The following is a 55,153-nucleotide window of genomic DNA, read 5'->3' as shown; positions in this document are numbered from 1 at the left end:
GTTGATGCCCCCGGACATTCCCGGCACCGGCCTGTCCTGGTTCCGCCAGAGCGTGCACCGCAACAAGCGCAGCATCGGGCTCGACCTGCGCCGCCCCGGCGCGGCCGAGGTCTTCCTGCGGCTCGTCGCCACCGCCGACGTGGTGGTGGAGAACTACAAGCCCGGCACGCTGGACGCCTGGGGCGTCGGCTACCAGGCGTGCCGGGCGGTCCGGCCGGACGTGGTGCTGGTCTCCGTCTCCGGCTACGGCCAGTACGGCCCCGACGCGCAGCGACCCGGGTACGACCCGACCACCCAGGCCGCCGCCGGCTGGATGGCGCTCAACGGCGAACCCGACGGCGCTCCGCTGAAGGCGCCCACCTTCCTCGCCGACGACCTCGCCGGGCTGCACGCGGTGATCGGCGCGCTCGCCGCGCTGCGCCACCGCGACCGCACCGGCGAGGGTCAGCACGTCGACGTGAGCATGCTCGACTCGCTGTTGTTCTCCAGCAACGGCTACCTCACCCTGGGCGCGACCGGGGTGCCGCTGCGCCGCTGGGGCGACCAGGCCGACTTCGTGGTGCCCGCCGGCTGCTTCCGGTGCGCCGACGGCCACGTCTACGTGGCGGTCGCCCTGGACCGCTCCTGGCGTCGCCTGGCCGAGGTCGTCGGCCGCCCGGAACTGGCCCGCGCGCCCGGGTACGCGACGAACGAGGAACGCCGCGACAACCGCGCCACGGTCAACGCGGTCCTCGCCGACTGGTGCGCCGGGCGCGGGTGCGCCGAGGTGGTCGACACCCTCGACGCCAACGGGATCACCGCCGAGCGGGTCCGGACCTTCGCCGAGGCCGCGACCGACCCGCAGGTCCACGCCCGGGCCATGGTGCAGGAGACGGTGCTGTCCAACGGCAGCACCGCGCCGCTGACCGGGCCGGCGGTCAAGTTCTCCCGGACACCGACCGCCGTCCGCTCCGGCGCCCCCGAGCCCGGCGCGGACACCGACCGGATTCTCGACGAGGTGGGCGTCGACGCGGCCACGCGGGACCGGCTGCGCGCGCAACGGGCCATCGGATGAGCAGGGGATGACATGACAACGGCAGGCGACGCGCCGCGCTGCGCGCTGGTGACCGGGGTGTCCCGGGGAATCGGCCGGGCCGTCGCGCTGCGGCTCGCGGCGCAGGGGTACGCGGTGGCGGGCTGCTACAGCGCGCCGAGTGAGGCCGCGGACAAGACCCGGGCGGAGGTCGAGGCGTACGGGGTCGGGTCGTGGTTCGGGCCGTGCGACGTGACCGACCCGAACGCTGTCGACGCGTTCGTCACCGCCGCCGAACGGCACCTCGGGCCGCTCACCGCGCTGGTCAACAACGCCGGCATCACCCGGGACCGGCCGCTGGTGCTGATGGCACCGGATGAGTGGCACGACGTGATCGGCACCAACCTCACCGGCACCTGGAACACCTGCCGGACCGTCGCGTTCCGCTTCCTCAAGCGACGCCGCGGCGCCATCGTCAACCTGTCCTCGGTGGCCGGGGTCACCGGCAACACCGGACAGACCAACTACGCCGCCAGCAAGGCCGGCATCATCGGGCTCAGCCTGTCGCTGGCCAAGGAGATCGCCGGGTACGGCGTACGGGTCAACGTCGTCGCCCCCGGCTTCGTCGAGACCGACATGACCGCCGCGCTGCCGGCGAAGCTGCGCGAGCAGGCGCTGGGGCAGATCCCGCTGGGCCGCTTCGGCACGCCCGCCGACGTCGCCGACCTGGTCGAGTTCCTGCTCTCCGAACGCGCCAGCTACGTCACCGGCCAGGTGATCCGCGTGGACGGGGGGATCGTGCTGTGACCGCCGCACCCGCGTTCACCGCCGCGACCCGGCCCGTCGACACGTACGAGGCCGCCGCGGCGCCCCTGCCGGCGATCGAGTGGGTCGAGGTGTCCGCCGGCCCGCGCGGCGGGATCAGCCTGCGCGCCGGCACCACCGTCGACGACGCCGACGTCTACCTGGCCGGGCACTTCCCCGAGCTGACCGTCTATCCGGGCGTGTTCACCCTGGAGACGATCGGGCAGGCCGTGACGTCGGCCGTCGGCTACTGCGCCGGCCGGCTGCCCCAGCTGCACCGGTTGCGCTCCGCCCGGTTCCTCGCCCCGCTGCTGGCCGGCGACACGCTCACCGTCGAGGCGTCGGTCGGCCCGGTCGGCGACGACCAGTCCTTCGACGTCGCCGCCCGGTGCGTACGCGGCGACGGGGTCCACGCGGCGACGGTGCGCGCCGTCTACCGCTGGCCGAGCGCGGACGGCGGGAACGCCTGATGCGACTCGAACACGGCGAACTGCGGGCCCTGCTGCCGCACCGGTACCCGATGCTGCTGCTCGACCGGGTCGACAGCGTCGAGCCGGGAGTGAGCCTTCAGGCGGTGAAGGCGGTCACCGGCTGCGAGCCCTGCTACTCCGGGATCGCCGAGGGACAGGCCCCCGACCGGTACGCCTACCCGGCCTCGCTGCTGATCGAGTCGTTCGGTCAGGGCGCGGCGGTGCTGTGGCTGCTGTCGCGCGGGCCGGGCACGACCGGGCTGCCGATGTTCACCGCGGCCCGGGACTGCGTGCTGCTGCGCCCGGTGTACCCGGGCGACGTGATCCGGCACCGGGTCCGACTGGAACAGGTCGTGCACGGGGCCGCGTTCGCCGCCGGATCCAGCTGGGTGGGGACCGACCAGGTGGCGGAGTTCGGCTCGATGATGGCGGTCGTCCGACCGGCCGACGCCATCGCGGAGCGGAAACGATGAGAGGAAGAGGGAACCCCGATGAGTGAACGCGACCAGCACATGGCGGAGCTGCGGGAGATCGTGGCGGAGGTGCTCGAGTTGGAACCCGAGGAGGTCGCCGACACCGCCGACTTCGTCGAGGAGTACGAGGCGGACTCGTTGCGGGCGATCGAGATCCTGGCCCGGATCGAGAAGAAGTACAAGGTGGAGATCCCGCAGGCCGAGTTGAACGAGATGCGCAGCCTCAAGGCCGTCCACGAGGTGGTGGCGCGACACGCCGGCTGGCAGGACTGACCGTGCACCGCGTGGTCGTCACCGGGCTCGGGCCGGTGTCCGGCATCGGCATCGGCGTGAACGAGTTCACCGCCGGGCTGCGCTCCGGCCGGTCGGCCGCCGCGCCCATCACGAGCTTCGACGCGAGCGGGTTTCCGCACCACTTCGCCGGTGAGGTGCCCGCGTTCCGGCCGGAGGCGTTGCTGCGGCGGCTGCGGGTCGCCGAGTGGGGCCGCTCGGCGCTGTTCGCGGCGGCGGCCGCCCGGTTGGCCGCGCTGGACGCGGGTCTGTCGTTGCCGGCCACCGACCCGGCGCGCGTCGGCGCGGTCATCGGCACCACCAGCGGCGAGTCCACGGTGGTGGAGCAGCTCACCGCCGAACTGGTGGCCGGTGGCTACCCGGCCATGTCCGCCGAGGCGCTGCGGCAGGCGCCGGCCGAGCGGCTGTCCTACGCGGTGAGCGCCGAGCTGGGGCTGGCCGGGGAGTCGGTCACCCTCACCACCGCCTGCTCGGCCAGCAACTACGCCATCGGGTACGCGTACGACCTGTTGTGCTGGGGTGAGGCGGACGTGATGCTGGCCGGCGGCGCCGATTCGGTGTGCCGGTGGGCGCACGCCGGCTTCTACCGGCTCGGCGCGTTGACCGAGCGGGCGTGCCGGCCGTTCGACCGGGACCGCTCCGGCATCCTCACCGGTGAGGGCGGCGCGGCCCTGGTGCTGGAGACCCTGGAGCACGCGCAGGACCGGGGCGCCCGGATCTACGCCGAGGTGCTCGGGTACGGCGTCAACTGCGACGCCCACCACATGGTCGCGCCCAACGAGGAGAGCGTCGCGGCGTGCATGCGGCTGGCCCAGGAGAACGCCGGGGTCAAACCGGAGGACATCGACTACATCAGCACGCACGGCACCGGCACGCCCGCCAACGACCTGTGCGAGGCGCGGGCCATCCGGGCGGTGTTCGGCGACCAGGTGCCGCCGGTCAGCTCGATCAAGTCGATGCTCGGCCACACGATGGGCGCGGCGAGCGGGTTCGGCGCGATCGCCACCACGCTGGGCATCCGGCACGGGTTCCTGCCCCCGACCATCAACTGGGCCAACCCCGACCCGGAGCTGTCCTGGATCGATCCGGTGCCGAACACGGCCCGGCCGGCCACGGTGCGGGTGGCGCAGAACAACGGCTTCGCGTTCGGCGGCAACAACGCCATCACGATCTTCGGGGCGATCCGGTGACCGGCCTGGTGACCGGTTGGGGAGTGCTCAGCGCGGCCGGGGACTCGGTCACCGAGCTGCTGGCCGCCGTCCGCGCCGGCACGGTCGTCGGCGTCGACGTGCGCGACCGCTTCGACGAGCCGCTGCCCACGGCGCAGGCGCCGGCGATCGCCGACTTCGACGTACGCCGGCTGCTGGGCCGCAAGGGCACCAGCTTCCTGGACCGGGCGACCGCGCTGGCCATGGTGGCCTGCGGGCGGGCGCTGGCCGACGGGGGGCTCACCCCCGACGACGACAACCGGCACCGCGTCGGCGTGGTGCTGGGCACCACCACCGGCAGCCTGAAGTCGACGATGGACTTCTCCCGCGAGACGCTGGTGCAGGACAAGCCGTACCTGGTCAACCCGGTGTTGTTCCCGAACACGGTGATGAACTGCGCCAGCGGCCAGGCCGCGATCCGCTACGGGCTGCGCGGCGTCAACGCCACCGTGGCCGGCGGCCCGCTCGCCTTCCTGTACGCGCTGCGCTACGCGCTCAACGCCCTGCGCCGGGGATACGTCGACGCCCTGCTGGTCGGCGGGGTCGAGGAGTACACGCCGAACACGGCGTGGGCGGCGCAGCTGACCGGCGCCGGTCCGGCCGGTGAGGCAGCGGCGGTCTACCTGCTGCGCCGCCCGACGCCCGGCCGCACCGGGGCTCCGCGCGCCCAGGTGCTCGCGGTGGCCACCGGTTTCCAGCCGGACACCAGCGTCGACGGGCTCGCCGGCTGCGTACGTCGGGCGCTGGCCACGGCGAAGGTCCGCCCGGCCGACGTGTGGGCGATCGCGAGCGGCGATCTCGACGCCGACAGCCTGTCCGAGGTGGTGCCGGCGACGGCGCAGCGGTTGTCGGTACGTCCGGCGCTCGGTGACTGTCAGTCCGCCACCGGCGCGCTGGCGCTGGGCGTGCTGCTGGGCCGCTACGCCGAGGACCCGGCCGTACGCGGTCGGCCCGCGCTGATCGTCGGGCGGTCTCGCGACGGCGCGGTCGCCGCGGCCGTGGTGCGGGGGTAGGACATGGCTGTCACCATCACCGCCACCGCGGTCCGTACCTGCTTCGGCGACGGCCCGGCCACCGTGGCGGCGCTGCTGCGCGGCGCGTGCGGCGTCGCCGGGCTGCGGCGGTCGGACCCGGCCCGGGTGGGGGTCGGCCACGGCTACCCGATCGACGACGACGGGCCGTTCGGCCCGAGCCGCTGGCTGACCGGGTGCGTAACCGAGGCCCTCGCCGCCGCCGGCCTCGACCCACGTCGACAGCGGGTGGTGAGCCTCGTCGGCACCGGGCTGCGCGAGTCGGCCGAGGTGGAACGGGCGGCCCTGGCGGGCTCGGTCGATTTTCCCGCCGAGCGGCTGCACTTCGCCGACGCCGTCACCAGCGCCGCGCCCGGCGTGCAGCGGGTGCTCACCCTGGCCAACGCGTGCAGCGCCGGCGGTTCCGCCCTCGCCCTGGCGCAGGACCTGGTGGAGACCGGCGAGGCGGACGCCGTGCTGGTCGGCGGCACCGACGGCAGCAGCGCCTCCATGCTGGCGATGATCGGCCGGGTGGCCGCCCGACCGACCAGCCGGGTGCGGCCCTTCGACGCCGACCGGGCCGGTGTGCTGCTCGGTGACGGCGCGGCGGTGCTGTTGGTCGAGCCGGAGCGACCCGGCGGCGGGCTGGCCCGCCTGCTCGCCACCGGGCTGTCCTGCGACGCCGGGCACGAGACGGCCCCCGACCCGGCGGGCATCCTGCGGGCGGTCCACGACGCCCACCAGCGCGCCGACCGCCGGCCCGACCAGGTCGACCTGGTGCTGGCGCACGGCACCGGCACGACGCTGAACGACGAGACCGAGGCGCGGGTCATCGCCGAGGTGTTCGCCGGTTGTCAGCCCGGCCCCCTGGTCACCGCCCTCAAGGGCGCCGTCGGCCACACGTCGGGAGGGTCGGCGCTGCTCAGCGTCGCTGTCGCCGTCGAGATCCTGCGCACCGGCCGGGTGCCGCCGGTGGTCGGGCTGACCCGGCCGGCGCCCGAGGCGGCCGCGCTGCGGCTGGTCCGCGACGCGGCCGTGCGGGCGGACGTGCGCGTGGCGCAGGTGGACGCGTTCGGCTTCGGCGGTCTCAACGCCGTCACCCTTCTGGAGGCGGTGCGATGACGGACCGCGTCCACGCCGGGCACCTCGCGCCGACACCGGATCGCAGCGTGCCGCCGTCCGCGTCCCGCCGGCCGGGCCAGGTGATCCGACCAAATCGGTCCACTGCGGACACACCACCGGGGGCAGCCCCGGATCGACCGGTGGCCGCCGTTCTCGCGGCGGCACTGCACCTGCCGGGAGTCGACCTGCCGGCCGGCGTCGGCGGCGCGGGGGTCGCCGACGAGGAACCCGCCTGCCCACCCGAGCGCGCCGCCGACCTGCTGGGCCGCAAGGGTCTGCTGGCCAAGGAGCCGGCCACCCGGCTCGCCCTCTGCGCCGTGCATCGGGCGCTGGGCCGCGCGCCGAAGGTGCCCCGCCCGAGCGGGCCGGCGGATCCGCGTACCGCCGTGGTGGTCAGCTCCAACCTGGGCAACGTCGCCACCGTCGGCGACATCGCCCGCCGCCTGCGCGAGGGCGGCCCGCGCGAGGTCGGCCCGTTGGAGGCGCCGAACGCCTCCAGCAACGTCATCGCCGGCGCGATCGCCATCTGGTTCCGCTTCGGGGGCCCCAACCTCACCGTCTGCTCCGGGGCCACCGCCGGCCTGGACGCGATCTGGCTGGCCGGGCTGCTGCTGCGTACCGGCCGTGCCGACCGGGTCGTCGTGGTCGGCACCGAACCGGACGACCCGCAGGCCCAGGCCCTGCACGCCGCCCGGGACGGCGCCACCGCCGCCCGACCGCTGCGCGCGGGGGCGGCCTGCCTGCTGCTCGGCCGGGTCGACGCCGCGCCGCATCCGTTGGCCCTGCTGGGGCCCGTGCGGGCGGGCGTACCCGTCGACGGCACACCACGCGGACTGCTGCTCGACGCGGCCGCCGTGGCGGGCGACCACTACGGCGCGGCGGGGGTCGTGCACACGGCGCTGGCCGTACGCCTCGTCGGCGCCACCGCGACCGTCACGGTCCGCTGCGGCGACTCCGTCGACGGCATGCGCGAACTCGACGTCCGGGCGGCGCGGCTATGAGCGGCACGCCACCGGCGGTCGCCGTGCACCGGCTCGCCGGCCCGGGCACCGGGACGCCGACCGTGCTGCTCGCGCACGGCATGTCCGACGCCTGGCGCAGTTGGCGATCCCTGGCGCAGCGGCTGCCCACCGGCTGGCGGCTGCTCGCGGCCGAGCTGCCGTGGAAGGCCGGCACCGATCATCGCTGGCGGCGTCGGGGCACCCCGGGCGCCTGGCTCGCCGCCGCCGTCCGTGCCATGGCCACGCCCCCCGACGTCGTGGTCGGCCACTCGCTCGGCGCGAACGCGGTGCTGGAGATGCTCGCCACCGAACCGGACGTCGCGCCGCGCGGGGCGATGCTCATCGCGCCGTTCTACTGCCCGCCCGATCTGCCGATCACCTGGGCGGTGCACGAGCGGGCGCAGGCCAACTTCGTCCAGATCATCGACGAGGGGCTGCGCCACCGCCTCGGCTCCCGGCTGGCCGACCTGGACGCGGAGACCCTGACCGCCATGCGGGACATCATGGTGGACCGGATCGGGCCGGTCGGCTTCACCACCCTGTTCGACCATTTCACCGCGACCGCCGGCCTGCCGCTGCACGCGGTGACCGTGCCGACCATGGTGCTCACCGGTGGCCGGGACCCCGGCCTCGACGGCCCGCGCGTCGGCGCGCTGCGGGCCGAACTTCCCGACGCGCACGTCGTCGTGGAGCCGGATTTTCACCACTTCTGTCATCTCGACCGGGCGGCCGAGGTGGCCCGACACGTCGCGGGCTTCGTCGAGAAGGTCTGCCCCGACCCCGCGATCCGAGGAGGTACGCCGTGACCACGGCGGTTGAGAACGCATCCGTGACGCTGTCGGCCCGGCCCGGGTTCGAGGGCGCGAACATCCGCACCTGGATCGGCTTCAAACACTTCGCGTACCTGGTGGAACAGGGTGTGCTGCAGTGGTTCCGGGAGCGGGGGCACGGCCCGGGCCGGCTCTACCACGAGCACGGGGTGGGGCTGTCGATCCGGGACTGTTCGTTGCTGCTGCCCGCCGTCCTCGACGTCGACGACACCGCGACGGTGGTGGCGACCCCCGCCGCCAACGGTCGGTTCGCGGTGCGGATGGGTGTGCGCCGCGACGCCGACGTCACCGTGTGCCGCGCCCGGGTGCGGGTGGCCCTGGTGCGGGAGGCGGACGTACCGCAGGCGGCGCCGCTGTCGGCGGAGCTGGCCGGCCTGGTCGAGGAGCCGGCCGCCGGCGAGCCGGGCGCCCCCGCCGGCGCGGACCCGGCCGACACGTTGCGCGCCGCCGGAGCGGGATTCGTGTGGCCGTGGCGGGTGCCCTACTTCTACTGCCAGTACTCGCAGCGGATGCAGCACTCCGGGTACGTCCGGCTGCTGGAGGAGGTGGTGGACCGCTACCTCGCCGACCGGGGTGTGTCGGTGGGCCGGATGCTGCGCGAGCGGGGCTGGATCCCGGTGGTCTCCCGCGCCCGCATCGAGGTGCTCGGCGACGCCCACCTCGACGAGCCCGTGTGGGTCACCTTCACCGTCACCGACGTGCTCAAGGACGTCACGTACGACGCGCGGATGGACTGCCACGTCGTGCGCGACGGTCGCCTGGTCCGGGTGGCGACGGCCAGCATCCTGCACGGGTACGCGGTCAGCCGCGGCCCGGAGGCAGGCCGGCTCGCCACCCTCGACGGGGACACCGTGGCGGCGTTGACCGGCGGGCGGCGGTGATGGCCGCCAAGCAGCCCCGCCTGTACTTCTCCTTCCGCAGCCCGTACAGCTGGCTGGCCGTGGAGCGGCTGACCCGGGCGCTGGGCCGGCCGCAGGAGGTGCTGGAGTTCATCCCCTACTGGGATCCGGACGCGCGGACCGAGGCGACGCTCACCGCCCGGGGCGGCGCCTTTCACTACGTGCAGATGAGCAAGCCCAAGCACCTGTACCTGCTCCAGGACGCCAAGCGCCAGGCCCAGCGGCTGGGCCTGGCGATGCGCTGGCCGATCGACATCGACCCGTGGTGGGAGGTCCCGCACCTGGGTTGGCTGGCCGCCCGGGAACAGGGCGCGGGGGAGGCGTTCTACCGGGAGGTGATCGCCTCCCGCTGGCTGCGGGGCGAGGACGTGTGCACCCCCGAGGTGATCTCCGAGGTGGCCGAGCGGGCCGGGGTGGATCCGGCGGTGGTGCTCGGCGCGGTGGACGACGAGAGCGTCCGGGCGGCCGGGGCGCACTGCCTGCTGCGGGCGTACGAGGAGGACATCTTCGGCATTCCCTACCTGCGGCTGGGTCCACACCGGTTCTGGGGCGTGGACCGGGTCGACGACTTCCTCGCCGCGTACGCCGAGCGGACCGGCACGCCGGTCGCGCCCCCCGCGGTGCCGGCGGGCGTGGGCGGGTACGACACCGACACCGGAGGCGGCTGTGGCTGAGCGACGAGACCTGCAACAGGAACGCGCGCACCGCCGTCGGCAGTTGGTCCTCACGCTTCGCGCGTTCGCCCTCGCGGGGTTCGACGAGGGCGCCGGCGGCCACGTCACCGCCCGGGACCCGATCGAGCCGGACACCTTCTGGATCAACCCGTTCGGCCGGCACTTCGCCCACGTGCGCGACGACGACCTGCTGCGCGTCGACCACACCGGCGACGTGGTCGACGGGTCCGGCCGGATCAACCCCGCCGGGTACGCCATCCACTCGGCCATCCACAAGGCCCGACCGGACGTGGTGGCCGCCGCGCACACCCACTCGATCCACGGTCGGGCGTTCTCGGCGCTCGGCCGGCCGCTCGCGCCGATCACCCAGGACGCGTGCGCCTTCTTCGAGGACCACGAGGTCCACGACGAGTACGGCGGCGTCGTCCTCGACGGCGCGGAGGGTGACCGCATCGCGGCGACGCTGGGCACCGGCAAGGCCGTCGTCCTGCGCAACCACGGACTGCTGACGGTCGGCGGCTCGGTGGCCGAGGCGGCCTGGTGGTTCCTGGCGATGGACCGTTGCTGCCAGGTGCAGCTGCTCGCCCAGGCAGCCGGCGAGCTGGTGGTGATTCCGGCCGACGCGGCCCGGGCGGCGCGGGCGGACATCGGCACCGCGCAGATCGCCCGGCTGAACTTCCGGCCGGTCGCGGAGCACGTCCTGGCCGTCAGCCCCGACCTCACGCACGGCACCACGCCCAGACAGGAGTGACGAGTGGCCGAGCTGCTGAAGACAATGGTCCGGGACCGGGCCGGCGACGTCGCGCTGACCGACGAGCGGACCACCCGGACGTGGGCGGAGCTGGACCGGTCGGTGGACCGGTGGATCGGCGTGCTGCGCGGGGCCGGCCTGGACGTCGGTGACCGGGTGGCGTTCGTGCTCGGCAACCGGCACGAGACGTTCGAGGCGCTGCTCGCCTGCGTGCACGCGGGTCTGGTGGCGGTACCCGTCAACTGGCACCTCACCGCGCCGGAGATCGCCCACATCCTGACCGACTGCGGCGCACGGGCGGTGCTCACCGAGGCGGCGTACGCGCCGACGGTGCGCGACGCGGTGGCGCGTACGCCGGGTGGCCCCGACCTGCTGGTGACGGTCGACGGCGGGGACGGGTTCACGGCGGTGCACGACCTGCCGCCGGGCCCAGGCGTCCCGGCGCTCTCCGGTGGCGTGCTGCTCTACACCTCGGGCACCAGCGGACGCCCCAAGGGGGTGGTCAACCCGCTGCTCAAGGTGGGCGCCCCGATCGACCGGGTGACCGCCACCACCGAGGCGCTCGGCGGCGGCCTGGGCATTCCGACGCAGGGGCAGGCGCTGCTGGTCGGTCCCTGGTACCACTCGGCGCAGTTGTTCTTCGCCCAGTTTCCGCTGCTGCGCGGCTGTGGGCTGGTGCTGCGCCGCGGGTTCGACCCGGTCGAGGTGCTGCGCGTGATCGACGACGAGAAGATCACCATCAGTCATCTGGTGCCGACCCAGTTCATCCGCCTGCTGCGGGTCGACGCGGCGACCCGGGCGGCGTTCTCCGGCGCCAGCCTCGCCCGGATCTGGCACGGCGGCGGCCCCTGCCCGCCGGAGACCAAACGGGCGATGATCGAGTGGTGGGGGCCGGTGTTCGTGGAGTACTACGCCGCGACCGAGGCCGGCATCGTCACCCTCGCCGACTCGCACACCTGGCTGGCCCGGCCGGGTACGGTGGGCCGGCCGGCGCCGCCGACCGAGGTGGTGGTGGTCGACGACGAGGGCCGGCCGGTGCCCGTCGGGCAGGAGGGCCGGGTGGCCGTGCGGCGGCCCCCGGGCCGGGGGTTCCACTACCACAACGCTCCGGAGCAGACCGAGCAGGCGCACGTCGCCCCGCACACCTTCACCGTCGGCGACCTGGGCCACCTGGACGCCGAGGGCTACCTGTTCCTCACCGGCCGCTCGGCGGAGCTGATTGTCACCGGCGGCGTGAACGTCTATCCCGCCGAGGTGGAGGCGGTGCTGTCGACGCACCCCGCCGTGCAGGACAGCGTGGTCATCGGTGTGCCGGACGAGGAGTTCGGCGAGCAGGTTCGGGCGGTGGTGCAGCTCGACCCGGCGTGGCCGGTCCAGGGCGTCGAGCGGGCCCTCGACGCGCACTGCCGGATCAGCCTGGCCGGCTTCAAGGTGCCGCGCTCGTACGAGGTGGTCGACCGGATCCCGCGCGAGCCCACCGGCAAGGTGCCCCGCCGGGCGTTGCGGGACCGCTATCGGCCGGCCACGGTGTCGCCGGGTCTGCTCGCGGACCCGGCGACATTCCTGACCGGCGTGCCGCACGACGAGTTCGCCCGCCGCCGACGAGAGGCGCCGGTGGCCTGGGTCGAGGAGGTCGAGCTGACCCGTACCGACCAGGACCGGTCGGTACGCTCCCGGGGTCCGGGTTTCTGGGCCGTCACCCGCCACGCCGCGGTGTGGGCGGTGTCCCGTGATCCGGCGACGTTCTCGTCGGCGGCCGGCGGGGCGTTCCTCGCCGATCCTCGGACCCCGGAGGATCTGCACCGCAACCGGCAGCTTTTGATCAACATGGACGCTCCGGAGCACGCCTGGGTGCGGCGGCTGGTGGCGGGGGCGTTCACGCCCCGCGCGGTGGGCCGCCTCGGTGAGCTGGTGAACCGCCATGCCGAGGAGGTGGTCGCCCGGGCGGTGGCCGCGCGTGACATCGACGTGGTGGCGGACCTCGCCGCCGAGCTGCCGCTGCTCGTCCTCACCGACCTGCTCGGTGTGCCACGGGCGGACCGCCGGCTGCTGTTCGAGTGGAGCAACAACCTGGTCGGGTTCGACGATCCACGCTACGGCGGTGGCAGCGTGCAGCGCTACCGGGACACCTTCGCGGCGGCCTTCTCCTACGTGCGGCAACTGGCGGCCCAGCGACGGGCCGCGCCCGGCGACGACCTGTTGAGCCTGCTCGTGCACGCCGAGGCCGACGGTCGGGGCCTGACCGACGCGCAGCTGTGTCAGCTGTGGTTGCTGCTGGTCATCGCCGGCAACGAGACCACCCGGCACCTCATCTCGAACGGGGTGCAGGCGTTGCTGGAGCACCCCGAGCAGCGGGACCGGCTGATCGTCGAGCCCGACCTGACCGCGAGCGCGGTCGAGGAGCTGCTGCGCTGGGTCACGCCGATCATGCAGTTCCGCCGCACCGCCACCCGCGACACGGTCCTCGACGGGACCCGCATCGCCGCCGGGGACAAGGTCGTCGTCTACTACGCCTCCGCCAACCGGGACCTGGCCGTGTTCACCGATCCCGACCGGCTGGACCTCGCCCGCGATCCCAACCCGCACCTGGCGTTCGGTATCGGTCCGCACTTCTGCCTGGGCGCGCACCTGGCCCGGCTGGAGATGGCGGCCTTCCTCACCGCGATCCGTCCGCATCTGGCCCGGCTCCGACTGACCGGGCCGGTACGCCGGATGCGGACCAACTTCATGAACGCCGTCACCGCGATGCCCGCGCGCTTCGACGACGCGCCGGAAGGGGAGTGACCCCATGCCACTGGACCTGCACTGGTTCCTGCCGACGCACGGAGACGGTCGTGACCTGGCCGAGCCCGCCCGCGGTGGCGGAGGCCGGCCGGCCCGGATCACCCGCCGCCCGCCGGACATCGGCTATCTGGCGCAGGTGGCGCGCGCCGCCGACCGGCTGGGTTTCACCAGTGTGCTCACGCCGGCCGGGTTGTTCTGCGAGGACCCGTGGGTGGTGGCGTCCGCGCTGGCCGCGCAGACGCAACGGCTGAAGTTCATGATCGCGTTACGGCCGGGGCTCGCCTCACCCACGTTGGTCGCTCAGATGGCCGCGTCGCTGCACCGTGTCTCGGCGGGCCGGGTGCTGCTCAACATCGTGGCCGGCAGCGACCCGGACGAGCAGCGCCGCTACGGCGACTGGCTGGACCACGACGCCCGCTACGCCCGCGCGGAGGAGTTCCTCACCATCCTGGGTGGACTGTGGTCCGGTCAACCGGTCGACCACAGCGGCGAGCACTACCGGGTGAAGTCCGCCCTGCTGGCCCGGCCGCCGACCACCGCTCCGGCCGTGTTCCTGGGCGGGTCCTCGCCGGCGGCGCAGCGGGCGGCCGCCCGGCACGCGGACGTGTACCTGGCCTGGGGTGAGACGCCGGCCCAGCTCGGCGAGCTGCTGGGCCGGGCACGTGAGCAGGCGGCGGAGGTCGGCCGCACGCTGCGCACCGGGAGTCGGCTCCACGTGATCACCAGGGACACCGCGCGGGAGGCGTGGGCCGAGGCGGACCGTCTTCTCGCCGGCGTGGACCAGGCGCGGATCGCCGCCGCTCGGCAGCGCTTCGCCCGCACCGACTCCGAGGGCCAGCGGCGGGCGGCGGCGCTGCACGCGGACGGCAACGCCCGGATGGAGGTGTACCCGAACGTCTGGGCGGGCTACTCCCTGATTCGGCCCGGGGCCGGCGCGGCGTTGGTGGGCAGTCACGAGGAGGTCGCGGAGCGGATCGCCGAGTACCACGCCGCCGGGGTGGACCATCTGATCCTGTCCGGGCAGCCGCATCTGGAGGAGGCGTACTGGTTCGGCGAGGGCGTGCTGCCGCTGCTGCGCCACGACGGCCTCCTGGGTGGCGGGGCCGACGCGGACGACGGGGCCGGCACGCACGCCGAGGACGGCCGGCGGACTCCGGAACTGGCGGTGGGCCGATGACCGGGCCCGTCGCGGAGCTGCCGATGACCGCGCTGATCGGCAACCCGAAACCCCATTCCCGTACGCGGACCGTCGCGTTGGCCACCGCGGCGGCACTGCACTCCCGACTGGCCCACTGCCCGACCCCCGTCGCCGCGCCGACGGTGATCGACCTGGCCGAGCTGACGGCCGAGCTGGTGGGTCAGGGCAGCCGGCCGGAGACCCTCGACGAGGTGCTGGAGGCGGTACGCCGACCGGGGCTGCTGCTGGTGGCCAGCCCCACGTTCAAGGCGGCGTACAGCGGCCTGCTGAAGCTCTTCGTCGACGTGCTGCCCCGGGGTGCGCTGACCGGGGTGGTGGCGGTGCCGTTGATGACCGCCGCCCGGTCCGGTCACCGGCACGTCGTCGACACCTACCTGGGCGCTCTGCTGGCCGAGGTGGGCGCGTGCGTGCCCACGGCCGGCCTGTGCGTGCTGGAGCGCGAGTTCGACACGGCGGAGGTCGGCATCGAGCGCTGGCTGGACCGGGCGACGCCGGCGGTGGTGGACGCCCTGGCCGTGGTGCCCGGGGTGCCGGCCGAGCCGGGCGTCAGCCGGCGTTGACCTCGTCGTGCTTGCGGCGCATTCGGCTGATCCAACCCTGTGCCGTGTGCACCGGAACGTCGAAGTGCTCGGCGACGCGGCTGATCGTGCCGACCTGCTCGTAGACCGCTTCCAGGTCCGCCGGGTCGGGTGCCCGGCGGTACGCGCGACCGGCCTTGAGTCGGCTGAGCCGCTCCGGTTCGCCGGCCCGGCGGGCCGGTCGGGGTGGCTGCGGCCGGGGTGCGGCGGTGGTGGTGACGGTGGTCGCGGGGACCGGCCCGACCGTCACGGCCGGACGGGGCGTGGCCTCGGCGCGACTCCGGTCCCGGTCCTGTGGGGGGATGAAGGCGCGCAGCAGGGCATCGAAGTCGACGTACGGCAGCTCGCCGGTCAGACCGGCGCTCTGCGGTGCGCGGACGGTGAGCTCTCGCACGACCGGGTGGCCGTTGCCGGTCTCCAGACGGACGACGGTCTGGGCCACCGGGCCGGTGATCTCCTCACCGTCGTCCTCCACGGGCACGATGGTGATGATGTATTGACTCACGACGATGCCTTCCCTGCGCATCTCCGGGCGAGCCAGTGCGGCTTCCGGCCCCCGGGTCAACCCTGTCGGGTTTGACCAGTGGTGGGAGACAAGATATCAGATCCCCGCAGGCAGAAGGCGAGATATCCGACACTCGCCACGGGACGCCTATCCTTCATCTCCGTTTTATTGTGGGCATCACCGGTCAAATCGGGCTCTGCGGGACCCAGACCCTCGATCGTCGGTAGAGGATCGCGGGCCGACAGCCCGGGACACCAGCAACGCGGCCAGCCCGGCCCGCGACGACACCCCCGTCTTGCGGAAGATCCGGGTCAGGTGCGCCTCCACCGTCTTGACGGTCACGTACACCTGGTCCGCCGCCTCGGCGTTGCTCGCACCGGCCGCCACCAGTCGGGCGATGTCCCACTCCCGCCGCGTCAGGGTCAGCTCCCCACCCGTGGCCGCGGCCGGCAGACGGCCCGCGGCCCCGGCCGCGCGGCTCTGCTCGCCGGCCACCGAGCGGCGCAGCGGCGGGGAGTCGACCAGCTCCGCGATGCGGCGGGTCTCGGCGAGTTCGACCTCCGCCGCCGACCACTCCCGGGCCTCGCACAGCGCCCGCGCCCGCACCAACCGCGCCGACGCCTCCTCCAGCCTCCACCCCAGACTCGCGAAGGAGTCCGCCGCCACGGCGGCCAGCTCCGCGGCGCAGCGCGGATCCGCCTCCAGGGTCAGCCGCGCCCGGGCGATCCGGGTCAACGCGCTCTGCCCCCGCAGCCCCAGCCGCCCGGCGTACCCCTCGGCCACGTCCAACCAGCGCGCGGCCTCGTCGCACCGACCCGCCTTGTGGGCCATCTCGGCCAGGGCCGAGGCCCAGCAGGCCCGGTTGGTCACCTCGACCCGGTCGAGACCATCCCCACCGCAGGCGCGCAGCAACGTCGACGTCGAGCCGGCCCGGTCCCCGGCAAGGAAACGCAGACGCACCGACACACGCTGACTCGCCCCGTCGTACCAGTTCTCGCGGCGGGTGCTGGCGTCCAGCACGGCGGTGTCGGCCAGGTGGCGGGCCGCCTTCGGGCCGCTGCGCCAGGCCACCGCGATGGCCCGGTACGCGCGGGCCAGCGACACCAGCGGGTCGATGCCCATGGCGACGGCCACCTCCTCGGCGTCCTCACCCTCGACCCGGGCCCGCTCCAGGCTGCCCAGTCGGGCGGTCACCGCGCAACGGCCGACCAGCAGCCAGGGGGTCAGCGCCACGAGACCCGCCCGGCAGCAGATGTCCAGCGCACGGTCGAAGTGGTGCAGGGCCGAGCGCTCCCGTTCGTGGAAGTACTCGGCCCAGCCCAGCAGGGCCAACAGGTCCGGGTGCCGGGCGAGGTCGGTGTCGGCGAACGCGTCCACCTCGGACGACGCCCGGTCCAGCGTCTCGGGCACCCGGATCCCACAGTCGGTGTACACGGCCACGAACGACTGCACCACCGCGGCCGTGGTCGAGCAGACCGCCGAGCCGATCCGTTCCGCCAGCGGGCTCAGACTCCGGGCGTGTTCGGCCGCGTCGGGCGCTCCACAGAGGGCGCCAGCGATCGCCGCCTCGACGGTCAGCAGGAAGCGACTGTGCGGCTCCACCGGCCCGTCCCGGTACGGCAGCAGCAGCGCGTACGCGTCGAACGGCCGGCCCAGCAGGCGCTCCACCCGCGCCCGCGCGGCCACCGCCCGCAGCCGCTGGTCGCAGTTCGCGAGAGGGCGGCGGGTCAGTTCCTGCAACAGGGTGCGGGCCTGGCGCAGTTGACCCGCGCCGATCAGCGCGTCCGCCATCGCGAACTCCAGCCGCGTACGACGTGGCTCGGTGACCTCGGCGGCAGGCAGCAGCCGCTGGACGTTGGTCAACCACCGGATCGCGTCGAGCCGGGGCACGAGGCCGCTCTCCGCGGACTCGATCAGCGCGTCCGCGGTCGCCGGTTCGGCGCACTGCCCGCTGGCCGACAGATGTTCGGCGTACCGGGTGACCGGGTGTCCGAGCTCGCGCAGGACGCGGGCCGCCGTCGCGTGCAGGCGTCGCCGCCGGCCGGGGGACAACGCGCGGTACACCACGGTGCGGTCCACCTCGTGACGGAACCGCAGGGTCGACGCCTCGGTGGGGTCGGTCCGCAGCAGGTCGACGGCCACCAGCGCGTCGAGCAGGTCACTGGTGACCTCGGGGCCGCGGTCGGCGAGCGCCGCCGCCAGCGCCGGTTCGAAGCCGTCCGGGCACACCGAGACGGCCGCCAGCATCTGCCGTTGCTCGTCGGTCAGCGCGTCGAGGTCGAGCTGAACCGCGCCGGTGACCTCGACGGGCAGTTCGGCGGGCAGGCCCCGCAGGGCGGCGACCGGGCCGTCCAGTGCGCCCGGGCGGTACGCGAGGACGTAGCGGGGAACACCGCCGGAGAGCACGTGCACCCGCTGGGCGGCACGTCCCTCCACCAGCCCGAGCAGCGCGGCGACGCTGGCCGGATCCAACGGTGTCAGGGCGACCGCCCGGCGGCTCAGGTGGATGCCGGCGGCGAGCGCGGTGGTCACGCAGGACGGCATCTGCCGTGGCCGGTACGCGGTGACCCACAGCAGGCGCCGGGGCGGCGCCTGCGCGAGCCGACGCAGCAGCGTGGCCGTCGCGGATGACGCGGTGTGCAGGTCGTCCAGGAGCAGCAGCAGCGGTCCACCGGCGCGGACCGCCTCGCACGGCTCATCCGTCAGCGCGGCGAGGGCCTGCCCGACCTGGTGGCCGTCGCGGCCGGCGGCGGCGAGCACCGGCACCCCGGCTCGTCGGGCTCGCGCGGCGACCTCGCGCAGCAACCGCGTCTTGCCGGTGCCGGGGTCACCCACGAACTCGATCATGGCGGGCTGGCCGTCGCGGACCCCGGCCAGGGCGCGGTCGAACAGGTCGAGCGCGCAGTTGCGCCCGACCAGGGGGTCGAGAGGGTCGCCGGACGGCGGCGGGGCGAACTCCTCCTCGCTGATGTTCATCGGCGCCCCACGACGGGCGCCGGGGCGCCGTGACTCGTCGGCGTACGCCATCGGTCGGTCGTGGTCGGACACGGCCCGGCGGCGCCCCGACGGCCTGGTCGGACGCGAGAATGCGGCGAGTGTTGGCCCAGCTTCAACTGCCACCCCCAGGATCTGTCCCGTTCGGGCCTCTCGGCGTGCCCGATGCCGGCGGCGCCAATTGCCGGCGCTCGGGCGAGCGGCAGATGCAACTCTAGGTCCGCCCGACAAGAACTGCGATCGCGGAACCGGTTGGTCCTATTGTCGAAGAGAGCAAATGTTGCTGCCCAAAAACCGAAATAGCGGACTTGGTTCTTGACACAGCGCACACTGGCGGTTGCGGTGAGTTCACGACAATGTGGGGTTTCCCCTACTGTCGCATCGTTCCCCGTCGCTTAATGTCGACCCCGGCGGTGCGACGCCTTCTGGGGGGACTTCGGATGACCGTTCATTATCGCTCCTATCTGGACAATTCGTCAGATGCGGAGGTGATGCTGAGCGAGTCGGAACGATGGCACGCATTCCAGTGTCTATTGCCGCCGCGGGCCGCGGTGGCCGACGCGTTCCTCACCCGGGGCATCAGTCCACTGCTGCACGGTTTGCAGGCTGTCGGTGAGCTGTCCGCCTGGTCGTTCACCCGGCAGTCACCACGGGTGGTCTGTCTGCACCTGCTCGGCAGCACCCCGCGCCTGCTGGCGGCCCGACTGGCCGGGCTCTGCGTGGCGGTCGGGGCGGAGGGCCCCGTGCACGTGCCGCACCTCGCCGCTCCGCCAGCGCGCGATCCACGGCTGGTCGACGTGGCGGTCGACCTGATCGGGATGACCCCGGGGCGGCAGGCCCGCCTCGGCGCCGCCGTGGACCTGGCGATGGTGGCGGCCGTGCACACCTGCCCCGCCCTGCGGGGCGACAGCGAGTTCGTCACGTCCGAGGCCGTGGCCGCCCTGCCGAGCGTCCGTTGGCAGCGGATCGCCACCGCGCTCAAGACCGAACGCCACCCGCTGACCTGCTGGTCACATCTGCTGGAGGCGTGCCGCCGCGCACCGGGATACGACGGCAGGATGACTTTCGACCTGGTCCACCTGCTGCACAATCAGCTCGGGCTCAGCACCCGTGACGAGCAGCGGGTGCACGCCGGCCTGATCCGCTCACTGTCCCGGCGCCGGGCCGGAGCGCGCCGGTCGCCCCGCTCGCACCTGAGCGTCCAGCATCCCGGGCCGGTCCGCCCGAAGAGGTGAACGAGCGCGCGACCTGCCGGCCGGGGTCGCTCACCGGCGACAGCTCCGGCTGACCGCGCTCACCCGGTGTGGCGTACCTCGGTGTCCCAAATCTGCGCCCACGGCCGCCGCAGCCCCCGGCACACGAGGATCGGGCCGCCGTTCTCGTCGTTGTCCACCTCGACGCGCTGATCCACCCGCCCGGCGGGCGTGCACTCCCGGAACCAGGCGTTCAGCGCGTCGGGGCGCTCCCAGCCGACGACGATCGCCACGTCCGCGTCGGCGGGCGGCTGGCCGAAATCCACCATGCTGTTGTGCCCGGAGTATGCCCGGGGGAGCCCCCGGGCCGGCCCGTAGCGGGCGATCGCCCCGGCCTCTCCGTAGTTGCCGGTGAGGATGACCGCCCGCGAGCGTTCCTGCGGTGGCAGGCCGCGATGGACGGTGGCCACCGAGTCGGCGAACTCCGGCCAGCCGATGGTCTCGCCAGCGTCGTAGTTGACGTCGACCACGAAGCTGGGCAGCCGATCGGCCGGCAGCACCGGCAGCAACAGCACGACGGTGGGCAGCAGAAACAGCACCGCGCCCACCGCGAGCACCCCGCGACGCAGCCACGCCGCGCCACGCGACGCCCAGGCGGCGGTCACCACCGCGCCCGCGGCGGTGAGCACCAGCAGCAGAGGCGCGTCGTAGTAACCCTTGCCGCCGGCGACCAGGACGATGCCGACAACGACCACCCAGGCCCAACCCACCGCGCGGTACGCCCGCCACGCCGGCCGGCGCAGCAGCGCGACGAGGCCGGCGATCCAGATCGGCACGGCGTACGGGCTGATGATGACGAGCTGAAGGGTGAGCGCGTCGAGGCGACCGCTGTAGGAGCTGTCGCCGCCGGAGATGGAGGCCGCCACACCCAGCTGGGGGAAGCCGTGCGCGGCCTGCCAGATCAGGTTCGGCGCGGCCAGCAGCACGGCGGTCCCGGCGGCGGCGAGCACCCACCTGTCGCGCAGCAGCCGACGCGGCCCCGCGATCACCACCCCGGCGAGCAGACCCACGGCCAGCAACGCGGGCAGCAGCTTGTTGAGCATGCCCACGCCGAGCACCAGCCCGAGCGCGAGCGCCCACCGGCTGTCCCCGGTGCGCAGCAGCCGCACCGCGAACCACGCCACGGCGAGCCAGACCAGCAGGTCGACGGTCGTGGTGCTGAGCAGGTGCCCGCCGGCGAGCACGATGCCGGACAGCGCGGCCAGCACCGCGGCGAAGGTCTGCCCGCCCCGGCCACCGCCCAGCTCGCGGGCGATGGCGGCGACCAGCAGGACAGCGACGCCGGCGAGCAGCGCCGACGGCGTACGCAGCACCACCAGGTTGCCCGGCGCGATCGTGTCCAGAAGCCGGGCCAGCGCCGGGACCAGCGGGCCCTGGTCGACGTAGCCCCAGGCCAGGTGCCGGCCGCAGAGCAGGAAGTACAGCTCGTCGCGGTGATAGCCGTAGCGGCCGGCGAGCAGCAGCAGCGTCACGCTGGTCGCGGCGGCGACCAGCCACGGGCCGAGCGCACGGGGACCGGGCTTCGGCAGCTCGGCCGGCGCGGACGACCGTGCCGGCCGGTGCGGTCGTTTGATGTCGATGGCGGGCTCGCTCACCGACTCATCATCGCCCGCGAAGCCGCCGCGTGGGTGCCCCGGTGCCTGCGGGTGCAGGTGGTCTGGCCAGGTGCGAAGATCAGCTTGGTAACTCGGACCGAGAGGACGACATGCGATACCGCACTCTGGGCGCCACCGGCACGGTGGTGTCCACCCTGTGTCTGGGCACGATGACCTTCGGCGCGGAGACCGACGAGGAGGGCAGCTTCGCCCAGCTCGACCGGTTCGTCGAGGCCGGCGGCACCTTCCTCGACACCGCCGACGTCTACTCCACCGGCGTCTCCGAGGAGATCGTCGGTCGGTGGCTGCGTTCCCGTCCCGACCTGCGCGACCGCCTGGTCATCGCCACGAAGGGCCGGTTCCCGATGGGCCCCGGGGCGAACGACGCCGGCCTGTCCCGCGTGCACCTCACCCGTGCCCTGGAGGCCAGCCTCCGGCGGCTCGGGGTCGAGGCCGTCGACCTCTACCAGGCGCACGCGTGGGACCCGCTGACCCCGCTGCCGGAGACGCTGCGCTTCTTCGACGACGCGGTCCGCGCCGGCAAGATCCACTACGCGGGGGTCAGCAACTTCACCGGTTGGCAGTTGCAGAAGGCCGCCCTGCTCACCCAGCACCTCAACCTCACCCCGATCGTGACCCTCCAGCCGCAGTACAACCTGCTGGCCCGGGAGATCGAGTTCGAGCTGGTGCCGGTCTGCGAGAACGAGGGCATCGGCATCCTGCCGTGGTCCCCGCTGGGCGGCGGCTGGCTGACCGGCAAGTACCAGCGCGACACCACGCCCACCGGGGCGACGCGGCTCGGTGAGAACCCGCAGCGCGGCGTCGAGGCGTACGCCGGTCGCAATGCCGAGGAGCGCACCTGGCGGGTGCTCGACGCGGTCCGCCAGGTCGCCGGGGAACACGGCGCCTCCATGTCGGCGGTGTCGCTGGCCTGGCTGGCGGCCCGACCGGCGGTCACCTCGGTGATCCTCGGCGCGCGGACCACCGAGCAGCTCGACGACAACCTGACCGCCGCCGACCTGGTCCTCGACGCCGAGCAGATGCGGCTGCTGGACGAGGCGAGCGCCCCGCTCGTGGGCGACTACCCGTACGGCGGCGCGGGTGTGCGCCAGCGTGGCCGTGACCTACCGACCGGCTCATGACGGCGTTCCCCGAACCCACCACCCCGGCCGGCAGCCGCACCGAGGTCTTCCTGGGCCACCTCGACGTGGTCGCCGAGCTGGCGGGCGGCCCGACCGGAAAGTGAGGCCGCCTGCTCGATAATGGACCGATGCCGCTGCTCGTCACGCCCGCCGTGCCCGCCGGGCGCCTCGCCGCCCAGGAGCAACCCCACCTTCAGGTACGCCCCGGGCTGACACTGCGGCCGTGGCGCGACGAGGACGCCCCGCTCGTGCGGGCGGCGTTCGAGTGCCCGGCGATCCAGCGGTGGCACGTTCGCAGGCTGGACGACGACGCCGAGGCGCGGGCGTGGACGGCACAGTGGGCGGGCCGCTGGCGCGACGAGACGGACGCGAGCTGGGCGATCGTCGACGCCGACGACAGGCCGCTCGGTCAGGTGGGGCTGCGGCGGGTGCTGCTCGCCGAGGCGTCGGCGGACGTGTCGTACTGGGTGCTGCCCGCCGCGCGCGGCACGGGCCTCGCCACCGACGCGCTGCTCGCACTGACCCGCTGGAGCTTCGGGGTGGGGCTGCACCGGCTGGCCCTGGAGCACTCCACCGCCAACGCGGCGTCGTGCCGGGTGGCCACGCGGGCCGGCTTCGCCGTGGAGGGCGTGGCGCGCGAGTCGGTGCGCCACGCCGACGGCTGGCACGACATGCACCTGCACGCCCGCCTGGCTTAGCGGGCTTGCGCCCAGCCGACGAAACGCGGCGTCAGATCGGGTAGCGCCACATCGGGGTTGAGCGCGGTGAGGTCGGTTTCGGCCTGCTGCTGCACCGTCGCCAGGTGACTCAACAGACCCGGACGATCCTCACGGTATTCGCCGAGGAGGCGCAGCTTCGCGGCCGAGCACGGCCAGAGGATGCCGCAGACCGGGCAGCGCCACGACGGGCGTAACGGGGAGTGCGTCGACTTCCTGGCCTTTCCTTCGGTGTGTGGCACGGGTCCTCCTCCTGGCTCGGCTGCTGGAGGCGGGGCCGCTTGCGGTCGCGCAAGCGGCCCCGCCACGAACGCGTCCGCCGGGTTCGGGTCCCTGCCGGCCGCGCCGTCGATACCCCACTTTGCCGGGAGTCTCTGGACAACCACACAGCGTTACGTAATCTCCTTGGCGCAGCCCATTTGCCCCAGGGAAGGGACGGCATGAATCACGCCTTTGTCGCAGCGCTCGCCGAAGCGGGCCACACCGCCGAGAGCCTTGCCGATCGGATCGGTGTGCACCCGAAGACCGTGGCCCGGTGGGCGAACCCGGGCCACGTTCCCCAGAGTCGACACCGCGCGACCGTCGCGGAGCTGCTGGCCCGCGACGCCGACGCGCTGTGGCCGGACGCCCTCCGGCGCCGCGAGCCGGTGTGGTTCCGACCCTGGGTCGACCTCGAACGCGAGGCGCTGACGCTGCGGTCGTTCCAGTTGGCGTGGGTGCCGGGGCTGCTCCAGACCGAGGCGTACGCGCGGGCGACCCTGGCCGGCGGGGTCCTGACGCCAGAGGCGGTCGACGAGTTCGCCGGGGCGCGGATCAGCCGGCAGTCGATTCTCGACCGGGAGGGCGACGGGCCGCTGCTCATCGCCGTGCTGGACGAGGGGGTGTTGCGCCGGCGCGTCGGCGACGACCGCGCGTTGATGGCGGCGCAGCTCACGCACCTGCTCGGGTACGTCGAGACGGACACCGTCCAGCTCCAGATCGTCCCGGCGGACGCGCCCAGCTATCCCGGGCTCGACGGGCCGTTCACCATCGCCGACCTGCCGGACGGCTCGCGGGTCGCGCACGTCGACAGCGCCGCGCAGGCGCAGATCCTCGATCAGACATCGGAGCTTGTTAGCCTGGAGCGGCGGTGGGAGCGCATTCGCGGCGAGGCACTGCCCCGGGGGCGTTCCCTGGACCTTCTCAGAGAAGCGGCGGCATCATGGACCTGACCGGGGCGCAGTGGCGCACGAGCACGAAGAGCGGCGGCAACGGCGGCGACTGCGTCGAGGTCGCCGACAATCTCCCGGGCGTGGTCCTCGTGCGGGACTCGAAGGATCGCGACGGCGCGACGCTCACGTTCAACCCGCAGTCGTGGCGCAGCTTCGTCGCCATGGCCCGCGACGCCCGCTGACCGCCCACATCGCCCGACCGGGTCAGCGCACGGCGGCCGGTTCGGCCGGTTGCGGTTGGGGGGCCGGCGGCCAGGTGAGCCGGCGTACGCCGGGCACGAGCGCGGTGCCGGCGCAGGCGGCGAGGACCAGCAGGCCGGCGACCGCCAGGGGTACGGGTGCGCCGAACGCGTCGGCGGCCAACGGCGCCAGCGCGTAGCCCAGCGGCATCGCGGCCAGCGACACCAGCCAGTCGTACGAGGTGACCCGGGCCAGGACCTCCGGTGCGAAGTGGTGCTGCACGACGGTCTCCCAGACCGGGTTGAGGTAGCCGAGGGCGGTCAGCGCCACGGCGTACGTGACGATCACGGCCGGGGCGGGCGCGGCGACGGCGAGCAGGAACAGCGGCACGGCGTAGGTGGCGAGCCCGAGGTTGGCCAGCAGCACCGGCCGGCGGAGCCGGACCCGCCCGGCCAGCAGCGAGCCGGTGAGCATGCCGATCGCGCCCGCCTGCAACAGCAGCACCCACGTCGCCTCCCCGCCGAGGCGGTGAATGGCGACGGCCGGGCCGAGGGTCATCAGCACGGCGGCGGCGCCGTTCCACACGCCGTGCCCGAGCAGGCTCGTCCAGAACCAGTCGCGGGCGCGCACCTCGCCGAAGCCGTGCCGCAGGTCGACGAGGACGGAGCGGCGGGGCACCGGCACATGTCGGACCCGCACCAGTGCGAGCAGGGCGGCGCTGAGCGCGAACGACGCGCTGTCGATCACGAACGCCCACCCGGGCCCGGCGGCCCAGATCAGCGCGCCGGCCAACGCCGGGCCGAGCAGCCGACTGGCGTTGGCGGTGACTCCCATCAGGGCGTTGGCCCGTTGCCGCTCGGCGGGCGCGACGGTGCCGGCGACCAGGGGAGACGCGGTCGGGACGGCGAACGCCGACGCGGTGCCGCCGAGCGCGGAGGCCACCACGACGGTCGTCAGCGACACCTCGCCGCCGAGCAACTCGACGCCGATCGCGAGTTGGGTCGCGCAGCGGACCAGGTCGGCCAGCAGGGCGACGCGGCGAGCGGCGAACCGGTCGGCGACGACGCCTCCCAGCGGCAGCAGGAGCAGCCGGGGGACCAGCGCCGCGGCGAGGACGACGGCCAACGCCCCGGTGGAGCCGGTGGCCCGCAGCACGGCCAGCGCGAGCGCGGCGGGCACCACCGCGTCCCCGACGGCCGAGACGGTACGGCCGAGGAAAAGCAGCCGGAAGGGGCGGGTGCGCAGAGGATGAGCCACACCCGCAATGTACTTCGGCACCAAACCTTTCGGCAATGAATATTTCGTTGGTGAGCTAAGCTGACGTCGTGACCGACACTCCGGACGCCGTCGACCGGCACGTCGAGCGTTGGCTGCCCGTGGTGCCCGACCTCGACGCGGACATCGAGGGCACGGTGGTCCGGATGATCCGCCTGACCCGGCACCTGCGGGCGGTCAAGGATCGGGTCCTGGCCGACTTCGACCTGCCGGCGCACGAGTACGACACCCTGCACGCCCTGGCCGGCCGGCGGGGCCGGGCGGCTCCCTCGGATCTCGCCGCGGACCTGTCCGTGGCGCCCGCCTCGATCACCGCGCGCGTCGACACCCTGCTCCGGCGGGGGTTCGTGCGCCGCATCCCGTCCACCGTCGACCGTCGCCGGGTGGACGTGGAGCTCACCGACGCCGGTGAGGCCGCGTGGCGCGGAGCGATGGAGGTCCAGGGCGCCGAGGAGCACCGGCTGCTCGGCGCGCTGACCCCGACCGAACGGCGACAGCTCTCCGACCTGCTGCGCCGGGTCCTGCTCGTCGCCGACCAGCCGGAAAGCCGTTGACCGGGGGCTGATGATCGACGGGTGACCACGACCCTGCGGCCCGCCTGGGCGACCGCCCTCACCCGGCCCGACCATCCTGACGCGACGCAGCTCCTGCGCGAGTACATGACCGAAATGGTGGTGCGCTACCACCGCCGCCCGGCCCGCCCCGGCGAGGTCGACGCGGCGCTGGCCGAGATGCCCAGCGACGACCTGGCGTACCCCAATGGTCTGCTTCTGCTCGCGCACCGCGACGCGGACCTGGCCGGGTGCGCGGGGCTGCGGTGGCATCCCGACTGGGCCGAGTTGACCCGCGTGTTCCTTCGCCCCGCGTACCGGGGCGCCGGTGGGGGCGCGGAGCTGCTGGCCGCCGTCGAGCAGCGGGCGCGGGCGGTCGGGGCGGACCGGATCCGGCTCGACACCCGCTCCGACCTGGTCGAGGCCCGCGCCCTGTACGCCCGGCACGGCTACGCCGAGATCCCCGCGTACTCGCACGGCCCGTACGCCGAGCACTGGTTCGAGAAACGGCTGGGCGTAGGAGTTGACGGCCGCCGACAGATCAACGCCTGACCGCGACGGCCTCGACGGCCGGCACCCGCCCCGAGGTGCCGGCCGTCGGCGCGTCGCCAGGCGTCGGCTCCCCGGCAGAGGCGTCGCCGGGCGTCGGCGCTGCGGCGGGCGGTGGGTAGAGGGCGGCGAGCGCGTGGGCGGTGCTGGCGAGCCGTTCCCGCAACTCGGGCGGGGCGAGCACCTCCACCTGCGCGCCGAGCTTGAGCATCTCGACGCAGCCGTGTCGGACCGACTCGATCGGCACGGTCGTCGTGACCCAGCCGTCCGCGTCCGGCCCGCCGGCGTGGTCCTGCGCCGCGCGGCTCATCGCCGGTGGGAGCAGGTGCGTCGTGCGCGCCAGCGCCGCCACGGTCATCCGCACCCGGGCCTCGGCGCGATAGACGCCCCGCTCGTAGCGTTCGGCGTGCTCCTGCCAGCAGGCCGCCAGGTCGAACCCGGTCGGCCGCTCGGCGGGTTCGTCCAGCACGGTCAGCTCCAGGATCGCGCCCACCCGGTAGGTGCGCACCTGCCCGGACGCGGCGGCGACCAGGTACCAGCGGCCGGCCTTGAGCACCACGCCGAGCGGGTCGAGGATTCGGGTCACCTCCCGGGGCACCTGCCACCGCCGGTAGCGCACCCGGACCCGACGGTCCTCCCACACCGACGTGGCCAGCGCCGCCAGGTGCGGTGTCGGCTCGGGTTCGCGAAACCAGCTCGGCGCGTCCAGGTGGAACCGCTGCCGGATCCTGCCGCCGGGGTCGGCGAGGTCCGCCGGCAGGGCGGCACGCAGCTTCAGCTCCGCCGTGGCCAGCACCGAGCCCAGGCCCAGCTCGGCGGCCGGGCCGGGCACTCCGGCCAGGAACAACGCCTCGGCCTCACCGGCGGTCAGGCCGGTGAGCCGGGTGCGGTAGCCGTCGAGCAGGCGGTAACCGCCGGCCGGGCCACGCTCGGCGTACACCGGCACACCGGCGGCCCCCAGCGACTCCACGTCGCGATACACCGTGCGCACCGACACCTCCAGGGCGTCGGCCAGTTCGGCGGCGGTCATCCGCCCCCGGGCCTGCAGGAGCAGCAGCAGGGAGACCAGCCGGCTGGCACGCACCGTGCGACCGTAGCCGACACCGTCCGCGCCGCCGCGCCGGCCGGCGTCGGCGCGCCTGCGTGGCAATCCCATCCGCTGCTGAGAACCTTTTTCACATGGTGTCCTCCGACGCTCCCGTGCTCGCCCGCCCCACCGCCCGACCGGCCCTGCCGAGCGGGCCGGTCGACGTCACCGAGGCGTGGCTGCGCAACCGCCGGCTGTCCGAGCACACCCGCGACGCCTACCGACGCGACGTCACCGCGTGGCTCAGCTGGTGCGCCGGGCATGACCTGGATCCGCTGCGGGCCACCTTCCTGCACATCAACGAGTACGCCCGCGCGCTGGAAGCCACTCTCGTCGCCCGCAGCGGGCGACCGTTGACCCCGGCGACCGTGGCACGTCGGCTGTCGGCGCTGTCCAGCTGGTACGACTTCCTCGTCAAGCTCGGCGGCGTGCCGGCCAACCCGGTCTCCGGCGCGGACCGGCCCCGCGTCGACCGGGACCACTCCGCCACCGTCGGGCTCACCCCGGAGGAGGTGGACGCGCTGCTCGCCGCCGCCGACGCGGAGACCGGCCCGACAGCGCCCCGCAACCGGGCGGCGATCGCGCTGCTGGCCGATCTGGGCCTGCGGGTCGGGGAGCTGGTCTCGCTGGACCTGACCGATCTCGGCACCGAACGTGGGCACCGCAGCGTGCGCTTCGTCGGCAAGGGCGGCAAGCAACGCCGCCGCGCCCTCACCCCGGGCACCGCGTACGCGGTGGACGCGTACCTGGCGCAGCGGGCCGCCACCGCCGGCGTGCCGGTGACCCACCTGACCGGGCCCCTGCTGGTCACCGCCAGCGGCGCGAGGCTCGACCGGCACTCGGTGTTCCGGATGGTCCGCCGACTCGCCCGCGCCGCCGGCATCGCGGCCTGGGCGCGGCTGTCCCCGCACTCGCTGCGACACGCGTTCGCCACCACCGCCCGCTCCGAGGGCGTCCCCCTCGAAGACGTGCAGGACGCCATGGGCCACGCCGACCCGCGTACCACCCGCCGCTACGACCGGGACCGGCACAACCTCGACCGCGACCCGGCGTACGCGGTGTGGGCCGCCCGGTCCCGTCGCCGCGGCTGACTGTCCCACCCCCGGCCTACGGTCGGCGGATGAGACACGGTCTGGAGATCCGTTGCCTCTCAGTGCGCTCTAGCGAGCAGGCGATTGGCAGTCCCGCCTTGCGGTGAGACGGTCCCGGTCTGACCCGCTGGCGCGGTGCCGGGTTGACGCTTCAATGCCACCAGCCCCGCGAGCGGGGTCTTGCGGTCGGCTCCACGTCCAGCCGCCGGGCTTGGTGCTGACCGCGATCGCCGGGCGCACCGACCGGGTGCGGCTGGGCACCACGGTCACGGCGCTGCCCCGCCGCCGTCCGGCGAAGCTGGCCCGCGAGGTGCTGACCCTCGACCACCTGAGCGCGGGCCGGGCCACCGTGGCGGAGAAGGTGGCGCTGCGGCCGCCGCCCGTGCAGTCGCCCCGGGTGCCGGTCTGGGTCGGCGGCAGCACCCAGGCCGGGGCGGTCCGACGCCGCGCGGCCCGCGCCGACGGCATCGTGCCGTACAAGCTCACCGACACCGACGGCTGGGCCGACTTCACCCCCGACGAGGTCCGAGACCTGGTCGCGGCCATGCCACCGACCCGGGCCGACGGTCAGCCGTTCGACGTGGCGATCGGCGGGCGACGCCGCCGCCCGGACGAGCGCGCCGAACGGGCCTACCTCCGTGAGCTGGCCGCCGCCGGGGCCACCTGGTGGCTGGAGTACGTCCCGGTCGGCGACCCGGCGGCGATGCGCGCCGCGGTGGCCCGAGGTCCGCTGCGCTGAGCGTCGCGGCCGCAGCCGCAGGTCAGCCCTGCGGGCGGGGGCAGATGCAGAACGGCTGCCCGATGGGGTCGAGGAGCACCACCCACCGGTCGCCGCCGGGTTGGAACTCCGGCTTCGACGCACCGGCGGCGACGAACTCCTTCTCGGCCATGGCCAGGTCGTCGACGTAGAGGTCGAGGTGGTACCGCTTCTGCGCGGCCGGGTCCGGCCAGGACGGCGGCTGGTAGCCCTCGACCAGACCGAAGCCGATGGACGCGCCACCGCCGCTGATCATCGCGTACTCGGCTTGGCTGTGGGTGATCTCCCAGCCCAACGCCCGGTGGTAGAAGGCGGCGTGCGCGGCCGGGTCGGAGCTGTCCAGGTTGACCATCGCGAGGTCGGCGGTTGTCGTCATGCGGGCAGTCTGCTCCGGTGTACCTGCCAACCAATGTCAGGTACGTCGGCGTTTCTCGACACCGACGACGCCCGGGTTCAGGGCGCGCCGAGTGGCCACACCGTCACCCGCGAGGCGCTCTCGCGGCAGGCCAGGCCACTGCCGGCCCGCCGGCAGTGGCTCACCCCCACCGGGAGCGCGCCGCGCACCCGGGGGCCGTCCCGACCTGCCGTGGCGACCAGGGTGCGCCGGCCGTCCGCCGCCGTCTGCAGCAGCACCAGCGCGTCGGTGGCCGCCCGCGTACCCGCCACGGTGTGCCAGCGCGCCCCGGCCGGCCACGTCCAGCGAACGACGCCGGAGGCCGGATCGAGGGCCCGGCGGCCGTGCTCGTCCTGCGCGCAGACCAGGCCCTGACAGGCCCGCAGGGTCAGCTCGCCCGGCTGCACCGGCATTTCCCAGCGCGGCGCCAGCCCGGGCAGGTCGTACCCCGCCACCGCCGCCTCGCCGACCGCGTACACCCGCTCCGGTCGCCGCCACAGCGCCTCGCCGGTACGCATCGACCGGGCGGTCGTCGCCACGGCCTGACGCGCCTGATCGCGCTCGGTGAGCAGCAGCACGTCACCGGCGGCCTCGGCGGACCACCCGGCGGCGGGCGGCACGGCGACCCGCCAGCGCGGGGCGCGGTACGGTGCCGCCACGTCGTACGCGCTCAGCGTCGGCGGGTCCACGACCAGCAGCAGCGGGCCCGCGCCCAGCAGGGTCGCGTGGCCGGACACCGGCGGCCCCACCCGCGTCGACAGGTGTGCGGGAGCGGCGGCGCCGCCGAGCAACGCGCACGCCGCCAGCAGCAGCGCCACCCGCCACCGCCGCGACGGCGCGCGCGGCGCCCGACGGTGAGTCGGGGGAGCGCCCCGGGTGTCGCCCAGCTCGATCAGGACGTCCACCGGCCGTCACCCCCCGCTCGTGTCGACCGGTCAGCAGAGCAGATCCAGGTGGTGGTGGGCGTCCTCGGCGATGTCCTCGTGCCGCAGCCACCGCCGCGCCCACAGCCGGGCGGCCAGCTCCGCCTGCTCGTCACCCCACGCGGCGTGCTCCACGAGCAGGGCGGCGGTCAGCGCGTACGCCAGGCGCAGCGCCAGGCCGCGGGCGCCCGCGAGCACCGCCGCCGCGCCCGGGTCGGCCGTCACCGCCGTGATGGTGTCGCGCAGCTGCCCGGCGGCCGACGCGAGGGTGTCGGCCAGCGCGGGCGACAGCGGCCGGGCCAGGTCGACGGCGGCGGCCAGCCGGCTCAGCAGGGGCGCCCCGGCGTCCTCCCGGCTCAGCGCGCGCAGCACGTCCAGGGCCAGCACGTTGGTCGTGCCCTCCCAGATCGGCAGCACCTGCGCGTCGCGCAGCAGCCGAGGCACGCCGGTGTCCTCCACGTAGCCCGCGCCGCCGAAGCTCTCCACGTACTCGCTGGCCGAGCTGACGGCGAGCCGACCGGTGGCCAGCTTCGCCAGCGGCGCCACGATGCGCAGCTCCGCGGCGGCCTCCGGGTCGGCGCCGACCTCGACCCGCCCGAGCAGCGCGAACGCGTGCCCCGCGAGGGCGAACGCACCCGCCGCGTCGACCGCGAGAGCACCCAGCGTGGCGCGGTGCAACGGCGAGGACGCCAACGCGCCGCCCGCCACGTGCCGCGCGTCGGCGTACGCGCGGGCGTAGGCGAGCCCCCGTCGCATCCCGCCGGCCGCGGCGGCGGCGTTGTGCACCCGGGTCACCACGACCAGGGTCATCGCCCGGACCAGGCCGGGCACCGACGGGTCGCCCAACGGCAGCGCGTACGCGTCGTGCAGGCCGATCTCGGCGGTCGGCAGCGCCCGGGTGCCGAGCTTGTCCTTGAGCCGGTGCACGGTGACGCCGGGGGCGGGCGCGTCCGGCGCCGCGCCGGTGGCCAGCGGCGAGTCGACCGCGTACCGGGGAACGAGGAACGGGGCGAGCACCCGGCTGCCCCGCCCGGCGCCCTCGGGGCGGGCCAGCGCCACCGCCATCGCCGCGTCGGCGGCGGAGCAGAACCACCTCTCGCCGGTCAGCCGCCAGGACCCGTCCGCCGCCGGTCGGCCCACCGTGCTCGATCGGCCCAGGTCCGAGCCGCCCTGCGCCTCGGTCATCCACTGCCCACTGGTGATCGCCGTGCCCGGGTCCGTGGAGATCAGCCGGGGCAGCCACGCGTCCCGGATCCCGGCGTCGACATCCGGCATGCTGAGCAGCGCCGCCGCCCCGTCGGCCATCGCCACCGGGCAGGAGAACGTCGCCGACTCCGGCCCGTACAGGTGCAGCAGCGCGTGTTGCACGACCCGTGCGGCGGCGCCCCAGGTGCCGCGCGCGTCGGGCAGGTAGGGCAGCGCCACCACGGCGTGCCGGGCGGCGGCGGCCCGCTGCGCCTGCCAGCCGGCGGACGTGTCGATCCGGTCGATCCGCGCGCCCCACGGGTCGTAGCGGACCAGCGTCGGCGGGTGCGCCTCGGCGTCGGCGTGCGCCGCGCGCAGCGGCCCGGTGACCTCGGCGGCCAGCTCGGCGAGGCGACCCTTGGCGGCCGCGTGTCCGGCCGGGCCGAGGTGACGCTCCAGCCAGGACCGCAGCAGGGTGTCACCGGCGTACGGGTCGGCGGGCGGTGGTACCGGCTGCACGAAGCGGCTCATCGATCGACTCCTGGCGCTGCTGGGGGTGTGCGCCGACGGTAGACGATGCGCCGCCGCCGCGAACAGGGCCTCGGGCGCACCCAGTTTCCCGCTTGTCCTGCCTCACCGCGACGGTGTTCTCTACGGTCGGTAATCGTGGGTGCCGGCCAGTCGTGGAGCCGACCGGCCCGGCGGCACCGCCCGATGCGCACCGGGCTGGCGTTCGCCGGGTTCGGCATGGCGCTGTGCTGCGTCGGGGTGGCCGGGCTGGGGGCGTGGAACCTGCAGACGGTGCGGCAGGCCGCCGGCCCGATCCGGGAGACCGCCGACGGTTTCCTGAGCGAGGTGACCCTCGGCGACAGCGACCAGGCGTACGAGCGGCTCTGCTCGGACGCGCGTACCCGGTGGAGCGCGATCGGGTTCACCAGCTGGGTGCGTACGCCACCGATGGTGACCGACTACGAGATCACCGACGTGTCGGTGGCCACCAAGGGCGGGCGTCCCCGCGGCACGGTGACGGTGCGGTTGACCCGCGACGGCGGCATCAGCGAGGAACGCCGCCTGCCGGTGGTCCGTGAGAACGGCGACTGGCGGGTGTGCGGTGACCCCTTCTGAGCCGCCGGTCGTCCGGCCAGAGCGGCCCAGGTGGTTCGTGTGGATTTACGCCGCCTGGGGAGCGAGTGCCCGGTCTGGGCCATACTCCGACACGGCGGAGCCTCAGTCGCGGGGGCCGAGGTCGCCGCTGCGGTAGTGCCGACGACACAGCACCTGGTAACGCACGTCGGCGGTGTCGACGGTGTCGCCGATGACGACCTGCGCGCCCTCGCGCACCACCCGGCCGTCGACGACGCGGGCGTTGAGCAGCCCCTCGCGGCCGCACCAGCAGAGCACCTCGACCTGGATGCGGGCCACCTCGTCGGCCAGCTCGAACAGGCGCTGCGCGGCGGGGAACAGGCAGGACCGGAAGTCGGTGGCGAGGCCGAACGCGAACACGTCCACGTCGTAGCTGTCCACCAGCTCGGCCATCTGCTCGACGTGTTCGACGGTGTAGAAGCAGGCCTCGTCGCAGATCAGGTAGTCGACGCGTACCCCGTCGGCCCACCGGCCCCGCACGAGAGCCCGCAGGTCCAGGTCGTCGGTGACCTCGACGGCCTCGTGGGCCAGGCCGATGCGGGTGGTGACCTGCGGGCCCAGCGACCGGTCGATGCGGGTGGTGACCAGCCCGCGGCGACCCTGCCGAGCGTGGTTGTAGTTCATCTGCAACGCCATGGTGGACTTGCCGCAGTCCATCGGCCCCCAGAAGAACTTCAACGCCGCGGCGTGCACCGGACGCCCGTCGAGCCCGCGCGCCGCCGCGCACCCCGCCGGAGGGTGCGGCTGGCCGGGGAACGGGTGGGCCAGGCAGGTCGGTGCGGCGGCGTCGTCAGTCACGGTCGGGCAGCCTAGCCGATCGACCGGCCCGGATCTGTCAGGTGCGGGATGCGTGCTCAGAGCACCCGGGGTGGCGTGTTGCCGGCGGCGACGATGGCCCGACGGATCGGCACGGCGGCCAGCAGTGCGAAGCCCAGCACGAAGAAGATCAGCAGTGAGACCAGGCCCACCCGATACGAGGCGGTGAGCTGGAACACCAGGCCGAACGCGAGCGGACCGAGCCAGCTGGTGCCCTTGTCGCTGATCTCGTAGAAGCCGTAGTACTCGCCCTCCTTGCCGGCCGGGATGAGCTGGCTGAACAGGGAACGGCTCAGCGCCTGGCTGCCGCCGAGGACCAGACCGATCGCCCCGCCGAGGATCATGAACGGCACCGGCGCCTCGGCGGGCAGCCGGAACGCGCCGAGGATCACACCGATCCACAGCACCAGGGACAGCAGCACCGTCTTCCACGCGCCGATGCGCCGGGCCAGCGCGCCGAGGGCGAGCGCCCCACCGAAGGCGAGGAACTGCACCAGCAGGATCGTCACGATCAGGGTGCCCTGCTCCAGCTTCAGTTCCTCGGTGCCGTACTGGCTGGCGAGGGTGATGACGGTCTGGATGCCGTCGTTGTAGACCAGGAAGGCGAGCAGGAAGAACAGCGTCAGCGGGTACGCCTTGACCTCGCGCACGGTGCGGCCGAGCTGCCGGAACCCGTCGGTGAGGACGTTGCCGCGCGCCGCGAGGGCCGCCGTGCTGGGGCGTTCGCGCAGCCAACGCAGCGGCACCAGCGTGAACGCGGCCCACCACACCCCGGCGGAGACGATCGACCAGCGGGCCAGGTCCAGGGTGCGCTGCGGGTTGTCGTCCTCGCTGAGCAGGGTGACCGCGACCAGGTTCAGCGCCAGCAGCACGCCACCGCCCAGGTAGCCCAGCGCCCAGCCGCGGCTGGAGATGCCGTCGCGTTCGTCGGGGCCGCCGAGCTGCGGCAGGAACGAGTTGTAGACCACGATCGCGGCGCCGAAGGAGATGTTGGCGATCAGGAACAGCGCCCCGCCGAGCAGATAGCGGTCGCCGGTGACGAAGGCCATCGCGATGGTCGCGGCGGCGCCGGTGAACGCGGCACCGCCGAGCAGCCGCTTCTTGTGCGCGGACCGGTCGGCGATCGCCCCGATGACCGGCAGCACGAACACGGTGAGGAACACCGACAGCGAGATCAGGTACGGGTAGTAGGACCCGGCCGCCACCCGGATGCCCAGCGGGTGCACGTACCCGTCGCAGGTGTCCGCGCCCAGCTCGCAGCCGGCGGCCAGCTCGGCGACGGTGGTCAGGAACGGGCCGAGGAACACGGTGATCACCGTGGTCTGGAACGCCGAGTTCGCCCAGTCGTAGATGTACCAGCCGCGCCGCTCCCGACGGGTGCTCGCCGGGGGCGGGGTGTCGTCCACCGTGGGGGTCACGGTCTCGGCCATCGGGGGTCCTTCGACGCTCAGGCGGCCCAGTGGCCGCGGCTGCGGTAGACGCCGCGCAGCACGCCGACGTGATCGGTCATGATGCCATCCACGCCACGATCCAGTAACTCGTGCATCTGGGCGGGTTCGTCGATCGTCCAGACGTGCACCTGCAGGCCGAGTCGGTGGCAGTAGTCGAGGAAGCGACGGTCCACCACCGGCACCCGCCCGTAGCGGGGTGGCACCTGCGCGGCGACCACCGACGGCGGCAGTCGCAGTGGTCGCCCGTGCAGGGAGGCGAGCCGCAGCCGGGCCACGCCGCGCATGCCGAGGCTGGTGGCGACGCGGCCCTCGGTCAGGGCCCGCAGCCGGGCCAGCCGGGCGTCGCTGAACGAGGCGAGCAGCACCCGGTCGGCGGCGGCGGCCCGGGTCACGGTCGCGACCGTCGGCGCGACGCCGCCGTCGGCCTTCACGTCGATGTTGAAGCGGACCTGCGGCCAGGCGCCCAGCACCTCGTCGAGCCGGGGTACGACGGCGGCGCCGCCGACGCGTACCGAGGCGAGGTCGGCCCAGCTCATCTCGGCGATGCGCCCCGCCTCGCCGGTGACCCGCTCGAGCGTCGGGTCGTGGAAGATCACCGCGACGCCGTCGGCGGTGGCGTGCACGTCGGTCTCCACGTACCGGTAGCCGAGCCCGATGGCCCGGGCGAACGCCTCGGTGGTGTTCTCGTCGCCGTCGGCCGCGCCGCCACGGTGGGCGAACGCCAGCGGCGCGGGCGCGTCGAGGTAGCCGAATCGGTTCAGCACGCGAGGCAGTATGCCCGCCGTCGGTGGCGCGTGGGTGGCCTGCCGGCGAAGATCACGCTCGTGTCACCGGTGCACTGGTCAGGTCGTCGCGCAACGGTCCTCGTCTCCGACCACCCCGCGATCTTGCGGTTTCTGTCGCCGAAACACGCGCAACGCCCTCTATGCCGAGGCAGTAAGTGCAAGATCGCGGGAGGGTCCGGGCTAGCTCGACCGGCGGTGGGCGCGGCTGGTGTCGGCGGGGCGGCCGGGGTCGACGTGCCGGGGCAGGTCCGGCTCGTCAGAGCGCAGCGGGGCGAGGGTGTCGGTGAGCGCATCGATGATCCGGTCGGTGGCCCGGCGGGCGGCGCCGGGGTTGACGGCGCTCACCTCGCCCAGGTCGACGGGCGTGCCGAAGTGCACCCGGATCACCGGGCGGCGCCACAGCGCGCGGGCGATGCCGCGCAGCATTCCCTTCGGCGCCCGGTAGGGCAGCACCTCGTGCGCGCCCCACTGGGCGACCGGGATGACGGGGGCACCGCCGGTCAGGGCGAGTCGGGCGACACCGGTCTTGCCGCGTTCGGGCCACATGCCGGGGTCCAGGCCGATGCGTCCCTCGGGGTAGATGAGGATCACCGAGCCCGTCGCGACGGCGGTGGCGGCGTCGTCGAGGGCCCGGTGCACGGCGCTGGTGCCCCGGTCGACCCGGATGTGTCCGGCGTGGCGCATGGCGGCTCCGAGCACCGGGGCGCGGAACAGCCCGGCGGTCGCCATGATCCGCGGGGCGATGCCGCGAGTCTGGCAGGCGGCGATCATCACCACGGGGTCGAACGGACTGATGTGGTTGGCGGCCAGCACGAGCGGGCCGCGGCGCAGGTGCGCGGGGACTTCGCCGGTGACCTCGAGGCGGGCGAGCAGGCCGACCAGGACGCGGGCCAGCACGAGGGCCGCACGCCAGATCAGTGGTGGCTGCCAGGGGGAGTGCGCGGTGTTCATCAGCGCGCCATCGTCGCACGCGACGGCCCGGTGGTGCGGGCGGGTCGGCCAGATGTCCGGGGTGATCAGGGTCATTGGTCCCGGGCCGGTTCGGGCCGCTTTGCCCTGCCACATTCGCTACGACGAGCAGTAGTATTTACTACGTTTCGTAGTACGCATAGCTGGGGGTAACAGGTGGACGCGTTGGACGTCGCCCGGTGGCAGTTCGGTGTCACGACCGTCTACCACTTTCTCTTTGTGCCGCTGACCATCGGCCTGTCCGTGCTGGTGGCCATCCTGCAGACGATGTGGCACCGCACCGGCAACGAGCGCTACCTCAAGCTCACCAAGTTCTACGGCAAGCTCTTCCTGATCAACTTCGCCATGGGCGTGGTCACCGGCATCGTGCAGGAGTTCCAGTTCGGCATGAACTGGAGCGACTACTCCCGCTTCGTCGGCGACATCTTCGGCGCACCGCTGGCCATCGAGGCGCTGGTCGCGTTCTTCCTCGAATCCACCTTCATCGGCCTGTGGATCTTCGGCTGGGACCGGCTGCCCAAGCGGGCGCACCTGGCCAGCATCTGGGCCGCCGCGATCGGCACCAACCTGTCCGCCTACTTCATCCTCGCCGCCAACTCGTTCATGCAGAACCCGGTCGGCTACCGGATCAACCCGGAGACCGGCCGCGCCGAACTGACCGACTTCCTGGCGGTGATGACCAACAAGGTCGCCCTGATCACCTTCCCGCACACCCTGGCCGGCTCGTTCCTGGTCGCCGGGTCGCTGGTCGTGGCCGTCGGCCTGTACCACGTGATCCGCAACCGCGACTCCGCCGACACCGGCGCGTACCGTTTCGCCACGAAGTTCGGCTCCTGGGTGGTCCTGGTCGCCTCCGCCGCCGTCGTGTTCACCGGCGACATCCAGGGCAAGATCATGACCGATGTGCAGCCGATGAAGATGGCCGCCGCCGAGGGCCTCTACACCACCGAGAGCCCCGCCTCGTTCTCCGTGCTCACCGTCGGCAGCCTCGACGGCAGCCGCGAGGTCTTCGCCATCAAGATCCCGTACCTGCTGTCGTTCCTCGGCACCGGCGACCCCAACGGCACCGTGCAGGGCATCAACGACCTGCAGGCCCAGTACGCCAGCCAGTACGGCGCCGGCAGCTACACCCCGATCATCCCGGTCACCTACTGGAGCTTCCGCTTCATGATCGCCTTCGGGCTGGCCGCCGCCGCGATCGCCCTGCTGGTGCTCTGGAGCCAGCGCAAGGGCCGCACCCCACGCAGCCGGTGGCTGCTGCGCGCCGGGCTGGCCATGCCGGTGCTGCCGCTGCTGGCCAACTCCTTCGGCTGGATCTTCACCGAGATGGGCCGCCAGCCGTGGATCGTCTTCGGCGAGATGCTCACCCGCAACGGCGTGTCCCGCAGCGTCTCGCTGGCCGAGGTGCTCACCTCGTTCACCGCCTTCACGCTCATCTACGCCACCCTCGCCGTGATCGAGGTCAAGTTGCTGCTGCGCTACGCCAAGGCCGGCGTGCCCGACGTCAGCGACGAGCACCCCATCGACGACACCCACGACGACGCCGAGCGCCCGCTCGCCTTCGCCTACTGATCCCGGAGCCCATCGTGGAACTGACCACCATCTGGTTTCTCCTCGTCGCCGTGCTGTTCACCGGGTACTTCATCCTGGAGGGCTTCGACTTCGGCGTCGGCATGCTGCTGCCCGTCCTGGGCCGCGACGACCGGGAGCGCCGCGTCCTGATCAACACCATCGGCCCGGTCTGGGACGGCAACGAGGTGTGGCTGATCACCGCCGGCGGCGCCATGTTCGCCGCGTTCCCCGAGTGGTACGCCACCCTGTTCTCCGGCTTCTACCTGCCGCTGCTGCTGATCCTGCTGGCCCTGATCGCCCGAGGGGTCGCCTTCGAATACCGGCACAAGCGGCCGGAGGCGTCCTGGAAGCGCCGCTGGGACACCGCGATCGTGGTCGGCTCGCTGCTGCCGGCGATCCTGTGGGGTGTCGCCTTCGCCAACATCCTGCGCGGTGTGCCGCTGGACGCCGACCACGAGTACGTCGGCGGCCTGCTGGACCTGCTCAACCCGTACGCCCTGCTCGGTGGCGCGACCACCCTGGCGTTGTTCCTCACCCACGGCGCGGTGTTCCTGGCCCTGAAGACCACCGGTGACATCCGCGAGCGCGCGGGCGCCCTCGCGGTGCGCCTGGGCGTCGGCGCCGCCGTGCTCGCCGTCGGGTTCCTGTCCTGGACGCTGAGCATCCGCTCCAGCGCGGCGGCCGTCGTGCTCGCCGTCGGCGCGGCCCTCGCCCTGCTCGGTGCTCTGGCCGCCGCCCGGGTACGCCGGGAGGGCTGGGCGTTCACCGGCACCGCCGTGGCGATCGGCCTGGCCGTGGCGACCCTGTTCGCGGCGTTGTTCCCGAACGTCATGCCCTCCACGCTGGACGCGGCCGGCACGCTGACGGCCACCAACGCCGCCTCCACCCCGTACACCCTGAAGATCATGACCTGGGTGGCGGTGATCTTCACCCCGATCGTGCTGGCCTACCAGGGCTGGACGTACTGGGTGTTCCGCAAGCGCATCGGCGTGGCCAACATCCCGCAGCACTGACCGACCGGGTGCGGGGCCGGTACGCCGGCCCCGCACCCGGGCTGAAAATCGGCGGTCGGTGCGGACCCGTCCCGCTACGGTGTGCCGATGCCCGCCACCGTGCACGTTCGCGAACTCACCGCCGACGACCTCGACGCCGCCTGGGAGTTGGGTCGGTTCGCGTTCGGCTCCAACCCGCAGCGCCCGGCGCAGGCGTCCGCCGCGGTGCCCGGCCTGACCCGTTACGGCGCGTTCGACGCCGCCGGTCGGCTGGTCGGCAAGGCCGTCGACCTGCACCACGACCAGTGGTGGTCGGGAAAGGCGGTGCCGGCCGCCGACGTGGCCGGGGTGGCCGTCGCCCCCGAGGCCCGTGGCCGGGGCGTGGCTCGTGCCATGCTCACCGCCCTGCTGCGGGGCGCCCACGATCGTGGGGCGGCGATCAGCGCGCTCTACCCGACCGTCGCCGCCCCCTACCGGGCCTGTGGGTGGGAGGCCGCCGGTGTGCTGCGGACCGTCGATCTGGCCACCGCCTCGCTGCCCCGGCACCGGCCCGCCCCGCAGCTGGCCGTCCGTGCCGGCACTCCGGCCGACCTGCCCGCCGTCGCCGCCCTGTACGAGCGGGTCACCCGGCACCGCAACGGCATGCTGACCCGCCGGGGCGAGTTGTTCGACTTCTTCGCCGCCGAACGCGGCCTGCCCGGCGACGCGCTCACCCTGGTCGAGGACGGTGGCGACCTGGTGGGTTACGCCAGCTGGGAACGGGGCCGTGGCTACGGCGCCGACTCGGTGCTGACCGTCGACGAGGCCCTGGCGACCACCGCCGAGGCCGCCCGGGAACTCGTCGGCGTGCTCGGCAGTTGGGCCAGTGTCGCACCGACCCTGCGGCTGTGCCCGCTCGACGGTGACGCCGTGAGCGCCCACCTGCCGTTGGAGTCGGCCCGTGAGCACGAACGGGACCTGTGGATGCACCGGCCGGTGGACGTGGCCCGGGCGGTCGGCCTGCGCGGGTGGCCCACCCACGCCCAGGGCGCCGTCGAGTTCACCCTCGCCGACGCGGTCGCCGAGTGGAACGCCGGCACCTGGCGGCTGAGCGTCGCCGACGGCGCCGGTGAGCTGACCCGGATCGGTGGCGAGGCGGACCTGCGGCTGGACGTGCGCGGCTTCGCGCTGCTCTACGCCGGCGCCGCCCGCGCCCGGTCGGTCGCCGAGGCGGGCCTGCTGCACGCCGCCAGCGCCGACCCGGACGCCCTGGACCTGTTGGGCGCCGCAGGCCCGGCGCAGCTGCTCGACTACTTCTGACGAAGCACAGCGCCGGCGTCCGGCCCGGCCGGAGGGAGGATTCGGCACAGCGCTTCCAACGCCGGCCCGTAGCCGTGGTCTGGCGGGGCGGCATAGCCGACGACCAGGCCATCGTGGGCGGGCATGGCGGCGGACGGGTGGCGGAAATCAGCGAGCCCGTCCAGGGCGATCGACTGCCAGGCGGCGGCCTTGACGACGGAGCGCTCGGTTCCGGGTGGCAGGCGCAGCACCGCGTGCAGCCCGGCGGCGATGCCGGTGGGCACGATATGCGGAGCGTGGGCGGCGAGTGCGGCGACGAGGCGGTCACGGCGGGCACGGTAACGCTGACGCATGCGGCGAATATGCCGGTCGTAGTGGCCCGAGCCGATGAAGTCGGCGAGGGTGAGTTGGTCCGCCACGCTCGCCCAGGCTTCCCGCTCACCCTTGGCGGTCAGGACGGGGGCGACGAGGTGCTCGGGCAGCACCATCCACCCGAGCCGCAGCGCGGGCGACAAGCTCTTGCTGATCGAACCGATATAGACGACCCGCTCCGGGTCGAGGCCCTGCACCGCGCCGACCGGTTCACGGTCGTAGCGAAACTCGCCGTCGTAGTCGTCCTCCAGGATCAGGCCACCGCAGGTTCGCGCCCAGTCCACCAAGGTGACGCGCCGCTCGGGGGGCAGGGGTCCTCCGGTCGGGAACTGGTGCGCTGGCGTGAGCAGCGCTGCCCGCACCCCCGTGAGGCTCCCCAGCTCGGCCGTGCGGGCACCGTGCTCGTCGAGCGTGAGCGGGACCGTACGGACGGAGGCCGACTCCAGAACAGCACGGTGAAAGGCGAGCCCGTAGGACTCCACGGCCAATGGACCGCGCAGAACTCGGCCGCCGAAGAGCAGCCGCAGCGCATGGGCGAAGCCGGAGCACACCACGATCCGGTCCGGCGTGGTCCGGACGCCACGCGCACGCGCCAGGTACTCGGCCAGCGCCCGGCGCAATTCGCGACGGCCTCGCGGGTCACCCGGGCCGAAGGCCTCGTTGGGTGCGGCGGTCAGCGCACGGCGGGTGGCGGCCAGCCAGGCCGAGCGGGGGAAGGAGGCGACATCAGGCTGGCCCTGCCGGAGGTTGTGCGCGGCTGGGGCCGGACGTGCGGGCGTCTCCTTCGGCACGCGCGGGACCCGGACGGGCTCGATGCGCGCCGCCACGCGGGTGCCCGAGCCCTGCCGGGCGACCAGCCACCCCTCAGCGACCAGTTCGGCGTAGGCGTCGGCGACGGTGTTGCGGGCGAGGCCAAGGTCGGCGGCGAGTGAACGGTACGGAGGCAGCCGGGTGCCGGAGGCGAGTCTCCCGTCGCTAACGGCGTCCCGCAGGGCGCGGGTGAGGGCGGAGCGGCGGCTGCCGGGGCCGGTCAGCTCCAGATGCAGGTCGCTGCCGAGCTGCTCAGCCAGATTGACCCATGAACTTGCCACGAAAATGCACCCTATCTCAGGTCTTTCGTGGTCCTAGCGTTGAGATCATGACGAACGAGAACACCGTGAACCGCAGACCCCGACTCGACTTCGCCGAGGCCGCCCCCACCGCGTTCAAGGCACTGATCGCCTTCGACGCCGCGGCGCGCCAGGACCTGGACCCCGCCCTGGTCGAGCTGGTCCAGATTCGCGCCTCGCAGCTCAACGGCTGCGCCTACTGCCTGCACATGCACACCTCGGACGCCCGGAAAGCCGGCGAGAACGAGGAACGGCTCCACATGATCGCTGTCTGGAGGGAGGCGACGGGCTTCTTCACCGAGGGGGAGCGCGCGGCGCTCGACCTGACCGAAGCCGTCACCCTGGTGTCCCAGGGCGGCGTCCCCGACGCCTTGTACGCCCACGCCGCCGCGCACTTCGACGAGCACCAGCTGGCTGGCCTGCTGGCTCTGATCTTCACAATCAACACCTGGAACCGCATCGCCCTGAGCACCGCGAAGGCGCCGAGCCCGCAGGGCCGGGCGGTTCGGCGATGACCGGCAACAACAGCCAGGCGGCGCTGTTCCGGTGCCCGGGCGCGGCATTGGCGCTGCTGGCCTTCGCCCAGTTGATCATTTCTCTCGACTACAACATCGTGTACGTCGCGCTGCCGGAGATCGGCGCGGTGCTCGGTTTCTCGACGCAGACGCTGCAGTGGGTGGTGAGCGCCTACGCAGTCGCGTTCGGCGGGTTCCTGCTGCTGGGCGGGCGAGCCGTGGACCTGTTCGGGCCACGCCGGATTTTCGTGCTGGGGCTGGTGGTGTACGCGGTGTCGTCGCTGGCGGGCGGACTGGCCAGCGCACCCCTGCCGTTGGTGGCGGCCCGCGCGGCGCAGGGGCTCGGCGGCGCGTTGCTGTTCCCCGCGACGCTGGCCCTGGTGTCCACCGGCTTCGCCAAAGGCCGGGAGCGCAACCGCGCCTTCGCGGTCTGGGGCACGGCCGGCGGCAGCGGCATGATCCTCGGTTCGCTGATCGGCGGGGTACTGACCGACGTGTTCGGCTGGGCCGCGGTCTTCTTCGTCAACGTGCCGCTGGGCGGCGCCGCCGCCCTGCTCGCCCTGCCGCTGGTCCCGCGCGGCGCAGTGCGGAGGACGGGCCGCCGGTTCGATGTGGCCGGGGCGCTCACCGCGACCGCCGGGATCACGCTGCTGGTGTTTGCCCTCGTGCAGGGACCCGTGTCCGGGTGGACCGCGCTGCCGGTAGTCAGTACGTCCGTGACCGGTGCACTGCTGCTGGCGGCGTTCGCAGTCATCGAATCCCGCAGCGCGGACCCCCTGCTGCCGCTGCGACTGCGGCGCGGCCGGGACCTGGGTACCGGAGTGCTGGTCACCTTTTTGTACATGGGCACGTTCGGCACCCTGCTGTACTTCCTGACCGTCTACTTCCAGGTGGTCCACGGGTACGACGCGCTGCGTACCGGCCTGGCCTTCCTGGCGCCGATGGCCGCCATCGTCGCCGGATCCCAGCTCGCAGGGTGGCTGGCGACCAAACGCGGCACCCGCTCCGCCATGATCGCCGGCTTGACCGTCGGCGGTCTCGGGACGCTCGTGGTCGGCGCGAGCCTGTCCACCGGCGGCTCCTACCTGACACTGCTGCCCGGCCTGATCGTCCTGGGCCTCGGCCAGGGTGCCGGCTACACGCTGATGTTCGGCGCCGCCACCGCCGGAACCGCCGCCGAGCAGCAGGGTGTGGCCTCCGCTGCCGCGTCCACCGCCCAGCAGGTCGGGGGTGCCGTCGGCCTGGCCATCCTGGTCGCCATCGCGGGTGCCTCCACCGACGGCCTGACGGGATTGGCGCTACGCGCGGCCACCACCGAGGGGTTGCGCACGGCCGTGTTCGCCGCGGCCGCCGGGATCGCCCTCACCGCGCTGGTCGCCCTCGGCTTCACCCCCGCCCGCCCCCAGCAGGCACCCTGCGGCACCGGCACCGCCCAACGCGTCGCCGTCTGACTCTCGGAAGGAACAAGATCATGAACGCTCTGCACCCGCTGCGCTCCGCCGTCCGGGGCCGGGTCCTGCTGCCGGAAGACACCGGCTTCGACGCGGCCCGCCGGCCCTGGAACCTGGCCGTCGAGCAGCCGGTGGCGGCGGTTGTCGAGGCCGCCGACGCTGCCGACGTCGCCGCGCTCGTCCGTCATGCCCGCTCCGCCGGATTGGGCATCGCCGTCCAGCCGAACGGGCACGGTGCCACCGGCCGTGCCGAGGGCACGATCCTGCTGCGCACCGGCCGGCTTGACTCCCTGCAGATCGATCCGGTCGCCCGCCGTGCCCGCATCGGCGCGGGCGTGCCGTCCAGCCACGTCCAGGCCGCCGCCGCGCCGTACGGCCTGACCGGTCTGCCCGGCAGCTCTCCGGTCGTCAGCGTCACGGGCGTGGCCGTCGGCGGCGGGCTGAGTTGGTTCGGCCGCGCGTACGGCTGGGTCGCCGACTCCGTCACCGCCTTCGACATCGTCGATGCCGAGGCCCGGCAGCGGCACATCACCGCCGACACCGACCCCGACCTGTTCTGGGCTCTGCGGGGTGGAGGTGGCGACTTCGCGATCGTCACAGCCCTGGAACTCTCCCTGCATCCCGCTCCACGCCTGTTCGGCGGCCGGGTGCTGTGGGACGGCGCGCACGCTCCGGACGTGATGGAGGCCTACCGGCAGATCACCGCCACCGCGCCCGACGAGCTGACCGTCTGGCTGGACCTGCTGCACTTCCCCGGCTCCGATCCCATGGTGGCCATCGACCTCACCTACCTCGGTGACGAGAGGGAGGCGCGCGACCTGCTCGGCCCGCTGGACCACCTACCCCGCCCCCTCTCCGACGGCCGGCGGATCATGCCGGTCTCCGAACTCGGCGGTATCACCGCCGAACCCACCAGTCCCAGCGCGGGCATCTCCCGTGGCGAACTGCTGACCCGCCTCGACGACACCACGGCCAAGACCCTGCTGGCCGACCCGATCGCACCGCTGTTGAGCGCGCAGATCCGGCACCTGGGCGGCGCGTTCACCCGCCCGTCCGACAGCCCGCACGGACCGCTGACCGAGCCCTACGCGCTCTACCTTTTCGGCATCCCCACCGACCCGGCGGTCGCCGAGGCCGTCACCGCCAAGCAGCGCGCCCTCGCCGACAGCCTTCCCGTCAGCGGACGCAAGCCGGTGACCTTCCTCAACCCCAGCGAGACAGTGACCGACGCCTTCACCCCCGCCGTCCTCGCCCGACTGCGCACCGCCAAGCGCCGCCACGACCCGCACAACCTCATCCGATCCAACTTTCCGGTCGGAGGCTGAAGTGATCGTCGGAGCTGGATTCGCCCTGGACCTGTTGGGCGCCGCAGCTCGACTACTTCTGACCGACCGCCGCGGCGACGTCCGGGGGCGCTGCCAGTTCGGCGTTCGCACGTTGGGTGACCAGGGTGAGGACCCGGGCGGCGGTGCTGGTCTCGTCGGGCGGGAGGTCCGCGTACAGCCGGGCGGTGATGCCCGCGACGGCGTCGGAGACGCGGCCCTGCAGGGTGTGGCCGGTGTCGGTGAGCCACACCTGCGGCTCCCCGGCGCCCGTCGGCGCACGGTCGCCGACCTGGGCCAGACCGGCGTCGACGAGGTGGGTGATCAGCGTGTGCACCGTCGGCTCGTCGACCTTGAGGGTGCTGGTGATCCGGTGCACGAGCCCGGTCCGTTCGATCGCGCCGGCGGCGAGGACGTTGAGGGTGAGCACCTGGCCGAAGCTGACCCCGAGCGGGGCGATGGCCCGCTCCAGCAGGGCCCGGGTGGCGTAGTGGGCCTGGCCGATGACCTGGCCGTTGAGGGTGGGAGCGGTGGACATGACGCCTCCTTTGAACGTTGGCCTGACCAACGTTGGTGCAGCCAACGTAACACAGATCGTGGGTTGGACCAACGATTCCTGGTAGGCTTCGGCCCATGGAATCCAGCGCCCCGCAGTCACCCGCCGGGCTCAGCACCACCCCGAGCTGGCTGCTCAACCAGACCGCCAGCCACGCCGCCCGCCTGCTCAGCGAGGGCTTCGCCGCGCACGACCTACGCGGCTACCACTACCGGCTGCTCGCCACGCTGGCCGAGGACGGCCCCGCCAGCCAGGCCGACCTCGGGCGACGCTGCGGCATCGACCGCAGCGACGTCGTGGCCGCCGTCAACGACCTGGCCGGTCGGGGGTTCGTCGTACGAGCCCCCGACCCAGCCGACCGCCGCCGCAACATCATCAGCCGCACCGACGCCGGCGCCCACGAGGCACGCCGGATGGCCGAGACCGTCGACCGAGTCCAGCAGGACCTGCTCGCCCCGCTGTCCGCCGCCGAACGTGACCAGCTCACCCGGCTGCTCACCCGGCTGCTGGAGCACCACAACCGGCGCTGACCCGCCTCAGCGGGCCTCGCGCAGCTCCGCGAGCCGGGCCTCGATCTCGGCCAGCTCCGCGCGCAGCTTCTCCGCCTGCTGCTCGGCCTCGGCCCGCTCGGTGCCGAGGATCTGCTCCACCGCCTCCTGCACGCCGGGCACGTCGACAAGCGCCACCATCTTCAACGCCTCGGCCGGCTTCACCACATACGGCTTCGCGAGGGCCTTGCTGCCCTGCTGCGCGGCGACGGTCCACTCACCGTCGGCGTACGCCAGCGTCACCGTGAGACCGGCGGGGCTCTTCGGCTTGGCGGCCTTGACCACCCGCCGGGCCGGCGCGGCCTTCTCCGTCTGCTCCACCTTCGGCTCCTCCTGTCGCGGCGCGGGCACCCGCGGCGTGTCCAACACGAACTCCGGCGCGGCCACCGCCGCCGGCTCCGGCTCGGGCTCCGGTTTCGGCTCCGCCACCCGACGACCCGCGCCCTTGGGCGCCACCGCCAGATCGGCGGGGGAGAACGGCAACTCGTCGCGGCCGAAACGCACCACCACGAACTCGTCGGACACCTCGGGATCGGTCAGCTCGACCACCTGGCCGACCTGACCGGCGATCTGCCCCGCCGACGCGGTGAACACCACCCGCGGCTTACGACCGGCCGCCAACGCCTCCCGGATGCTCTGCACCTCGTCAGTGGACAAACCCTGGCCGGCATCCATCACAACCCTCTTCCGTACACCTGTTTGATTGCTGTCTTGATACCAGTCGGCTGCGACAGCCGCCGCAAGGGGGTTCAGCCGCCCAGCGCCCGCAGCGCCCGGTCCGCGTGGTCGTTCATACTGACCTCACTGTGGATCACCTCGATGACCCGCCGGTCAGCGCCGATGACGAACGTCATCCGCTTCGTGCTCAGCGGCCCCAGCGGCACCCGCCGCTTGACCCCGAACGCCTGCGCCACCGTCCCGTCGGAATCCGACAGCAACGGATAGTCGAAACCGTGCAGCGTCGAGAACTCCGCCTGCTTCGCCACCGGATCACGGCTGATACCCACCCGCGACGCGCCCAACGCCGTGAACTCCGCGCCCAGATCCCGGAAGTGACAGCTCTCCGCCGTGCACCCCCGCGTCATCGCCGCCGGGTAGAAGAACAACACCACCGGCCCGGTCGCCAGGAACTCCGACAGCCGCCGCGGCGTGCCCGTCTCATCCGGCAGCTCGAAGTCCTGCACCACATCGCCGACACCCACACCCGCCACCGCGCACCTCCGTTGTCCGATCGAACGCGCGGTGAGCGTAAGCGATCACACCCAGAGCGCCAGCACCTCGTCGGCCACCGTCGCGGCCTGCGCCCACCCGGCCCGCGCCGCGCCGGCCCGCCGCGCCGGGTCCAGCACGTTGCGGCCGATCGCGGCGCGCGCCGCCGCGTCCGGCGTCACCACCACCACCCGCGACCCGGCGGCCCGCAGCCCGTCCACCTGCGCCGCCAACCGTGGCATCGGCCCGAACGCCGCCGACGTCGGCGCGAGGACCAGCACCCGCTGAGCGCCCGCCGCCAGGTCCGCGTTCACCGTCGAACGCATCCCACCGTCGACGAAACGACGCGCCCCGATCGTCACCGGCGGCCACACCCCGGGCACCGCGCAGCTCGCACCCACCGCGTCCACCAACGACACCCCGTCAGCGCCATCAAACACCACGAACTCACCCGACGCCGCGTCGACCGCCGTCACCAGCAGCCGCCGCACCGGCCACTCCCGCGCCGGCAACCGCGCCTCGATCACCGCCCGCCGCGACGCCTCCGACGGGGTACGCGCCGCCACCGCCATCGCCCCGATACGCGCCCTCGACCGCACCGCGTCACGCGTACGACCACCGGCCCACACCAGCCGCGCCACCGCCCAAAACCCCAGCCGCGCCGCCACCTCACCCGTCGGCGGGCCCAACTGCTCCTCGTACAACCGTCGCAGCGGCACCCCGGAGCGCACCTGCGCGCCCACCACCGAACCCGCCGACGTGCCCACCACCAGATCCGCCTCGGCGACCGCCGCGCCCCGCTCGACCAACCCGGCCAGCAGGCCCAACTCCCACGCCACCCCGGTCACCCCACCACCGCCGAGCACCAACGCCCGCCGCATGTGACCCTCCTCTCCACGACCGACCCGCGCCGGTCACGGTAGCGTCGGCTCACCCCACCCGACAGCCTGTGGAGGCATCGTGGCACCCGTCACCGTCATCACCGGCGGCGGCCGCGGCATCGGCGCGGCCACCGCCCGCCGACTCGCCACCGCCGGGCACCACCTCGCCCTGTGCTACCGCCGCGACGACACCGCCGCCGCAACGGTCCTGGCCGACCTGCACGCGGCCGGCACGCAGGCCATCGCGGTACGCGCCGACACCACCGACCCCGACCAGGTCACCGCTCTGTTCGACGCCGCCGCGCAACTCGGCCCGCTCACCGGCCTGGTCAACAACGCCGGCGTCACCAGCCCCATCGGCCCCTTCACCGAGCTACGCGTCGACGACCTGCGCCGGGTCGTCGACGTCAACCTCATCGGGTACGTCCTGTGCGCCCAGCAGGCCGCTCGCCGCCTCACCGACGGCGGCGCCATCGTCAACGTCTCCTCGGCCGCCGCGACCCTGGGCAGCCCGGGGGAGTACGTCCACTACGCCGCCGTGAAGGCCGCCACCGACACCCTCACCGTCGGCCTGGCCAAGGAACTCGCCCCACGCGGCATCCGCGTCAACGCCGTCGCCCCCGGCATCGTGCGCACCGACATCCACGCCGACTCCGGCGTACCCGACCGCGCCGACAGCGCCGCCGGCCGCATCCCGTTGGGCCGCGCCGGCGAACCCGACGAGATCGCCGCCGCCATCGCCTGGCTGCTCAGCCCGGACGCCTCCTACACCACCGGCACCGTCCTGCGCGTCTCCGGCGGCCTGTGACGGCGGGCTGCCGCGCCTCACGCCACCACCGAACCGCATGATCGCCAGACCGGTCGCCAGGCCCGGCCGATCCGGAAACCACCTGACCAACGTGGAGACGGGGGAGATGTACCGTGAGCGGCACCACTACCGCAGGTCCGGGATGTGCCAACCGCCGGCGAGCGCGTCCGCGTCCGCCGGACCCCAGGTGCCCTTGTCGTACGGCTGCACCTCGGTCGCCAGGTCCAGGATCGGCCCCACGATGCGCCACTCCTGCGCGATCGTCTCCTCACGCGCGAACCGCAGATGCTGCCCGTCCATCGCGTCGTCGAGCAACCGCTCGTACGCCTCCTGACGCCGCCCCAGAGCCGCACCGAAGTCAACCGACAGGTCAACCGGCCGACTCGCCACCTCCGCACCCGGGCTCTTCGCCTGAATCGACATCGTGATGCCGTCACCACGACCCAGCCGGAACCGCAGCAGATTCGCCGGCGCCACCGCCCCACCCTCAGCAGGGATCAGCGACCGCTGCGGCCGCTTGAACTCGACCACCACCTCGGTCGCCGTCCCCGGCAGGGACTTGCCCGTACGCAAATAGAACGGCACACCCGCCCAGCGGGGGGAGTCGACCGCCAACCGGGTCGCGACGAACGTCTCCGTGTTCGAGTCCGCCGCGACGCCCGGCTCCTCGCGGTAGCCCACGTACTGCCCCCGTACAGTGCTCTGCGGTGACAGCGGCTCAATCTGCCGCAGCACCGCGACCTCCGCCTCGCGGAACGCGTCGGTGTCGTCACCGGCCGGCGCGTCCATCGCGATCAACGCGACGACCTGCAGAATGTGGTTCTGCAACACGTCGCGGGTCGCGCCCACCGTGTCGTAGAAACCGGCGCGGCCCTGCGTGCCGAACCCCTCGGCGAGCGTGACCTGGACGTTGTCAATGTGGTCGCTGTTCCACAGCGGCTCGAACAGCCGGTTGGCGAACCGGAAAGCGTAGAGACCCTCGACGGCCTCCTTGCCCAGGTAGTGATCGATGCGGAACACCCGCTGCGGGTCGAACGCGGCACACAGGGTGCGGTCCAACTCGCGCGAGGACGCCAGGTCGCGCCCGAACGGCTTCTCCACGATCACCCGACCACGATCCGCCAGCCCGACCGCCGCCAGCCCCTGCACCACGGAACCGAACACCATCGGCGGAATCGCCAGGTAGAAAATCGGACGCTCGGCGTCGCGCAGACGCTCCGCCAGCCGCTCGTACGTCACCGGGTCCGCGTAGTCCCCGGAAATCATCGACAGGTTGCCCGCCAGCGCGTCGAACGCCTCGTCGTCCACCTCGTCACTCACCTCGGCCACCGACTTACGAGCCGTCGCGACCAACTGCTGATCGTCCCAGGGGGAGCGCGCCACCCCGATCACCGGCACATCGAGCCGACCACGTCGGGTCAACTCGTACAGCGCCGGAAAGAGCTTCTTCGAGACGAGATCACCTGTCACGCCGAACAGCACTACCGCGTCTGAGCGCACGTGCATGGCACTTCCATCCGATCATGTGGAAACCTGATCTTCCGAAACGGACAACCGCACGCCCCACTGGAGGAATTCCCCGGCAACGACGCACGTGAGGTCGGCGACAGCGACGGCGCACACCCTGAAAAGGCTCACCGATCAGGCATGACACGGACAACGCCAAACCCTGATCGACAAATCTGGATCATCCTAAGGCCCGCCAACCCCGACGCTCCACCCCCTCTCACGGATCCGCCACGACCGAAGACGCTCCGCCAAACAGGGGAGGACCCAGAATGAACCTGGCAGCCGACCGATCCGCCGCAGCCGGCCCCGAGGTGGTGTGCCTGCCGATGTTCAGCATGACCCGCACCGCCACCGCCACCGCCTTTCGCCCCGCCCTCGCCGGCGCCAACCTGCGCGAGACATACCTGGACCTGCCCGGCCACGGCGACAGCCCGGCCACCTGCCCACCCACCTCCCAGGCCCTGCTCGACACCGTCTGCGCATGGCTCGACCACCACACCGACGCACCGGTCCTGCTCGCCGGCGCCTCCTACGGCGCCTACCTCGCCGCCGGCATTGCCCGCCAACGCCCCGACCTGGTCCGCGGCCTGCTCCTCGTCTGCCCCGGAATCACCATCGCACCAGCCAGCCGCACCCTGCCCGACCACCGCCCACCCCCGGGACCCACCGGCTGGCTCGACGACGCCCCCACCGAACTGCGCACCCACCTTGACACCGCGCTCGGCCACCGCACCCCGACCGTCGTCGCCACCGTGCTCGCCGCCCTGCACTCCGGCGGCCCCGGCGACGACACCTTCCTCCAGACACTGCGCACCGGCCCCGGGTACGCGCTACCCGACGAGGCCACCGACACCCCCTACCACGGCCCCGTCAGCGTCCTCACCGGCCGCCAGGACGGCATCGTCGGCTACGCCGACCAGTTCCACGCCATGCGCCGCTACCCCCGAGGCGCCTACGCCACGCTCGACGCCGCCGGGCACTACCTGCCCTTCGAACAACCGGCACTGCTGCGCGCCCTCACCCAGGACTGGCTACACCGGACGCTGACCGCGCCCATGCCAGGGCACACGACGGCGCAGCGCCTGCGCGACAATGGCCGGCATGGTTGACCTGAGCGATCTGAAGGCCGCGCTGCACTACTACCTGCGGCGGACGCGCAACGACCTCATCTGGAAGCTCGACGGCCTGAGCGAACGCGAGGCCAGAACACCCCGCACCGTGACCGGCAACAACCTGCTCGGCATCGTCAAACACTGCCTCAACGTCGAAGCCGGCTACTTCGGGCCCACCTTCGGCCGGCAGTTCCCGACGCCCGAGGAACTGGTACCCCTGCAGGCATTCGACGACGACCCGCAGGCCGACTGGTACGCACGCGAGGACGAGACGAAGGACGGCCTGATCGACCTGTACCGCCGCGTCGCGCTGTTCGCGGACGAGACGGTCGACCAGCTGCCGCTCGACACGCCCGGGCAGGTGCCCTGGTGGCAGCCAGGCCACCAGGACGTGACGTTGTACCGGATCATCCTGCACGTGACCGGCGACCTCGCCCGGCACGCCGGTCAGGCGGACATCATGCGCGAGCAGCACGATGGCGCGATCGGCTGGCGGCAAGACGGCACCGCCATCCCCGACGGCTACGACTGGCCGGCGTACGTCAGCAAACTGCGAAAGCTGGCCGACCACTTCGAGTGACCGTCCGCGCACAGCGCCCCCGAAAACGCGATCATGGCCGATCCGAGCTGGGGGAGAGGCGCCGCCGAAGCTGGACCACCCCCGACACCAGCTTCAGATGCGCGGCACCCGCCAACCGTCCATCCGTTACGGTGCCGCGATGGGCACCACTGGACGGGTTCGGAACGCGCCGCGATGCGACAAGCCGCTGACCAGGGGGCACGCCTGGTCCACCTCGGCGAGGGCGCACTGTCCGGCTATGCCGGCGCGGCGAAGCCGTATTACCGCGGGTGGCGTATCGACTGGGCGCCGGTCACCGAAGAGTTGCACCACACCATGGCTCTTGCCGCAGAGCTCGGCGTCTGGGTGGTCACAGGCGGCAACCACCGGCTGTCCGGCGACCATCGACCTCACAACTCGCTATGGGTGATCAACGATCGTGGCGAGCTGATCGATTCGCTATGACAAGCGGTTGCTGTCACACGCGGAAATCACCGACCTCTACCGATCGCACCGGCACCTGATGGTGTCGTGAGAAGAGACAGGCAGATCGACGACACGCTGGCCCACCCGGTCCACTCCCGGGTGCCACCCAGACATCTTCGATAATGCACATTATGTAAAGTTAGCGATCGGAGGGGTCCCCTCGACAGCGGTCCGTCGCGGGTCACGCCCTGCAGGACGCGTGCCTCTCGATCAGCGCGACCCGTTGCGACACCGGTCCGGCCGGCACGTGGATCAGGTGGTGCCCGTGCGCCTCGTACACCTGCTCGTGCACGTGGGCGAAGGCCAGCGAATCGGCGTAGCTGATCCGGCGTGCGGCCGTGTGGTGGATGAAGCCCAGCGGGCTGATCAGGAACACGGACCGCTGGTAGGTCCGGTGCCGCGAGATGCGGTCCACCTCGGCGGTGAGCGCCGGCCCGATCGGCCTGCCCTGATAGAGCGCCAGCGCCAGTGTGCACAGGGGCGAACGGTCGTACAGGTGCACTGAGGCGCGGGGCGCGGCGACGGCGGCGTCGATCTGGCGGCGGTTCTGCAGGGTGATCACGGCGTCGAGGAAGTCGGGTTCGTGCCACGGCTCGGCGCACCCCCGCGCCTGGCGCTCGGTGATGATGTCTGTGGCGGCCTCTCGGACCGTGACGTGTCCCCTGTGACGCAGCACCTCCAGCAGGGTCGTCTTCCCGGCGCCGGGTGCTCCGGTCAGGACGTACCGGCGTGGTTCGGGCATGTTCTGTCTCCTCTCCCCCCCGCTTCCCGGGAACGCGAAAATGCTGCATAATATCCCTTATGCATGACAAACGGGATGAATCGCTCTTAGCGCTGATCGAGGAGTTCCTGACCGCCCGGGCCACCCGCAAACCCTCCCCGCACACCCTGGCGGCCTACCGGCGCGACCTGTGCGCCGTGGCCGCTCTGGTCGCGGACGGTGGCGCCACTCCCCTCCCCCTCGACAAGCTGTCGATCACCGACCTCTCTCCCCGCGTGCTGCGGGCGGCCTTCGCCCGGTTCGCCGCGCCCCGCGCGCCCGCGTCGGTGCATCGCGCCTGGTCCACGTGGAACAGTTTCTTCACCTTCCTGGTCGCCGACGGGTTGGTGGCGGGCAATCCGATGCCGGCGGTCGGTCGGCCCCGGGCCGTACTCCCCCAGCCGAAGCCGCTGCGCGGCGCGGACACTCCCGAGGTG

General features: G+C 73.3%; 58 protein-coding genes (2 of these 58 running past the window's edge). 38 read left to right on the top strand and 20 right to left on the bottom strand.

Annotated elements, in window-relative coordinates; all coding sequences use genetic code 11:
* The 16 genes from OG505_RS10150 to OG505_RS10075 all read left to right on the top strand — a co-directional run.
* Positions 1–1,054, top strand: the 3' portion of a protein-coding gene (locus OG505_RS10150) for a CaiB/BaiF CoA transferase family protein (RefSeq protein WP_405432769.1). Its footprint begins 200 nt before the window's first position; the window shows 1,054 of its 1,254 coding nt (coding positions 201–1,254); its start codon lies off the left edge, out of view; the stop codon is at positions 1,052–1,054.
* A 12-nt stretch (positions 1,055–1,066) separates the two neighbouring features.
* Complete coding sequence (fabG, locus tag OG505_RS10145; protein WP_405432767.1) at positions 1,067–1,819, top strand: 3-oxoacyl-[acyl-carrier-protein] reductase; 753 nt, start codon at positions 1,067–1,069, stop codon at positions 1,817–1,819.
* Positions 1,816–2,286 (top strand): hypothetical protein, encoded by a 471-nt coding sequence (locus OG505_RS10140; RefSeq protein ID WP_405432766.1) that lies wholly within the window; start codon positions 1,816–1,818, stop codon positions 2,284–2,286. The genes fabG and OG505_RS10140 overlap by 4 nt, the downstream gene beginning before the upstream one ends.
* A complete protein-coding gene (locus tag OG505_RS10135; protein ID WP_405432765.1) occupies positions 2,286–2,759 on the top strand; it encodes a 3-hydroxyacyl-ACP dehydratase FabZ family protein in 474 nt (157 codons plus the stop codon). The genes OG505_RS10140 and OG505_RS10135 overlap by 1 nt, the downstream gene beginning before the upstream one ends.
* 18 nt (positions 2,760–2,777) lie before the next feature.
* Positions 2,778–3,032: an acyl carrier protein gene (locus tag OG505_RS10130; protein ID WP_354855241.1), complete on the top strand. Its 255-nt coding sequence runs from the start codon at positions 2,778–2,780 to the stop codon at positions 3,030–3,032.
* Between the two features lie 2 nt (positions 3,033–3,034).
* Complete coding sequence (locus tag OG505_RS10125) at positions 3,035–4,240, top strand: beta-ketoacyl-[acyl-carrier-protein] synthase family protein (protein WP_405432763.1); 1,206 nt, start codon at positions 3,035–3,037, stop codon at positions 4,238–4,240.
* Complete coding sequence (locus OG505_RS10120; RefSeq protein WP_405432762.1) at positions 4,237–5,271, top strand: beta-ketoacyl synthase N-terminal-like domain-containing protein; 1,035 nt, start codon at positions 4,237–4,239, stop codon at positions 5,269–5,271. The genes OG505_RS10125 and OG505_RS10120 overlap by 4 nt, the downstream gene beginning before the upstream one ends.
* Before the next feature lie 3 nt (positions 5,272–5,274).
* Positions 5,275–6,390, top strand: a complete 1,116-nt coding sequence (locus tag OG505_RS10115; protein ID WP_405432761.1) for a beta-ketoacyl synthase N-terminal-like domain-containing protein — start codon at positions 5,275–5,277, stop codon at positions 6,388–6,390.
* A 140-nt stretch (positions 6,391–6,530) separates the two neighbouring features.
* Positions 6,531–7,391, top strand: coding sequence for a beta-ketoacyl synthase N-terminal-like domain-containing protein (locus tag OG505_RS10110; protein WP_405432759.1), 861 nt, complete (start codon positions 6,531–6,533; stop codon positions 7,389–7,391).
* Positions 7,388–8,197 (top strand): alpha/beta fold hydrolase, encoded by an 810-nt coding sequence (locus OG505_RS10105; protein ID WP_405432758.1) that lies wholly within the window; start codon positions 7,388–7,390, stop codon positions 8,195–8,197. The genes OG505_RS10110 and OG505_RS10105 overlap by 4 nt, the downstream gene beginning before the upstream one ends.
* On the top strand, positions 8,194–9,102 hold the full coding sequence (locus OG505_RS10100; RefSeq protein WP_405432757.1) for an acyl-CoA thioesterase: 909 nt from the start codon (positions 8,194–8,196) through the stop codon (positions 9,100–9,102). The genes OG505_RS10105 and OG505_RS10100 overlap by 4 nt, the downstream gene beginning before the upstream one ends.
* Positions 9,102–9,794, top strand: coding sequence for a 2-hydroxychromene-2-carboxylate isomerase (locus OG505_RS10095; protein ID WP_405432756.1), 693 nt, complete (start codon positions 9,102–9,104; stop codon positions 9,792–9,794). Before OG505_RS10100 ends, OG505_RS10095 begins: the two co-directional genes overlap by 1 nt.
* Entirely contained in the window at positions 9,787–10,545 is a 759-nt protein-coding gene (locus OG505_RS10090) for a class II aldolase/adducin family protein (RefSeq protein WP_405432755.1), read from the top strand. Before OG505_RS10095 ends, OG505_RS10090 begins: the two co-directional genes overlap by 8 nt.
* A gap of 3 nt (positions 10,546–10,548) precedes the next feature.
* On the top strand, positions 10,549–13,329 hold the full coding sequence (locus OG505_RS10085) for a cytochrome P450 (RefSeq protein WP_405432753.1): 2,781 nt from the start codon (positions 10,549–10,551) through the stop codon (positions 13,327–13,329).
* 4 nt (positions 13,330–13,333) lie between these two features.
* Entirely contained in the window at positions 13,334–14,506 is a 1,173-nt protein-coding gene (locus OG505_RS10080; RefSeq protein ID WP_405432752.1) for an LLM class flavin-dependent oxidoreductase, read from the top strand.
* Positions 14,503–15,087, top strand: a complete 585-nt coding sequence (locus tag OG505_RS10075; protein ID WP_405432751.1) for an NAD(P)H-dependent oxidoreductase — start codon at positions 14,503–14,505, stop codon at positions 15,085–15,087. The genes OG505_RS10080 and OG505_RS10075 overlap by 4 nt, the downstream gene beginning before the upstream one ends.
* Here the strand turns inward: OG505_RS10075 and OG505_RS10070 are convergent.
* Both OG505_RS10070 and OG505_RS10065 read right to left on the bottom strand, forming a co-directional pair.
* The gene (locus OG505_RS10070) at positions 15,074–15,610 is read right to left on the bottom strand and encodes a hypothetical protein (RefSeq protein ID WP_405432750.1); all 537 of its coding nucleotides are present in this window, start codon (positions 15,608–15,610) and stop codon (positions 15,074–15,076) included. The genes OG505_RS10075 and OG505_RS10070 overlap by 14 nt on opposite strands.
* Positions 15,611–15,787: 177 nt before the next feature.
* Entirely contained in the window at positions 15,788–18,586 is a 2,799-nt protein-coding gene (locus tag OG505_RS10065) for a LuxR C-terminal-related transcriptional regulator (RefSeq protein ID WP_405432749.1), read from the bottom strand.
* 458 nt (positions 18,587–19,044) lie between these two features.
* On the opposite strand from OG505_RS10065, the gene OG505_RS10060 reads away from it, so the two are divergent.
* Positions 19,045–19,839, top strand: coding sequence for a hypothetical protein (locus OG505_RS10060; protein WP_405432748.1), 795 nt, complete (start codon positions 19,045–19,047; stop codon positions 19,837–19,839).
* Between the two features lie 59 nt (positions 19,840–19,898).
* Here OG505_RS10060 and OG505_RS10055 read toward each other — a convergent pair whose 3' ends face one another.
* Positions 19,899–21,452, bottom strand: a complete 1,554-nt coding sequence (locus OG505_RS10055) for a glycosyltransferase family 39 protein (protein WP_405432746.1) — start codon at positions 21,450–21,452, stop codon at positions 19,899–19,901.
* 110 nt (positions 21,453–21,562) lie between these two features.
* Between OG505_RS10055 and OG505_RS10050 the strand changes: the two genes are divergently transcribed.
* Positions 21,563–22,594 carry an aldo/keto reductase gene (locus OG505_RS10050; protein WP_405432744.1) on the top strand — a complete coding sequence of 344 codons (1,032 nt, stop codon included), beginning with the start codon at positions 21,563–21,565 and terminating at the stop codon, positions 22,592–22,594.
* A 128-nt stretch (positions 22,595–22,722) separates the two neighbouring features.
* On the top strand, positions 22,723–23,292 hold the full coding sequence (locus OG505_RS10045; RefSeq protein WP_405432743.1) for a GNAT family N-acetyltransferase: 570 nt from the start codon (positions 22,723–22,725) through the stop codon (positions 23,290–23,292).
* Here the strand turns inward: OG505_RS10045 and OG505_RS10040 are convergent.
* On the bottom strand, positions 23,289–23,552 hold the full coding sequence (locus tag OG505_RS10040; RefSeq protein WP_405432741.1) for a flavin reductase: 264 nt from the start codon (positions 23,550–23,552) through the stop codon (positions 23,289–23,291). The genes OG505_RS10045 and OG505_RS10040 overlap by 4 nt on opposite strands.
* 198 nt (positions 23,553–23,750) lie before the next feature.
* Between OG505_RS10040 and OG505_RS10035 the strand changes: the two genes are divergently transcribed.
* Entirely contained in the window at positions 23,751–24,521 is a 771-nt protein-coding gene (locus tag OG505_RS10035; protein ID WP_405432740.1) for a Scr1 family TA system antitoxin-like transcriptional regulator, read from the top strand.
* Entirely contained in the window at positions 24,512–24,703 is a 192-nt protein-coding gene (locus OG505_RS10030) for a DUF397 domain-containing protein (RefSeq protein ID WP_405432739.1), read from the top strand. The genes OG505_RS10035 and OG505_RS10030 overlap by 10 nt, the downstream gene beginning before the upstream one ends.
* A gap of 22 nt (positions 24,704–24,725) precedes the next feature.
* Here the strand turns inward: OG505_RS10030 and OG505_RS10025 are convergent, their stop codons facing one another.
* Positions 24,726–25,958, bottom strand: a complete 1,233-nt coding sequence (locus tag OG505_RS10025; RefSeq protein WP_405432738.1) for an MFS transporter — start codon at positions 25,956–25,958, stop codon at positions 24,726–24,728.
* Between the two features lie 68 nt (positions 25,959–26,026).
* Here OG505_RS10025 and OG505_RS10020 point away from each other — a divergent pair, with 68 nt between their 5' ends.
* The gene (locus OG505_RS10020) at positions 26,027–26,530 is read left to right on the top strand and encodes a MarR family winged helix-turn-helix transcriptional regulator (protein ID WP_405432737.1); all 504 of its coding nucleotides are present in this window, start codon (positions 26,027–26,029) and stop codon (positions 26,528–26,530) included.
* 21 nt (positions 26,531–26,551) lie between these two features.
* Complete coding sequence (locus OG505_RS10015; protein ID WP_405432736.1) at positions 26,552–27,079, top strand: GNAT family N-acetyltransferase; 528 nt, start codon at positions 26,552–26,554, stop codon at positions 27,077–27,079.
* On the opposite strand, the gene OG505_RS10010 is transcribed toward OG505_RS10015, so the two are convergent.
* A complete protein-coding gene (locus tag OG505_RS10010; protein WP_405432735.1) occupies positions 27,069–28,232 on the bottom strand; it encodes a helix-turn-helix transcriptional regulator in 1,164 nt (387 codons plus the stop codon). The genes OG505_RS10015 and OG505_RS10010 overlap by 11 nt on opposite strands.
* Before the next feature lie 23 nt (positions 28,233–28,255).
* On the opposite strand from OG505_RS10010, the gene OG505_RS10005 reads away from it, so the two are divergent.
* Both OG505_RS10005 and OG505_RS10000 read left to right on the top strand, forming a co-directional pair.
* The gene (locus tag OG505_RS10005; protein ID WP_405432734.1) at positions 28,256–29,254 is read left to right on the top strand and encodes a tyrosine-type recombinase/integrase; all 999 of its coding nucleotides are present in this window, start codon (positions 28,256–28,258) and stop codon (positions 29,252–29,254) included.
* Between the two features lie 214 nt (positions 29,255–29,468).
* A complete protein-coding gene (locus tag OG505_RS10000) occupies positions 29,469–29,993 on the top strand; it encodes an LLM class flavin-dependent oxidoreductase (protein ID WP_405434445.1) in 525 nt (174 codons plus the stop codon).
* 22 nt (positions 29,994–30,015) lie between these two features.
* Here the strand turns inward: OG505_RS10000 and OG505_RS09995 are convergent, their stop codons facing one another.
* The 3 genes from OG505_RS09995 to OG505_RS09985 all read right to left on the bottom strand — a co-directional run bounded on the left by OG505_RS09995 (position 30,016) and on the right by OG505_RS09985 (position 33,044).
* A complete protein-coding gene (locus OG505_RS09995; protein WP_405432732.1) occupies positions 30,016–30,387 on the bottom strand; it encodes a VOC family protein in 372 nt (123 codons plus the stop codon).
* A 77-nt stretch (positions 30,388–30,464) separates the two neighbouring features.
* Positions 30,465–31,310, bottom strand: coding sequence for a hypothetical protein (locus OG505_RS09990; protein WP_405432731.1), 846 nt, complete (start codon positions 31,308–31,310; stop codon positions 30,465–30,467).
* A gap of 30 nt (positions 31,311–31,340) precedes the next feature.
* Entirely contained in the window at positions 31,341–33,044 is a 1,704-nt protein-coding gene (locus OG505_RS09985; RefSeq protein ID WP_405432730.1) for an acyl-CoA dehydrogenase family protein, read from the bottom strand.
* A gap of 135 nt (positions 33,045–33,179) precedes the next feature.
* Here OG505_RS09985 and OG505_RS09980 point away from each other — a divergent pair, with 135 nt between their 5' ends.
* Entirely contained in the window at positions 33,180–33,638 is a 459-nt protein-coding gene (locus OG505_RS09980; RefSeq protein ID WP_405432729.1) for a hypothetical protein, read from the top strand.
* Between the two features lie 102 nt (positions 33,639–33,740).
* On the opposite strand, the gene OG505_RS09975 is transcribed toward OG505_RS09980, so the two are convergent.
* The 4 genes from OG505_RS09975 to OG505_RS09960 form a co-directional block, all read right to left on the bottom strand.
* The gene (locus OG505_RS09975; RefSeq protein ID WP_405432727.1) at positions 33,741–34,454 is read right to left on the bottom strand and encodes a thymidine kinase; all 714 of its coding nucleotides are present in this window, start codon (positions 34,452–34,454) and stop codon (positions 33,741–33,743) included.
* 56 nt (positions 34,455–34,510) lie between these two features.
* Positions 34,511–35,902 (bottom strand): MFS transporter, encoded by a 1,392-nt coding sequence (locus tag OG505_RS09970; RefSeq protein ID WP_405432726.1) that lies wholly within the window; start codon positions 35,900–35,902, stop codon positions 34,511–34,513.
* A gap of 17 nt (positions 35,903–35,919) precedes the next feature.
* Positions 35,920–36,687 carry a glycerophosphodiester phosphodiesterase gene (locus OG505_RS09965; RefSeq protein ID WP_405432725.1) on the bottom strand — a complete coding sequence of 256 codons (768 nt, stop codon included), beginning with the start codon at positions 36,685–36,687 and terminating at the stop codon, positions 35,920–35,922.
* Between the two features lie 201 nt (positions 36,688–36,888).
* Complete coding sequence (locus tag OG505_RS09960) at positions 36,889–37,659, bottom strand: lysophospholipid acyltransferase family protein (protein ID WP_405434443.1); 771 nt, start codon at positions 37,657–37,659, stop codon at positions 36,889–36,891.
* 174 nt (positions 37,660–37,833) lie between these two features.
* On the opposite strand from OG505_RS09960, the gene OG505_RS09955 reads away from it, so the two are divergent.
* From OG505_RS09955 to eis, 3 genes are all read left to right on the top strand, one after another.
* Entirely contained in the window at positions 37,834–39,249 is a 1,416-nt protein-coding gene (locus OG505_RS09955) for a cytochrome ubiquinol oxidase subunit I (protein ID WP_405432724.1), read from the top strand.
* Between the two features lie 14 nt (positions 39,250–39,263).
* A complete protein-coding gene (gene cydB / locus OG505_RS09950; protein WP_405432723.1) occupies positions 39,264–40,262 on the top strand; it encodes a cytochrome d ubiquinol oxidase subunit II in 999 nt (332 codons plus the stop codon).
* Between the two features lie 87 nt (positions 40,263–40,349).
* Positions 40,350–41,540, top strand: coding sequence for an enhanced intracellular survival protein Eis (gene eis, locus OG505_RS09945; RefSeq protein WP_405432722.1), 1,191 nt, complete (start codon positions 40,350–40,352; stop codon positions 41,538–41,540).
* Here eis and OG505_RS09940 read toward each other — a convergent pair.
* Complete coding sequence (locus OG505_RS09940) at positions 41,531–42,982, bottom strand: PLP-dependent aminotransferase family protein (protein WP_405432720.1); 1,452 nt, start codon at positions 42,980–42,982, stop codon at positions 41,531–41,533. The two genes, eis and OG505_RS09940, sit on opposite strands and share 10 nt — an antisense overlap.
* 47 nt (positions 42,983–43,029) lie before the next feature.
* Between OG505_RS09940 and OG505_RS09935 the strand changes: the two genes are divergently transcribed.
* From OG505_RS09935 to OG505_RS09925, 3 genes are read left to right on the top strand one after another with little or no spacing between them, the layout of a single operon-like run.
* Positions 43,030–43,515 (top strand): carboxymuconolactone decarboxylase family protein, encoded by a 486-nt coding sequence (locus OG505_RS09935; RefSeq protein WP_405432718.1) that lies wholly within the window; start codon positions 43,030–43,032, stop codon positions 43,513–43,515.
* Positions 43,512–44,966, top strand: a complete 1,455-nt coding sequence (locus OG505_RS09930) for an MFS transporter (RefSeq protein WP_405432716.1) — start codon at positions 43,512–43,514, stop codon at positions 44,964–44,966. The genes OG505_RS09935 and OG505_RS09930 overlap by 4 nt, the downstream gene beginning before the upstream one ends.
* A gap of 20 nt (positions 44,967–44,986) precedes the next feature.
* Positions 44,987–46,291, top strand: a complete 1,305-nt coding sequence (locus OG505_RS09925; RefSeq protein WP_405432714.1) for an FAD-binding oxidoreductase — start codon at positions 44,987–44,989, stop codon at positions 46,289–46,291.
* A gap of 52 nt (positions 46,292–46,343) precedes the next feature.
* Here the strand turns inward: OG505_RS09925 and OG505_RS09920 are convergent, their stop codons facing one another.
* Complete coding sequence (locus tag OG505_RS09920; RefSeq protein WP_405432712.1) at positions 46,344–46,826, bottom strand: MarR family winged helix-turn-helix transcriptional regulator; 483 nt, start codon at positions 46,824–46,826, stop codon at positions 46,344–46,346.
* Positions 46,827–46,921: 95 nt separating this feature from the next.
* Here OG505_RS09920 and OG505_RS09915 point away from each other — a divergent pair, with 95 nt between their 5' ends.
* Complete coding sequence (locus OG505_RS09915; RefSeq protein ID WP_405432710.1) at positions 46,922–47,374, top strand: MarR family winged helix-turn-helix transcriptional regulator; 453 nt, start codon at positions 46,922–46,924, stop codon at positions 47,372–47,374.
* A gap of 6 nt (positions 47,375–47,380) precedes the next feature.
* On the opposite strand, the gene OG505_RS09910 is transcribed toward OG505_RS09915, so the two are convergent.
* From OG505_RS09910 to OG505_RS09900, 3 genes are all read right to left on the bottom strand, one after another.
* Entirely contained in the window at positions 47,381–48,067 is a 687-nt protein-coding gene (locus OG505_RS09910) for a hypothetical protein (RefSeq protein WP_405432708.1), read from the bottom strand.
* A 74-nt stretch (positions 48,068–48,141) separates the two neighbouring features.
* Positions 48,142–48,603, bottom strand: coding sequence for a peroxiredoxin (locus tag OG505_RS09905; protein WP_405432706.1), 462 nt, complete (start codon positions 48,601–48,603; stop codon positions 48,142–48,144).
* 45 nt (positions 48,604–48,648) lie between these two features.
* Positions 48,649–49,482 (bottom strand): patatin-like phospholipase family protein, encoded by an 834-nt coding sequence (locus tag OG505_RS09900; RefSeq protein ID WP_405432705.1) that lies wholly within the window; start codon positions 49,480–49,482, stop codon positions 48,649–48,651.
* A 79-nt stretch (positions 49,483–49,561) separates the two neighbouring features.
* Here OG505_RS09900 and OG505_RS09895 point away from each other — a divergent pair, with 79 nt between their 5' ends.
* A complete protein-coding gene (locus tag OG505_RS09895) occupies positions 49,562–50,290 on the top strand; it encodes an SDR family oxidoreductase (protein WP_405432703.1) in 729 nt (242 codons plus the stop codon).
* A 126-nt stretch (positions 50,291–50,416) separates the two neighbouring features.
* Here the strand turns inward: OG505_RS09895 and zwf are convergent, their stop codons facing one another.
* Positions 50,417–51,796 carry a glucose-6-phosphate dehydrogenase gene (gene zwf, locus OG505_RS09890; RefSeq protein WP_405432701.1) on the bottom strand — a complete coding sequence of 460 codons (1,380 nt, stop codon included), beginning with the start codon at positions 51,794–51,796 and terminating at the stop codon, positions 50,417–50,419.
* Between the two features lie 272 nt (positions 51,797–52,068).
* Here zwf and OG505_RS09885 point away from each other — a divergent pair, with 272 nt between their 5' ends.
* The 3 genes from OG505_RS09885 to OG505_RS09875 all read left to right on the top strand — a co-directional run bounded on the left by OG505_RS09885 (position 52,069) and on the right by OG505_RS09875 (position 53,935).
* A complete protein-coding gene (locus OG505_RS09885) occupies positions 52,069–52,908 on the top strand; it encodes an alpha/beta fold hydrolase (protein WP_405432699.1) in 840 nt (279 codons plus the stop codon).
* Positions 52,901–53,491: a DinB family protein gene (locus OG505_RS09880; protein WP_405432697.1), complete on the top strand. Its 591-nt coding sequence runs from the start codon at positions 52,901–52,903 to the stop codon at positions 53,489–53,491. The genes OG505_RS09885 and OG505_RS09880 overlap by 8 nt, the downstream gene beginning before the upstream one ends.
* Before the next feature lie 174 nt (positions 53,492–53,665).
* Positions 53,666–53,935, top strand: a complete 270-nt coding sequence (locus OG505_RS09875) for a nitrilase-related carbon-nitrogen hydrolase (RefSeq protein ID WP_405432695.1) — start codon at positions 53,666–53,668, stop codon at positions 53,933–53,935.
* A 202-nt stretch (positions 53,936–54,137) separates the two neighbouring features.
* Here OG505_RS09875 and OG505_RS09870 read toward each other — a convergent pair whose 3' ends face one another.
* Positions 54,138–54,698 (bottom strand): AAA family ATPase, encoded by a 561-nt coding sequence (locus OG505_RS09870; RefSeq protein WP_405432693.1) that lies wholly within the window; start codon positions 54,696–54,698, stop codon positions 54,138–54,140.
* Positions 54,699–54,757: 59 nt separating this feature from the next.
* Between OG505_RS09870 and OG505_RS09865 the strand changes: the two genes are divergently transcribed.
* Positions 54,758–55,153, top strand: partial view of a tyrosine-type recombinase/integrase gene (locus tag OG505_RS09865; protein WP_405432691.1) — the 5' portion only. Its footprint extends 627 nt past the window's final position; only the first 396 of its 1,023 coding nucleotides appear in the window; the start codon lies at positions 54,758–54,760; its stop codon lies beyond the right edge, outside the window.

Source organism: Micromonospora sp. NBC_00617, assembly GCF_045161355.1.
Taxonomy (GTDB): Bacteria; Actinomycetota; Actinomycetes; order Mycobacteriales; family Micromonosporaceae; genus Micromonospora.
This window is presented reverse-complemented; position numbering and strand designations above follow the sequence as displayed.

What these genes read in the sequence shown, in the direction of transcription:
- fabG (WP_405432767.1), top strand. Translation starts at nt 1,067, where the DNA reads ATGACAACGGCAGGCGACGCGCCGCGCTGCGCGCTGGTGACCGGGGTG.
- OG505_RS10135 (WP_405432765.1), top strand. Translation starts at nt 2,286, where the DNA reads ATGCGACTCGAACACGGCGAACTGCGGGCCCTGCTGCCGCACCGGTAC.
- OG505_RS10130 (WP_354855241.1), top strand. Translation starts at nt 2,778, where the DNA reads ATGAGTGAACGCGACCAGCACATGGCGGAGCTGCGGGAGATCGTGGCG.
- OG505_RS10115 (WP_405432761.1), top strand. Translation starts at nt 5,275, where the DNA reads ATGGCTGTCACCATCACCGCCACCGCGGTCCGTACCTGCTTCGGCGAC.
- OG505_RS10105 (WP_405432758.1), top strand. Translation starts at nt 7,388, where the DNA reads ATGAGCGGCACGCCACCGGCGGTCGCCGTGCACCGGCTCGCCGGCCCG.
- OG505_RS10095 (WP_405432756.1), top strand. Translation starts at nt 9,102, where the DNA reads ATGGCCGCCAAGCAGCCCCGCCTGTACTTCTCCTTCCGCAGCCCGTAC.
- OG505_RS10080 (WP_405432752.1), top strand. Translation starts at nt 13,334, where the DNA reads ATGCCACTGGACCTGCACTGGTTCCTGCCGACGCACGGAGACGGTCGT.
- OG505_RS10075 (WP_405432751.1), top strand. Translation starts at nt 14,503, where the DNA reads ATGACCGGGCCCGTCGCGGAGCTGCCGATGACCGCGCTGATCGGCAAC.
- OG505_RS10065 (WP_405432749.1), bottom strand. Translation starts at nt 18,586, where the DNA reads ATGAACATCAGCGAGGAGGAGTTCGCCCCGCCGCCGTCCGGCGACCCT.
- OG505_RS10060 (WP_405432748.1), top strand. Translation starts at nt 19,045, where the DNA reads ATGACCGTTCATTATCGCTCCTATCTGGACAATTCGTCAGATGCGGAG.
- OG505_RS10050 (WP_405432744.1), top strand. Translation starts at nt 21,563, where the DNA reads ATGCGATACCGCACTCTGGGCGCCACCGGCACGGTGGTGTCCACCCTG.
- OG505_RS10045 (WP_405432743.1), top strand. Translation starts at nt 22,723, where the DNA reads ATGCCGCTGCTCGTCACGCCCGCCGTGCCCGCCGGGCGCCTCGCCGCC.
- OG505_RS10035 (WP_405432740.1), top strand. Translation starts at nt 23,751, where the DNA reads ATGAATCACGCCTTTGTCGCAGCGCTCGCCGAAGCGGGCCACACCGCC.
- OG505_RS10030 (WP_405432739.1), top strand. Translation starts at nt 24,512, where the DNA reads ATGGACCTGACCGGGGCGCAGTGGCGCACGAGCACGAAGAGCGGCGGC.
- OG505_RS10010 (WP_405432735.1), bottom strand. Translation starts at nt 28,232, where the DNA reads ATGGGATTGCCACGCAGGCGCGCCGACGCCGGCCGGCGCGGCGGCGCG.
- OG505_RS10005 (WP_405432734.1), top strand. Translation starts at nt 28,256, where the DNA reads ATGGTGTCCTCCGACGCTCCCGTGCTCGCCCGCCCCACCGCCCGACCG.
- OG505_RS09995 (WP_405432732.1), bottom strand. Translation starts at nt 30,387, where the DNA reads ATGACGACAACCGCCGACCTCGCGATGGTCAACCTGGACAGCTCCGAC.
- OG505_RS09985 (WP_405432730.1), bottom strand. Translation starts at nt 33,044, where the DNA reads ATGAGCCGCTTCGTGCAGCCGGTACCACCGCCCGCCGACCCGTACGCC.
- OG505_RS09970 (WP_405432726.1), bottom strand. Translation starts at nt 35,902, where the DNA reads ATGGCCGAGACCGTGACCCCCACGGTGGACGACACCCCGCCCCCGGCG.
- OG505_RS09960 (WP_405434443.1), bottom strand. Translation starts at nt 37,659, where the DNA reads ATGAACACCGCGCACTCCCCCTGGCAGCCACCACTGATCTGGCGTGCG.
- eis (WP_405432722.1), top strand. Translation starts at nt 40,350, where the DNA reads ATGCCCGCCACCGTGCACGTTCGCGAACTCACCGCCGACGACCTCGAC.
- OG505_RS09935 (WP_405432718.1), top strand. Translation starts at nt 43,030, where the DNA reads ATGACGAACGAGAACACCGTGAACCGCAGACCCCGACTCGACTTCGCC.
- OG505_RS09930 (WP_405432716.1), top strand. Translation starts at nt 43,512, where the DNA reads ATGACCGGCAACAACAGCCAGGCGGCGCTGTTCCGGTGCCCGGGCGCG.
- OG505_RS09925 (WP_405432714.1), top strand. Translation starts at nt 44,987, where the DNA reads ATGAACGCTCTGCACCCGCTGCGCTCCGCCGTCCGGGGCCGGGTCCTG.
- OG505_RS09920 (WP_405432712.1), bottom strand. Translation starts at nt 46,826, where the DNA reads ATGTCCACCGCTCCCACCCTCAACGGCCAGGTCATCGGCCAGGCCCAC.
- OG505_RS09915 (WP_405432710.1), top strand. Translation starts at nt 46,922, where the DNA reads ATGGAATCCAGCGCCCCGCAGTCACCCGCCGGGCTCAGCACCACCCCG.
- OG505_RS09910 (WP_405432708.1), bottom strand. Translation starts at nt 48,067, where the DNA reads ATGGATGCCGGCCAGGGTTTGTCCACTGACGAGGTGCAGAGCATCCGG.
- OG505_RS09900 (WP_405432705.1), bottom strand. Translation starts at nt 49,482, where the DNA reads ATGCGGCGGGCGTTGGTGCTCGGCGGTGGTGGGGTGACCGGGGTGGCG.
- zwf (WP_405432701.1), bottom strand. Translation starts at nt 51,796, where the DNA reads ATGCACGTGCGCTCAGACGCGGTAGTGCTGTTCGGCGTGACAGGTGAT.
- OG505_RS09885 (WP_405432699.1), top strand. Translation starts at nt 52,069, where the DNA reads ATGAACCTGGCAGCCGACCGATCCGCCGCAGCCGGCCCCGAGGTGGTG.
- OG505_RS09880 (WP_405432697.1), top strand. Translation starts at nt 52,901, where the DNA reads ATGGTTGACCTGAGCGATCTGAAGGCCGCGCTGCACTACTACCTGCGG.
- OG505_RS09875 (WP_405432695.1), top strand. Translation starts at nt 53,666, where the DNA reads ATGCGACAAGCCGCTGACCAGGGGGCACGCCTGGTCCACCTCGGCGAG.
- OG505_RS09870 (WP_405432693.1), bottom strand. Translation starts at nt 54,698, where the DNA reads ATGCCCGAACCACGCCGGTACGTCCTGACCGGAGCACCCGGCGCCGGG.